The sequence below is a fragment of the Streptococcus dentasini genome (genome assembly GCF_053206945.1).
Genome location: NZ_JBRUHS010000004.1, coordinates 115,344 through 165,839, shown reverse-complemented (window position 1 = coordinate 165,839; position 50,496 = coordinate 115,344). Strand labels below are relative to the sequence as shown.

At 42.5% G+C, this 50,496-nt stretch carries 43 protein-coding genes, 2 tRNA genes and 1 pseudogene (1 of these 46 cut by a window edge); 3 read left to right on the top strand and 43 right to left on the bottom strand.

Annotated features, from left to right (window positions below):
* From ACVR1G_RS05095 to parE, 22 genes and pseudogenes are all read right to left on the bottom strand, one after another.
* Positions 1 to 3,653: InlB B-repeat-containing protein (locus ACVR1G_RS05095; RefSeq protein ID WP_447452113.1), on the bottom strand; the 3,653-nt coding region annotated here is incomplete at its 3' end.
* Positions 3,654 to 4,215: 562 nt separating this feature from the next.
* Positions 4,216 to 4,974, bottom strand: coding sequence for an inositol monophosphatase family protein (locus ACVR1G_RS05090; protein ID WP_447452112.1), 759 nt, complete (start codon positions 4,972 to 4,974; stop codon positions 4,216 to 4,218).
* Entirely contained in the window at positions 4,964 to 5,242 is a 279-nt protein-coding gene (locus ACVR1G_RS05085) for a UPF0223 family protein (protein ID WP_447452111.1), read from the bottom strand. Before ACVR1G_RS05085 ends, ACVR1G_RS05090 begins: the two co-directional genes overlap by 11 nt.
* Positions 5,235 to 5,648: a Spx/MgsR family RNA polymerase-binding regulatory protein gene (locus ACVR1G_RS05080; protein WP_447452110.1), complete on the bottom strand. Its 414-nt coding sequence runs from the start codon at positions 5,646 to 5,648 to the stop codon at positions 5,235 to 5,237. Before ACVR1G_RS05080 ends, ACVR1G_RS05085 begins: the two co-directional genes overlap by 8 nt.
* Positions 5,649 to 5,763: 115 nt before the next feature.
* Positions 5,764 to 6,693: a bifunctional riboflavin kinase/FAD synthetase gene (locus ACVR1G_RS05075; RefSeq protein ID WP_447452109.1), complete on the bottom strand. Its 930-nt coding sequence runs from the start codon at positions 6,691 to 6,693 to the stop codon at positions 5,764 to 5,766.
* A 6-nt stretch (positions 6,694 to 6,699) separates the two neighbouring features.
* Entirely contained in the window at positions 6,700 to 7,581 is an 882-nt protein-coding gene (gene truB, locus ACVR1G_RS05070) for a tRNA pseudouridine(55) synthase TruB (RefSeq protein ID WP_447452108.1), read from the bottom strand.
* Positions 7,582 to 8,161: 580 nt separating this feature from the next.
* Complete coding sequence (locus tag ACVR1G_RS05065) at positions 8,162 to 8,743, bottom strand: hypothetical protein (protein ID WP_447452107.1); 582 nt, start codon at positions 8,741 to 8,743, stop codon at positions 8,162 to 8,164.
* Between the two features lie 114 nt (positions 8,744 to 8,857).
* Positions 8,858 to 10,213 (bottom strand): DUF438 domain-containing protein, encoded by a 1,356-nt coding sequence (locus ACVR1G_RS05060; RefSeq protein WP_447452106.1) that lies wholly within the window; start codon positions 10,211 to 10,213, stop codon positions 8,858 to 8,860.
* Position 10,214: 1 nt separating this feature from the next.
* The gene (locus ACVR1G_RS05055; protein WP_447452105.1) at positions 10,215 to 10,445 is read right to left on the bottom strand and encodes a DUF1858 domain-containing protein; all 231 of its coding nucleotides are present in this window, start codon (positions 10,443 to 10,445) and stop codon (positions 10,215 to 10,217) included.
* A gap of 209 nt (positions 10,446 to 10,654) precedes the next feature.
* Complete coding sequence (locus tag ACVR1G_RS05050; RefSeq protein ID WP_447452104.1) at positions 10,655 to 10,990, bottom strand: hypothetical protein; 336 nt, start codon at positions 10,988 to 10,990, stop codon at positions 10,655 to 10,657.
* Positions 10,991 to 11,309: 319 nt separating this feature from the next.
* The gene (locus ACVR1G_RS05045) at positions 11,310 to 15,800 is read right to left on the bottom strand and encodes a glycoside hydrolase family 70 protein (protein ID WP_447452103.1); all 4,491 of its coding nucleotides are present in this window, start codon (positions 15,798 to 15,800) and stop codon (positions 11,310 to 11,312) included.
* A gap of 366 nt (positions 15,801 to 16,166) precedes the next feature.
* On the bottom strand, positions 16,167 to 17,366 hold the full coding sequence (gene rpsA / locus ACVR1G_RS05040; RefSeq protein ID WP_447452102.1) for a 30S ribosomal protein S1: 1,200 nt from the start codon (positions 17,364 to 17,366) through the stop codon (positions 16,167 to 16,169).
* Positions 17,367 to 17,499: 133 nt separating this feature from the next.
* A tRNA-Gln gene (locus tag ACVR1G_RS05035) sits at positions 17,500 to 17,571 on the bottom strand.
* Between the two features lie 152 nt (positions 17,572 to 17,723).
* Positions 17,724 to 17,804: transfer RNA gene (locus ACVR1G_RS05030), tRNA-Tyr, on the bottom strand.
* A 51-nt stretch (positions 17,805 to 17,855) separates the two neighbouring features.
* Positions 17,856 to 18,086 carry a DUF2969 domain-containing protein gene (locus ACVR1G_RS05025; RefSeq protein WP_447452101.1) on the bottom strand — a complete coding sequence of 77 codons (231 nt, stop codon included), beginning with the start codon at positions 18,084 to 18,086 and terminating at the stop codon, positions 17,856 to 17,858.
* Positions 18,087 to 18,175: 89 nt separating this feature from the next.
* Positions 18,176 to 19,198, bottom strand: a complete 1,023-nt coding sequence (locus tag ACVR1G_RS05020) for a branched-chain amino acid aminotransferase (protein ID WP_447452100.1) — start codon at positions 19,196 to 19,198, stop codon at positions 18,176 to 18,178.
* 173 nt (positions 19,199 to 19,371) lie between these two features.
* Positions 19,372 to 21,837 carry a DNA topoisomerase IV subunit A gene (gene parC / locus ACVR1G_RS05015; protein ID WP_447452099.1) on the bottom strand — a complete coding sequence of 822 codons (2,466 nt, stop codon included), beginning with the start codon at positions 21,835 to 21,837 and terminating at the stop codon, positions 19,372 to 19,374.
* Positions 21,838 to 22,297: 460 nt separating this feature from the next.
* A complete protein-coding gene (locus tag ACVR1G_RS05010; protein ID WP_447452098.1) occupies positions 22,298 to 22,435 on the bottom strand; it encodes a hypothetical protein in 138 nt (45 codons plus the stop codon).
* 262 nt (positions 22,436 to 22,697) lie between these two features.
* Positions 22,698 to 23,303, bottom strand: coding sequence for a protein adenylyltransferase Fic (gene fic, locus ACVR1G_RS05005; RefSeq protein WP_447452097.1), 606 nt, complete (start codon positions 23,301 to 23,303; stop codon positions 22,698 to 22,700).
* Between the two features lie 21 nt (positions 23,304 to 23,324).
* Positions 23,325 to 23,732, bottom strand: a pseudogene (locus tag ACVR1G_RS05000) (GTP pyrophosphokinase); the annotation flags it as partial.
* Between the two features lie 48 nt (positions 23,733 to 23,780).
* Positions 23,781 to 23,927, bottom strand: coding sequence for a hypothetical protein (locus ACVR1G_RS04995; RefSeq protein ID WP_447452096.1), 147 nt, complete (start codon positions 23,925 to 23,927; stop codon positions 23,781 to 23,783).
* Between the two features lie 389 nt (positions 23,928 to 24,316).
* Positions 24,317 to 26,260 (bottom strand): DNA topoisomerase IV subunit B, encoded by a 1,944-nt coding sequence (gene parE, locus ACVR1G_RS04990; RefSeq protein ID WP_447452095.1) that lies wholly within the window; start codon positions 26,258 to 26,260, stop codon positions 24,317 to 24,319.
* 383 nt (positions 26,261 to 26,643) lie between these two features.
* On the opposite strand from parE, the gene plsY reads away from it, so the two are divergent.
* A complete protein-coding gene (plsY, locus tag ACVR1G_RS04985) occupies positions 26,644 to 27,285 on the top strand; it encodes a glycerol-3-phosphate 1-O-acyltransferase PlsY (RefSeq protein WP_447452094.1) in 642 nt (213 codons plus the stop codon).
* A 226-nt stretch (positions 27,286 to 27,511) separates the two neighbouring features.
* Here the strand turns inward: plsY and ACVR1G_RS04980 are convergent, their stop codons facing one another.
* From ACVR1G_RS04980 to rfbA, 13 genes are all read right to left on the bottom strand, one after another.
* Complete coding sequence (locus ACVR1G_RS04980) at positions 27,512 to 29,950, bottom strand: 5'-nucleotidase C-terminal domain-containing protein (RefSeq protein ID WP_447452093.1); 2,439 nt, start codon at positions 29,948 to 29,950, stop codon at positions 27,512 to 27,514.
* A gap of 393 nt (positions 29,951 to 30,343) precedes the next feature.
* Positions 30,344 to 31,615: a dihydroorotase gene (locus tag ACVR1G_RS04975; RefSeq protein ID WP_447452092.1), complete on the bottom strand. Its 1,272-nt coding sequence runs from the start codon at positions 31,613 to 31,615 to the stop codon at positions 30,344 to 30,346.
* 14 nt (positions 31,616 to 31,629) lie between these two features.
* Positions 31,630 to 32,283: a uracil-DNA glycosylase gene (locus ACVR1G_RS04970; protein ID WP_447452091.1), complete on the bottom strand. Its 654-nt coding sequence runs from the start codon at positions 32,281 to 32,283 to the stop codon at positions 31,630 to 31,632.
* Positions 32,284 to 32,310: 27 nt separating this feature from the next.
* The gene (locus ACVR1G_RS04965; RefSeq protein ID WP_447452120.1) at positions 32,311 to 32,811 is read right to left on the bottom strand and encodes a YbhB/YbcL family Raf kinase inhibitor-like protein; all 501 of its coding nucleotides are present in this window, start codon (positions 32,809 to 32,811) and stop codon (positions 32,311 to 32,313) included.
* Positions 32,812 to 32,821: 10 nt separating this feature from the next.
* The gene (locus ACVR1G_RS04960; RefSeq protein WP_447452090.1) at positions 32,822 to 33,169 is read right to left on the bottom strand and encodes an MmcQ/YjbR family DNA-binding protein; all 348 of its coding nucleotides are present in this window, start codon (positions 33,167 to 33,169) and stop codon (positions 32,822 to 32,824) included.
* A 40-nt stretch (positions 33,170 to 33,209) separates the two neighbouring features.
* A complete protein-coding gene (gene pyrE, locus ACVR1G_RS04955) occupies positions 33,210 to 33,839 on the bottom strand; it encodes an orotate phosphoribosyltransferase (protein WP_447452089.1) in 630 nt (209 codons plus the stop codon).
* 45 nt (positions 33,840 to 33,884) lie between these two features.
* Positions 33,885 to 34,583 carry an orotidine-5'-phosphate decarboxylase gene (gene pyrF, locus ACVR1G_RS04950; RefSeq protein ID WP_447452088.1) on the bottom strand — a complete coding sequence of 233 codons (699 nt, stop codon included), beginning with the start codon at positions 34,581 to 34,583 and terminating at the stop codon, positions 33,885 to 33,887.
* 370 nt (positions 34,584 to 34,953) lie between these two features.
* Positions 34,954 to 35,889: a dihydroorotate dehydrogenase gene (locus ACVR1G_RS04945; RefSeq protein ID WP_447452087.1), complete on the bottom strand. Its 936-nt coding sequence runs from the start codon at positions 35,887 to 35,889 to the stop codon at positions 34,954 to 34,956.
* A 15-nt stretch (positions 35,890 to 35,904) separates the two neighbouring features.
* A complete protein-coding gene (locus ACVR1G_RS04940; RefSeq protein WP_447452086.1) occupies positions 35,905 to 36,705 on the bottom strand; it encodes a dihydroorotate dehydrogenase electron transfer subunit in 801 nt (266 codons plus the stop codon).
* Between the two features lie 539 nt (positions 36,706 to 37,244).
* Positions 37,245 to 37,706, bottom strand: a complete 462-nt coding sequence (locus tag ACVR1G_RS04935) for a hypothetical protein (protein ID WP_447452085.1) — start codon at positions 37,704 to 37,706, stop codon at positions 37,245 to 37,247.
* A 131-nt stretch (positions 37,707 to 37,837) separates the two neighbouring features.
* Entirely contained in the window at positions 37,838 to 38,884 is a 1,047-nt protein-coding gene (gene rfbB, locus ACVR1G_RS04930) for a dTDP-glucose 4,6-dehydratase (RefSeq protein WP_447452084.1), read from the bottom strand.
* Between the two features lie 341 nt (positions 38,885 to 39,225).
* The gene (locus tag ACVR1G_RS04925) at positions 39,226 to 39,819 is read right to left on the bottom strand and encodes a dTDP-4-dehydrorhamnose 3,5-epimerase family protein (protein ID WP_447452083.1); all 594 of its coding nucleotides are present in this window, start codon (positions 39,817 to 39,819) and stop codon (positions 39,226 to 39,228) included.
* On the bottom strand, positions 39,819 to 40,688 hold the full coding sequence (rfbA, locus tag ACVR1G_RS04920; RefSeq protein ID WP_447452082.1) for a glucose-1-phosphate thymidylyltransferase RfbA: 870 nt from the start codon (positions 40,686 to 40,688) through the stop codon (positions 39,819 to 39,821). The genes ACVR1G_RS04925 and rfbA overlap by 1 nt, the downstream gene beginning before the upstream one ends.
* Positions 40,689 to 40,901: 213 nt before the next feature.
* Here rfbA and ACVR1G_RS04915 point away from each other — a divergent pair, with 213 nt between their 5' ends.
* The gene (locus tag ACVR1G_RS04915; RefSeq protein ID WP_447452081.1) at positions 40,902 to 41,816 is read left to right on the top strand and encodes a LysR family transcriptional regulator; all 915 of its coding nucleotides are present in this window, start codon (positions 40,902 to 40,904) and stop codon (positions 41,814 to 41,816) included.
* Between the two features lie 79 nt (positions 41,817 to 41,895).
* On the opposite strand, the gene ACVR1G_RS04910 is transcribed toward ACVR1G_RS04915, so the two are convergent.
* The 7 genes from ACVR1G_RS04910 to rpiA all read right to left on the bottom strand — a co-directional run bounded on the left by ACVR1G_RS04910 (position 41,896) and on the right by rpiA (position 48,119).
* Entirely contained in the window at positions 41,896 to 42,360 is a 465-nt protein-coding gene (locus tag ACVR1G_RS04910) for a COG2426 family protein (RefSeq protein WP_447452080.1), read from the bottom strand.
* Between the two features lie 28 nt (positions 42,361 to 42,388).
* Complete coding sequence (locus tag ACVR1G_RS04905) at positions 42,389 to 43,153, bottom strand: Gbs1250 family HEPN protein (RefSeq protein WP_447452079.1); 765 nt, start codon at positions 43,151 to 43,153, stop codon at positions 42,389 to 42,391.
* Position 43,154: 1 nt separating this feature from the next.
* The gene (gene deoD, locus ACVR1G_RS04900) at positions 43,155 to 43,859 is read right to left on the bottom strand and encodes a purine-nucleoside phosphorylase (protein ID WP_447452078.1); all 705 of its coding nucleotides are present in this window, start codon (positions 43,857 to 43,859) and stop codon (positions 43,155 to 43,157) included.
* Positions 43,860 to 44,339: 480 nt separating this feature from the next.
* Entirely contained in the window at positions 44,340 to 45,149 is an 810-nt protein-coding gene (locus ACVR1G_RS04895; protein ID WP_447452077.1) for a purine-nucleoside phosphorylase, read from the bottom strand.
* Between the two features lie 232 nt (positions 45,150 to 45,381).
* Positions 45,382 to 46,176: an alpha/beta fold hydrolase gene (locus ACVR1G_RS04890; protein WP_447452076.1), complete on the bottom strand. Its 795-nt coding sequence runs from the start codon at positions 46,174 to 46,176 to the stop codon at positions 45,382 to 45,384.
* Between the two features lie 9 nt (positions 46,177 to 46,185).
* Positions 46,186 to 47,397 carry a phosphopentomutase gene (locus ACVR1G_RS04885; protein WP_447452075.1) on the bottom strand — a complete coding sequence of 404 codons (1,212 nt, stop codon included), beginning with the start codon at positions 47,395 to 47,397 and terminating at the stop codon, positions 46,186 to 46,188.
* Between the two features lie 50 nt (positions 47,398 to 47,447).
* Positions 47,448 to 48,119 carry a ribose-5-phosphate isomerase RpiA gene (gene rpiA, locus ACVR1G_RS04880; protein ID WP_447452119.1) on the bottom strand — a complete coding sequence of 224 codons (672 nt, stop codon included), beginning with the start codon at positions 48,117 to 48,119 and terminating at the stop codon, positions 47,448 to 47,450.
* A gap of 155 nt (positions 48,120 to 48,274) precedes the next feature.
* On the opposite strand from rpiA, the gene mnmE reads away from it, so the two are divergent.
* The gene (gene mnmE / locus ACVR1G_RS04875; RefSeq protein ID WP_447452074.1) at positions 48,275 to 49,645 is read left to right on the top strand and encodes a tRNA uridine-5-carboxymethylaminomethyl(34) synthesis GTPase MnmE; all 1,371 of its coding nucleotides are present in this window, start codon (positions 48,275 to 48,277) and stop codon (positions 49,643 to 49,645) included.
* Between the two features lie 463 nt (positions 49,646 to 50,108).
* Here mnmE and ACVR1G_RS04870 read toward each other — a convergent pair whose 3' ends face one another.
* Positions 50,109 to 50,496 carry the 3' portion of a DUF4931 domain-containing protein gene (locus ACVR1G_RS04870; protein WP_447452073.1) on the bottom strand. It continues 371 nt past the right edge of the window, so 388 of the gene's 759 nt are visible here — the last part of the coding sequence; the start codon falls outside the window, past its right edge; it ends in the stop codon at positions 50,109 to 50,111.

Genomic DNA, 50,496 nt, shown 5'->3' with positions numbered 1-50,496 from the left:
AGTGGGCCCGTCGTATCCCGACGCTTCGGATTCTGATCCTGGTCATCCGAAAGTCCGTCGCCATCATCGTCCACGTCCGTCACATCCGGTTCGCCGTCGCCATCCGTATCCCGTTGCACTTGGATCGGCACCTGAACAGTAACAACTTCATTAGTAGAATTACCATTTGGTCGTGTTACTTTTAATGTTACAGAAACGGATAGACTGATATTCCTCTCTTCATCTTGGCTGCCGTTCCAATCCGTGACATCTGCTCTACCGACTAAATGGCCATTTTCATCTATTGAAAGGCCATAAGCATCAGTGCTTGGTACAATGGTGGCATTTGGTTTATTAGTAGTTACAACCGACTTTCCCCCTGCATCAGTCTTATCTACCAAAATGTTCGGTGTTACTGCTTGTGCGGTTAGCTTTTCAGTCCAAACCGCATAAAGCGTCATATTTGATGCTGGAATTTTGGCGCCGGTGCCATAGCTTTCGTCTCCTTCAACGGCACCTTCTTTTGTGAACCAGCCGATCAAATTATGATCGGGACGCCAGTAGCCTTGATTTCTAATGTAGACCGGACTGTTGGCCTTGTAACGTTTCTCAACAACTGAACCATTACCACCATTTGGATTGTAAGTGATTGTTGAAAAATTATAATCTGGGTTCTGACGCCATTGGGCATATAAAGTCAAAGTATTTCCAGAAAATTGATTAAATGCAATTACTTCCCTAGGCGTATAGCGCTTTCCACTTCCATCGGGTGAGGTATTCCAGCCAGTAAATACTTGCTCCTCACTTGGAGCTTTCATGTTTCCTTGATCAACAATCGTTGTATTTTCCAAAAACTGCAAGTCATCTGTAGCTGGTGCATCACTACCGCCGTTGGCATTATAGACGATTGTCTTGGCTGGATACTCCCAGACAGGTACTAGAACTGTTCCTGGTTCAGTAATTTCATCCGCTAAGTTTGCCTTTTCTAGGCGGCCATTAACTAATTTATACCATGTTGGCGCAAGTAGACTGCCATCAAAGTTAATCTTGTCATTAACCTCTAGTTCACCATCAAATACCTTCCTACTATCAACTAGCGGAGTACCAGTCTCATCCTTCTCAACATTACCCCCACTATCTAAAACAGCATATTTATTATCCGGATTGAGGACAGAATTACCCGAGCTGACCAATAAAACATATTTATCTGTCGCACTGTTATCTATGACCGTATCTTTATGAACCGTTACATCTACATACTCTTTAGCCCAGCCAGCGTAGTAGACCAAACCGCCAGATGGCACCCGTGCATCAGAAAAATCGACAGACTCACCACTTGTAGCCGCATTGTCATACCAGCCAGTAAAGACGTAGCTGACCCCGAATTCGTCCTTTTTCTTGGTCACATACTGCTCCATTGAGGTTGGGACAAGGGGTTCTACTCTTGATTTGTAGTCGACATTTGACACAAAGTCTCTGATAGCATCATTATTGGTCACAAAGGTGACATTGAATTTCTTTTTACGATAGTAGGCTCTAATATCGCTGCCGTCAATTCTAATACTGGTTGCACCAGGTCTTTGTCCCTCAATACGAACAAAATTATACCCTTCTACCGGTGCCGTAATATTAAGTGTATTGCCAACAGATGAATTAATAGTTACCTGATTGATCGTTTCACCAGTATCAACATCAATATAGTAAAGTGTTGGCCGGGCAGAGAATACGATAGTATCCTGAGTGACAGTCGTATCCTGGGTTGGCATAGGGTAGTTGAGTCGGGCCAATAGGTTATTAGATGGGCTTATACGCCATGATGACACCCCCTTATTATCCAGATAAGGAGTCAGCGGCTCTCCCCACTTAACATAGTAGGTTGATGTATTATTTCCCCAATAAGTTCTCATCACAACATCCAAACGGAATTTGTGCCGTTCATAATAGACATTAAGAACCGCTTCACCGTCACCTGTAATGCTTTTTTGACCAACTTCCGGTTGGTAAGAAGACAGGTCATAGAGATTATTGCTGGTAAGGAAAGTTGGGGTACGGTGGATGATGGGATCCCCCGTCCGTCCTCTTAATTCGTCAATCGCTCCAACCGCATAATTAATACCGCTAGATTCACGCGTTCCAGTTGGATTTTCTATCCAGTAGACAACCTTATAGGGAGTATCGGTATTAGCCGTCCACTGCGCCTTATAAAATTGGTCATTTGTAATCTCAGCAGCCGTATCAACAGCAGCACCTGTCCGGCTGTTAATCCAACCCGCAAAAGTGTAACCTTGACGAGTGGGCTGGGGCAGACCATTTGGTAGATTATCTGCTACAGATCCAGAATCAATATAAATGCTGGTAATGCTGGTTCCACCGTTGGAATCAAACGTAATGGTCTTTTGATTTTTAATGACAGCATAAAGGGTAGTGTCCTGCGTAATCGCTCGATTAAAATCAAAAGAATCACTACCATTAGGCGAAGTTGACCAGTGAGAAAAAATAAAGGAATCTTTCGGAGACAAGATAGCCACATCATCAGCATCAGTTGTTGTCCCTGTCGGAATTTCCTTCACTGATACGATGACACCCTCGTCATTTTTAAACGTTACGCGGACTGTATCCGAGTAATTCGCATGAATAGCAACTTCTTCTCCCGCTGGAAAATCAACGGGTTGGCTGAAGTCTAAAATTTGGCTATTGTACAACCAGCCTTTGAAGGCCTTATCTCCCGATATTGGAAGATTTGGTTCTAAAAGATAATCACCCGCCTTAACATACTGGGTAGATACCAGCTCATTTTCATTATAAAATTTGACTTCTGTAATGCCTAAACCAGAAATATCTGCAGCCTCGTCAGGTTCCGGTGGAAGCTCAGAATCACTTGGGCTCTCGGGTGCTGTTGCCGCTATATTCAACGCAGTGCTGCTGGCTACCGATGCGCGAAAAGCACGAACCAAGGGCTGGCTTTCCTCCGGTTTAAGGTCAAATCTAGGGCTGGCAGACGAGTCAATCTCAGTTGCTGAGTTGATAGTATTCTGATTGACAACAGCTACTTGAGGTGCCCTATCCCTTTGCTGATCCGTATTTTCCCAACTAGTCGAAACTGCTGAGGAGGGCTCAGAAACTTCCCTGTCCTCTCCAGCCTTTTTTGAATCTTCGCCAGTTTCTTTAGCCGTGACTTGCAAGGTAATCGTATTATCAGCAGATTCCGTAATGGTTTGCGTTACGGCTCCCCCAAGCAGCTGATAGTTAGCCAAGGCAGCAGCTGAAGAAATTGCTTCGCCATTTTCCGTTACGGAAGTGCTAGCCGGAGTTTGATCTAGAACGGTTACGGTCTTTGTCTTAGTTGTTCGATAAACTTCCTGCCCAGAGGTATCAACGTAAACAACCGTATAAGTAATCGTTACTGTCCTTGCTGCTTTTTGAGCCTCATTGACCGAATCCTGGTTTTCTTCATTAGAAGCTGCCGAAGCATCGCCACTATCAGCCACATTGGGGGACTCATCTGCTAGCTGAACTGCACCTGCGTTACTATTTTGAGTTACAAGATCCTCTGATTTAGCAGACGCTCCCAAAGACACCATAAATAAGGTCAATCCCAAAAGGATCGAACCGGCTCCAATATGTTTGCGTTTTCTGATCGAAAACCGCTGTTTTTCTCTGATAGTGTGCTTCACTGATCTCTCTCCTTTTTAATTTATATGTAATATTATATAATTTATACTGAATAATTACTACGATAACAGCTTATGTTTCATTTTTAGTTCGTTTTTTTACATAAATAAAAAGGGAGTAGGAAAGAACCAAAAATTGAAAATTTTGGTTCTCACCACTCTCTAATTTCTAGGCGGTGACCTGAAACGGTCTCTCCCCAGACCGTTTTTGATACTTGCTTTGCAAGTTTTAACCCACCCCCGCATAAAGCTCCCAAAGATCTGGGGGATCTTTTAAGGTTGGAAATAAGATGAACAGCGTTCATCACATTTGTTTAGGTTTTCCGCTTTGGCCTTGCGGCAAAAGGAAAACCAGCCAACCACTGCATCAAGAGTTTTGCCCTCGATTACTAGAATCATTAACTCGTCAACCACAAAGCCCTCACTAAGATTATACACCTAGTGAGGGTTTTGTGCCCGTTTTCATTATCCTGTGGGTGAGGGCGGAGCCATCATGGATGTTTTGCCCAGCCTCTTGAGTTCAGCATAAACTATGAGGAGAGCTAGGTGTGTTTCAGTAAGAGAATCACCTTATGATAGATTTAATACGCTCAACCTCTTGCTTAGGAATTAGCATAACAGCCTGACGGTTCCGGTAATCTATCGGTTCTTTTGACATACTCAGCAGCTCATAGCCAAGCTTTTGCCCCATGATACTAGCAGCCGCGTAGTCCCACGGTGAAATAACTGAAAAATAGCCCATCAATTGCCCTTCTAGAACCCTACTCATGCTAATACCTGCACTGCCAAGCACCCTTACACCCAGAAGTTCCTGAGCCAAGTCAGCTAGGCCATGATAATTTTTGGCATACATACTGCCATTAGCACCAATTAACTGGCGACTCAAGGGATAAGGGCGATAAGGAACTAGCTGACGATCATTACAGGTAACAGGAAATTGATCACCCCCGCTGTAAAGCTTCTCAGCCATGACATCATAAATAAGTCCAAATTTACCCAGTCCTTCTTCATAATAGGCAATCATCACGGCAAAATCACGCCCCTGCGCAATGAAATTAACCGTTCCGTCAATGGGATCCAAAACCCAAACGCGGCCGTCCTTAAGATCATGATAAAGATTATTTTCCTCACCCAAGATATTGTCCTGCGGGTAGGCAGCCAGAATACGCTCGACCATAAAGTCTTGGGTATCCTTATCAATATTGGTGACTAAATCATCAAAGCGTTCTTTTTCTTCAATCTGTAAATCTTCCGCCATTCGCCCGCGAACATAGGCACCGGCCTGACGGATTAAATCTTGTGCAAACTGAAATTTAGCTTCCAAGAGAAATCCATCCTTTCTCTTGAGCTTTAGCAGCCTGCACTGCTCTATAGATAGAGTAACCGCTGCTCTTTTCAAAGGCACGATCAATCTGCTTTTCCTGCATCTTGCTCGGAACCACTGCCTTAAATGCTTTGTAAGTACTTAGCAGTGTTTGGGCATCAGCTCTTGTTTCGTAAACTTCCTCAACACGATTCAAAAAAGAGAGCACTGATGTAATCTCGTCAGTGCTCCAAGAAGAATCGAGCGGATAAGAATAATTTTTATTCATGGCTTCCCTCTAATTCTGCTCTAAGTGTTGCTTGACGAAGCTCCTGCTGCCGATAATCACGGGGCAAAAAGGCGCGAATTTCATCTTCATTAAAACCGATTTGCATCCTTTTCTTGTCCAAAATAATCGGGCGGCGAAGCAGGCTCGGATTTTCAGCAATTAAATCAATCAATTCTGAAATAGACAGCTCGTCAACATCCAAATCTAATTTTTGAAAAACTTTTGATCGGGTCGAAATAATATCTTCAGTCCCATTTTCAGTCAAGGCTAAAATAGCCCTCAATTCCTCAGGAGATAAGGGACTGGTAATAATATTATGCTCCTGAAAGGCCACCTCATGATTGCTCAGCCAAGCACGGGCTTTACGGCAACTGGTGCAGCTAGGTGATAAAAATAGCGTAATCATAAAAGCAAAACCTCAAACCCTTTCACCCTGACATTATACAAAAAATCATTCTAAATTACTAGATAATTTTGAACAAGCCTCACTTGCTGTCCAAAATTTCCCTCCCCAATCTGATTTAAACTGGGTGAGAAGATTCCCATTTTTGGGCAGCTATTTGATCCCGATGAAGCTGATCGACAAGTTCATCGATATTGTTGAACTTGATCATCTCACGAATTTTATCCAACCAGATGATCTCTAGCTGTTCACCATAAATGTCGCCATCAAAATCAAATATATGGACTTCTAGTCGTAATTCGCTGCCTCCAAAGGTAACATTTTTTCCAATACTAGTCATAGCCCGATAACGCTTATCTGTCATAAGGACATCCGTAACATAAACCCCATCCGCCGGAAGAAATGTACGGTCAATCGGGGCTAAATTAGCCGTTGGAAAACCTATAGTACGACCACGTGCATCCCCGTGAACAACAAGCCCTCGAGTAGAAAATTCATAACCGAGGAGATGGTTTGCCTGAGCTACGTTTCCTTGTGCTACCAGTTGGCGGATACGCGTTGAGGAAATTTTTTCTCCTTTTGATTTCACTTCCGGAACAGTAACCACCCGACCTCTAAAATTTCGAGACAAGTAGTCTGCATCGGTCCGGTTATGACCAAATTTATAGTCAAAACCAACTACGATAACCTGGGCTTGCAGTCGCTTGATGTAAGTATTGATAAAATCATCCGAACTGACCTTAGAAAAAGCCGCTGTAAAGTTCGTTAAATAAAGATAATCCACTCCATAATCCGCAAACAAATTATAGCGCTTTTCCGGATAGGTTAAATGATTAAGCAGATCCGGCTCAAAATGCGCAAAAGTTAACTTGGGAGATTCGTAGAAGGTCAGCACAGCCACCTTCAGCTGCTCCTGCTGAGCAATTTCCCGAGCTTTGTCAAAGAGAACTTTATGGCCACTATGCAGAGCGTCAAAATATCCCAAGACTAAAACTGTATCAGTATTTAGCTCAATATCCTCCGGCCCTCTAATAGAAATAATATCCATAATATATTAAATTAAAACCTTTCGCGGCTTATAAGAAGCCCTTCTTTTTTCTAAAATAGCAATAAGATGTCCTTCATGAAAGGCAGCCAAGATTTCTTCCTGCCTCTCCAAGGGAATAAAACGACCGACAGCGATAGCTTTTTTAGCATCCTCTGATACATCTACTCTCGGTAAATCCGTAACCCCGTATTCTATGGGAAGCAAAAAAGAATCATCCTTCGCCACTACCTTATTAGCTATCTCAGCTAGGCTCAAGGCAGTGTCTAACCGTAGACCTGCTGAGGCCGTGCGCTGAAGTCCAGACATATGACTAGCGTACCCCAGATGACCTCCTAAATCAACCGCCAAGGTACGAACGTAGGTCCCCTTACTGCAGGTCACGCGAAAACTGAAACGGCAGAGTTCATCTTCAAAAAATAAAGGTGATGTCCGTATGAACTCCCTGATAGTGACCTGACGCTTGGGGCGCTCAACGGTCTCACCAGCTCGAGCATATTCATAAAGTTTCCGCCCCGCAATCTTAACCGCTGAGTACATAGGGGGAATTTGTTCAATCTGACCGACAAAAGCTGTCATCGCCCGGTCGACCTCTTCTGCTGTTAAATACTGCGGTACTGGCGTCCGACTGATAAGCTCGCCGCTTGCATCCTCTGTCGTCGTTGAGTAACCAAGAGTTATTTCGCCTTCGTAGACCTTACCAGCCTCTGTCATATACTCAATCATCCGAGTTGCCTTGCCGACAGCAATAGGTAAAACACCGGTCACATCAGGATCTAAGGTCCCACCGTGACCAATTTTCTTTTCCCCTAAAATTTTTCGTAGTTTGAAAACTGCATCGTGGCTGGTCATACCAGCCTCTTTTTTCAAATTGATAATTCCCGAAATCATACCTCCCATTATATCATAGATTATCTGACCTTAACCACCAATAACCAATATGCGGTACTATTCAGTAAAAAATTTAAGATCACAATCTGTTGAGGCTGGGTAAAAACTCGTCCAGTATTCCTGTTTTGGAATAAGCTCTCGGCGCCGCAGTGGTTGGGAGCAAGATTTGTTGGCGACGCCAACTTAGCCTTCCCCCTACACCGTTCATTAGGCACTTCGGCACCAATGAATTATTGTTGGCTGGTCTTTCTTTTGCTACAAGGCCAAAGCAGAGAAGCCTAAACGAATGTGATGAACATTGTTCATCTTATCTCCAATCTCACCAGAGTCGCTAGCGCATTCAATTATTTTGATTCGCAAATAAGACTATGATAAATAAGTTTCTTGAACAAATCAAAAGGGGCTTCATTAACTGCCCCTTCTGCTCATCCGATTTTTTAGCCTTACTTTAACTCAGCAACGATTTCATTACATAGCATTGAGACATCTAGCTGTTCATCTCTCTTATATTTCTGCTATAACTCCCTACAAGTCAGATACCAAACAACCGTTTTTAATAATGGCAGCAGCCACCTTCTTCTCACTGATTGGAACGGTAACCAACCATCATATGGGGATAACGGCTGCTTAAAAATGCAAATAAAGATTGTAATCTCTGATCGGTTATCCTTCCCACATTTTTAATACTGAGGGATCTTGTTTTGCTAAAAATACTGACAACATTTAAATATGAAAAGGTTCTCTCAGCCGAACCGTTCCGTGTCTGTGGCTTAAAGATATGGTGATAAATAGTAGTCGCGCTGTCCAAATCTGCAATGAAAAATCCACTGTGATAAGTAATCAAGTGATGGCGATAAACTAAAAACTGCAGCTCATCATCCCAATAATCTGCCTGTTCTCTCGCCAACTGCAAGTTACCGCTCAGCTCTGGATAAATATTGTAAAGCTCCGTATAGGCCTGCTGGCTCAAACGTTTCTGGCGAAAACCTGTTGTAACGTAAAAGACACCAATAGCGATGAATACACCGCCAGCCGTGGTGCCTACGATATGATTACTGCCATCAGAACGAATAGTGACAGCTAGTACCATACCAATGATAATAATAATAAAACCAACAATTAACCTGCCCAAAAAGCCTGCACTGCGATCGTCTGCCAACATAAATAAAACCTCCCTAGAAATAAACTTCAGCCATATTTTAACACTAAGAAGCGTGATATTTACAAAAAATTTTTAACAAAATGCTATCACTTTATTTCAAAATCATTACTGTTTTTAGACATCACGATGAATTTCACTGTCCAATTCCCTAAAAGGTTTGATATCTTGCACATATTCTAAGACTCCCTGAAATTCTCCAGCATCGTCACGAACTGCTGCATAGGTGACATAAACGAATTTCCCCAAGCGCTCAGATGGGAACCACATTTCCACCTTGTCTTTTTGGCCTGTACGCAGAACTTCAAACACTTTTTTGACCTTGTCCAAAACCTTAGGAGGGTGACAAAGCTCTACATTGCGACCAATCTGACTGGGCAGACGTTTAAAAATCATGTCCTTAGCCGGCACATGGTTGTTATAATACTGGAAGATATCGTCCTTATTGACAAAGGTGATCTCTAATGGTAGGTGATCAAAAATCAAATTTGCCTGTTCAAGGGATAGGTAGCCATGCGTAAAAGGTTGGGGGGTTGTTCGATCAATAGCGGTTTTCTTTTTTGGGGTAAAGGTAATAGTAAACTGACCTTCAGGTGTATCAATAACCTGCTGCCCCTCTTCTAAGCTCAGCGATTGACCTTGTAGCTCAGTCTCACTAGTAGGTACTGCTTCAGTTTCAGCTTTCGCTGTCTCAAAAGACTCTCTGTGAGGGATCCACTCTTCTTCAGGTTTAACAATAGCATAACCAACAGCCTCGCTTTCTCTAGCAATCTTCAGCCAATCATCCTGGGTGAAGATTTCCAGCAGAATCATCAGCAAAATAGATTCTTCTTTAAAAATCATTTGCTCGAATTCTTCTGCAAAAGCCTCAAACGCTTCGTTAACCTTTGCTATGTCAACACTGGGCAGTTGGTCTACCAAATCTTGGACCTGCTTAAAAAGCTCTCGTATCTCGTCATCCACACCCCACATTACTCTGGGAGGAGAATCATGTCCGTAGGCCTCCATGATAGGAAACATGAGTTCTTCCTTACGTTTATAATGACAGCGAAACTCTCCTAGCAAACGCATTTGATGCTTTAGACCCTTGATAATGTCTTTTTGAAATCCGGCATTCTCAGGATTGGCATAGTTATCTAAAATCCGGCGAATCCGCATAAGTGCACCGCGCAGCGCTAAATTTTCCTGTTTAAAAACATAGACAGGGTGCCCAGGATGCTCTGTGTCATCTACTTCAACGCCTTCAACTGCATTTTTAAAAAGATTAGCATGCACATCACACAGCTCCATGACATCCTCAAAGGTAACACCTGAATGCTCATCAGACATCAGCTCATGTTCCATCAAAGAGATTTCCAGTGCAGATACCCCCTTGAAATGTTGATTAAAACGCTCCTGAACCGATTCCTGACTGGCGCCCTGGTGGAGGTCTATCAGAATATTCTTTAGTATGTCAATACGATTTGTATCCATCTTAGTCTCCTATCACATCATAACCGTTAAATTCCAAGGTTTGTTTAATCTTAGACAGAGGAATACTGGCTAATTTAGAACCAGCTTTTAAACTAGTGGTCCGCCCAAGTGTATGGAGCATAGCTGGGTTAGCCAAGGGTTTAAAGCCGAGCTCGATCAAGATGTCCTTGACTTCCGGATGTTCCTTAATAATAAGGGCCACCGGTTTTGATAGATCTATTGTATTCGTCATAAGGTATGACTCCTCTTTCTTTTAAAGTTACTTCATTATAGCAAAAACAGCTCAGCCTCGCCGCTTAAAAATGATTTTTCGGTACCTGTGTTTGAGCTCTATCTTTGAGAAAAAGGGGTAATAACTGTGACCCTCTGCCTAATAAGTACTCTACTCGAAAAACTGGATAGATTAAAAGCCCCGGCAAGACCGAGACTTTTTCCTTTAACTTATTTGGCTTCCCAATAACGAATGGTATATTCTGTATGAGTGAAAGTATTGCTACCTTCATCATAGACTACATTTGTGCTAGTAGAGTCGCCGCGCCAGTAATACTGAGAAAAATCTGTCCCTTCAGTTGGGATACCGTAGCCAGCAACATTAACGTTGACAACATTGGGATTAGTGACATAAACCTGACGGGGAGCTGGGGTTAAATCTGGATTAGGAGTTCTTCCGTAACGATTAGTCTCCGTAATCCCTAGGGCTGAAACACTAGATGTTGTTGCTAGCATAGCCCCTACCACAGCTGAAGTCAAAAGAATTTTTTTAACTGGTAATTTCATGACTAGAAAGGCCTTCCTTAATTAAAATGATAACATTGAGAAAACTCAACTATCCTCTAATTTAATAAATTCACGACCATCCGTCAAGAAAAATATCGTTAAATGTCGATATTTTAGCTTGAAATGTTCCTACCTTTATTTTTTAGTAAAAAAATACTAAGTAGAGGTCTCGTTAGGTCCCCGCATTTTTTAGTACAAATCACAACTAACCCTAAATCAGTTTTTTCATCGGTTTTCAGTCAAAGAGTATTTAGACAGTTACCGCAATTAGAGCATGCAAAAGGAGCTGAAGGCAAGCTTTCAACTCCTTTTAGTCTATTTAGTCAAAGATAACAGAAAGTAATTCACCTGAATCAGCATCAAATGTATAGGTTCTATTATCAATTCTAACGGTCGTACCCTTAGCTTGAGTGCCGTCTTCATTAAAGTAAAGATGTTGACCATTAATATCGTGGAAACCTCTGTAGGCTGCACCATCGTAACCAAAGTAATACCAGTTTCCATCAACTAGTACAAAGCGATTTGTGACGCGTGCACCTGTATCAGCATCATAGAAGTATTTACGACCATTAGCTGCGGCAACAATAACACCTTTAGCTTGCTTACCTGTCTTAGCATCAAAGTAGAGTTGGTTATTCTTAATTCTTTGATCACCTTTAACAGCATAGCCGTCTGCTCCCATATAATACCATTCATTAGAGCCGGCTTGCGTCTCAATAAAGGCGTTAACAACAAGGGAACCAGTGTCAGCATCATAGTAGCGTCTGCCTTTTTGATCATTGACAAATCCGCCTTTGACTTGTTTACCAGTCTTGGCATCAAAGTACAATCTCTGTCCCTTGATGGTTTGCTCACCCTTGACTAAATGCCCATCAGCATCAGCATAATACCAAGCATTGTGGCCAGTCGTAAAGAAGGTTGCAACCTTAAGCTCGCCAGACTGTGCGTCGTAGTAAGAGATGTTGCCTTTTTTATCTGTGACAAAATTCCCTTTAACTTGGGCACCCGTCCTAACATCGAAGTACAGCTGTTGCCCTTTAATCGTCTGAGCCCCCTTAGCGAGGAGACCTTGCTCATTCAGGTAATACCAGTGACCCTGATGAAGAAGGAATTGATCCTTAACCAGATTACCACTGTTTTTATCGAAGTAACGGGTTTGACCATCCTTATCCGTCACAAAGTCTCCCTTGACCTGGTAACCATTTTCATCATAGTATTGGATGTTGCCATCAATCGTAACCAGGCCAATGGCCATAGCACCATTGCGATCGAAGTAACGGTATTGAAGGTTACCATCAGCATCTGTTGTTTGGAACCATTTATTACCCTTGTACATGATACCGGTCTTACCATAGTAGTAAGATTTACCATCTTCTCTCTCCAGAATAGTATCTTGAAGAGTGATACCATTTGGCAGCATGTAGTAGAATTGGCTGTTAATGACAGCTGGACCAGTAACCATATAACCTTCACGGTCAAAGTAATAGAGATGACCACCTTCTTGAATAAAGGCTAATTTAGCCTTATTACCAGCAGTCGTATAGTAAGTCATTCCCTTACCATCATGGTAGAAACCAGTCTGAGCGGTCTTATCACCTGTCAACGCAGCTGGTAAGAATTCACCCTTATCATTAACCGTAAAGTATTTACCTGTTCCGCTGTCACTAAGGACATAGTCTGTACCGCGTCCCAGGACATTGGTTCCGTTGAAGTATTTAGCTTCCCAAACCTTAAGCTTAACAGTCGGATCAATCGTCTTACCAGTTGAGATCATCTTAACATCAAACATTTCAGGGTATTGCTTTTGCAATTCTGCAAGGAATTCCCCACCGTACTGAGCCTGATAATCCTTACCGCTGCTCTTGGTGTTAGCTAGATAGAGTTTTTTAACTAAAGGTTGGTCATGCTTAACCTTACCGTAATTATCAACACGCGTACCAGTAACTACTTCTTTACCTGGCAATTGATAGATTTGGTCTGGAACCCAGTCAGCAATTGCTTGGATACCTGCAGCATGGAGAGCCTTAAGGGCATTAGCCAAGTCTTCCTTAGAACCATATTTATTATTCTTGCTCATAGCAAGGTCATAACGGTCACTGAAGGCATATCCGTTTTGAATAATCGAATCCAGGAAGGTACCATCAGTTGCTGATACATACTGCGGCGCCATCTCAAATGACGTTACTCCCCAAGCCTTGAAGAGATCTGTATTTTGTGCAATCAGTTTATTGGTATACTCGGCATCTGTCGTTATAAAATCTTGGAAATTAGAGAAACCTTCATAAATCAATTGTGATTCTAAAGCCTGAGTTGCTTGATAAGTTTGATCGTCCTTACCATAAGCTTTGTTTGAGGCAACAACACGGATATCTTGATCTTCCTTAGCGCCAACTGGCACCCAAACAGCCAAATAACCATTGACTTCAACCTGTTTGTAACCCTTGATTTCACTGCCTGTGAAAGTAATGAAACCATCCTTATCAGCAACCTTTGTGATGGTCGTATCTGAATCGTTAAGATATTTTTGCAGACCCTTATCAGTCGTTAAGAGCAATGGTCGATAGGCTTGACCAGCATGAATCTTACCAACATTAACCTTAATCTCTTGATCCTTAGCTAATTTAAGCTCTGGATTATTGGAAACCAATGTGAACATACCAGATGTTTTAGCCAATTTGCCACCAGTCGTATCATCCGCAGACATGACATCTTGACCATAGCGAACAGAAACTAACACTTCTGTATTATTCAGGACAGCATCTGAATGGTTAGTATCCATGCTGTCATCAGGTGTATAGCCCTTGAGATCCATTGTCTGACCACCAGCTGCGTAGCGAATACGAGCCCGCATCAAGGTATCAATAGCATCATAGTATGGAGACTTCGTCGCCATGTATTGCCCATCATCAGTATAGAGATCGCCGTAATAAACACGAGTGACAGACTCCATATTCGACAGCATCAAAGCATAGGCTGTTGGGATATTATAGTGGGTATAAACCTTATCCACACTCTTCATATCCGCGTTATAAATTTTGAAGGCTTCTTTTAATTGATCTAAGGTGAAAGTAAAGCCGTCCGTCGTTGGGTCAATCTTTTCAGCGATAATCTTAGCAATGACGGTTTGTACTTCTGAGTCATGGGCACGAACAAAGACATAAGAAGCCTGTGTATCACCATACTTGTCGTTGACCGTACGATCAGTCAAGCCGTATTCTGATTTAATCAGATTTTCCATGCCAGCTGAACGCTCACTGTAAGGACGCGTCAGCGTGTAAAGAAGAGACGTACGTAGACCATTATCCATGGCTAGGGCTGCCCCTTTAGTATCCTGGTTGTAATAGTTGTCATTATAAGACCATGCTTCCAAGATAGAGATATGAGCCAAAGCCTTAGCCTCTGACTTATTAACGCCATAGACAGAGTTAAAGTAGTTCGTATAGATTTGAAGCATATCGGCGTTAACATTATCAACCGCATCGACACGAATACCATCAAAGTTGGCATCCTTGTCTCCCATGACGATAGAACCCCAGTTCATAAGGTAGTGGATTTGGTTGAGCATTTCTGCTTGAACGACTGGATTAGAGTTGTCTACATCATTGGCCAATAAGAACTCATAACCACCATAAGTATCGGCTAAATGATATTTAGTTTTACCAGTTTGGTAGGTAGGGGTACGATTGAGCAGGCGGTATTTAGAATCTGCCCACTCCGTTAATTTATTATTAGTGTAGAGGATAGCACCACCTTGAAGATGGTCTTTTTTATCATAATTTTCAGAATCGCTGTTCCATTGAGACTGGGTTGCTACGAAAGCGGCCATTGCTTCACGCAACCATACTGAACTCTTCTCTTTGCTGATACGTTGTTCAATATGTTTTTGAATCAACTCAGCAGCCGTATTAAGAGCTACTTGCGATGTTTTATTGGTAAATTTTTCGTCCTTGATTCCTAAAGCATCAATCATATAATTGAGGTAGGCTACCTGTGTATCCTTATTTGGCCACCAAGTCATCAAAACAGGACGCAAATCAGTTTCTTTAGAATCAACCCAAGTCTGGCCGTTTGACAGAATTTTAGCAGGACGGTACCAGCTTTCAGCGGTCAAGTAACCATCTACAAGTTCAAAGCTCTTTTCAGATGAATCGTAGGCCTTATTGTTAACTGAAAAGTCTGTCACAATCGGAGTCAAACCCTGTGTAAAAGAATGAGTTGATGTACTTGAAAGTGCCCCGGTCTCCCCATCAAAATACAACATTTGTCCCTTAACGGTAATGACAAAATTCTTCTTATAAGAACCATCTTCTAAGACATAATAGTATTTACCGTCTACCTTTTTAATCTTATCCAAAGACAAGGCTGCAGCTTCTTCTTGCTCCGTCAGACTTGACTTAGCGGCTTCTGGAGTTTGAGTTGCAACCGCCTCTTCAGAAGTAGCCGTTTGGCTGCTTGCTGAAGCCTGTTGAGCAGGCTGAGCTTTCACATCGGCCGCTGGTTGAGTTTGAGCTGCTGAAGGCAGAGACTGCTGCTCCACTGGTGCAGTCTCTGCTGCCTGTGCCTGAGACAGTTCAGAGGTGGCCGTTGCACTGACAGTACCAGCATCTTTAGAGTCCGCTACTACTTCATTATCGGCTCCTTGGTCTTGGATACTGTCAACTGCCTGTACATCTTTAGCAGTCTCATCTGCAGAAACAGTCTGACTGACTGCCCCTGCTCCGACTACACTTGCCAAACCAGCAGAAGCCACAGCAATAGTCACCCATTGCTTTTTAACCTTATGCAACTTGTAATGTAATTTTCTCTCCATGAAAATCATTCTCTCCTTAATAAGTTTTAGCTGGTAAAATAATATCAGAGGCTGAATTATTTTACTCACCAAACTATATTAGCATTTTTTCAAAAAAATTACTAGTTATTTACATTTTTTTTGTTGAAAAATAATACTCATATAGACTGTTATAGCAAGCTTTCAGGAGATTTATCTGTTAGGTTTCAGACTAAAAATCTGCTTTTTATGAAAAAATAGCCCAACTAGCTAACAAACATTAGAAAACTGCCATGTTTGAAAACTTGTGGACTAATAATAGAATAGGCCTAACACTGCCACTGCTATAAATTTGTTGCTTCTATAAAAATGAGCTTGGACACTTACACTTGCCCAAGCTCATTTTTCTTATAATTCGATATCACCAAAGAGATCTGCCATTGAGAAACCTGTTTGTGTTTCTGGTAATTCGTAATCGCGCTTAGCTTCACGTTTTGGACGACGTGGACGTGACGGGCGTTTTTCACCCTCACCTTCAGCCTGTGCTGGACGCTCTTGCAAAGCCTTGATCGATAATGATACACGCTCAGCCTCAGCATTTACATCAAGTACTTTCACCTGAACTTCTTGACCAACAGACAAAACATCTTTTGGATTTTCAACACGCTTATGTGAAATTTGTGAAATGTGAACCAGACCATCAATACCCGGTAATACTTCAACAAAAGCGCCAAAATCAGTCAAACGTTTAACAGTTCCGTCAATAACATCACCAGCAGCCAATTTTTGTTCTACGCCATCCCAAGGTCCAGGTGTCGTTGCTTTTAATGACAAGGATACACGGCCTGCTTCTTCATCGATAGCAAGAACCTTAACATCAATCTCATCACCAACAGATACAACTGATTTTGGCGAAACATTGCGCTCATGAGATAATTCAGTAACGTGAACAAGTCCGTCAACACCGCCGAGGTCAACAAAGGCACCAAAGCTTGTCAAACGAGCAACCTTACCAGTAACGACTGAACCCACTTCAAGTTTTGAAAATACTTCCTTGCGGGCTGCTGCTGATTTTTCTTCAACAACTTCACGACGAGATAAGATAAAACGGTTTTCTGCTGGATCAACTTCTTTGATTTTAGCTTCGATATCCTGACCGACAAATTGCTCAGTATTGCGAACAAAACGCGTATCAAGCATTGATGCTGGAATGAAACCACGGAGTCCTTCAAACTCAACAGAAAGACCGCCCTTAACGGCACGAGTGCCTTTTACAGTAACAACTTCTTCTTCGCGGCCTACAAGTTTGTCCCAAGCTTTCCGTGCTTCCAAGCGTTTTTTAGAAACCAAGTAGGTTACCGTATCCGTGTCTTTTCCAACAACTTGACGAAGCACAAGCACCTCGATTTTATCGCCGGATTTAACAAAGTCGTTAATGTCAGCTTCACGGTCATTTGTCAATTCACGAAGTGTCAAGACACCTTCGATACCAGTACCTTCTATAATTACGTTTGCTTGACCATTATCAACTGTCAAAACTTCAGCAGTGACAACATCACCAGGGTTAACTTCGCTAACACTGTTTAGCAAATCTTCAAATTCGTTCATTCTAAAAAATCCTCCAGTAGACAGCTGGTAAAAATCGGCCAACTGCCTGACAACACTATATTTTCTTAAGGCAAACCCGCAAGGACACACTAATATCACTATGGCGGTCTTAGGTAAATCCTAATACCTCAGACTGGGGTAGCTGGATTCGAACCAACGCATGAGGGAGTCAAAGTCCCTTGCCTTACCGCTTGGCTATACCCCAAAAGCAAATAACTTAATACTCAGTAAAAGTGAACTAAGCTGAACACGACCTAAAATCCTAGTGAAAAAGATAAACTTCCTAGCGTTATATCTAACGCTTCGTCAGTTTCCTATTTTCATACGGATTTTTAAACGGTCTTTGTATCCTGAGTATGGAAGGGGAGGGATTCGAACCCCCGAACCCGAAGGAGCGGATTTACAGTCCGCCGCGTTTAGCCTCTTCGCTACCCTTCCATGCAACTAGGGTTCATTCTAACATAAAGGAACCCTTAATGTCAACAATTTTTAATGATTTAGATTGTAATTTTCAATGATGTTTTCGATTGCCTGATCCAGTGTCGGATAGAAATTGGTAAGGCTATCATTTACCACTGTGGCAAATTGGCTGTCCATTTCAACAATATGGCCCACTGTACGCTTACCAATTGCTAATTCATACCCTTCAAGGGACTTACCAGATACAGACACTCGGGCGTCTGACAGCTGCACTTCAATCTTTTTATCTTTTTTTGTCATGACTTAACTCCGTCTTTATGAAATTTCTCCTACATTTTACACGAAAACAAAAAAGCTTGCAAGAGCAAGCTTAATGACTGACTAACTACTTAGTCAATCTTATAAATCCAGCCTTCTGGCGCTTCTACATCTCCAAACTGGATGCCTGTCAGCTCATCATAAAGTTTGCGTGTAACGGGGCCGACCTCTGTTTCACTGTAGAAAACGTGGAAATCGTCTCCATGTTGCACCCCGCCGATCGGTGAGATAACTGCCGCGGTTCCACAGGCTCCCGCTTCAACGAATCTGTCTAGCTCATCAATCTTGACATCGCCTTCAATAGCTGTCATTCCAAAGCGTTCTTTAGCTAAATAAAGAAGAGAGTACTTGGTAATAGACGGCAGAATAGATGGGCTAAGCGGCGTAACAAATTCATTATCTTTCGTGATACCAAAGAAATTAGCGGATCCTACTTCTTCAATTTTGGTGTGAGTCGCTGGATCCAGATAAATAACATCAGAGAACTGACGCTCATGAGCTACTTGACCGGGTAGGAGACTGGCAGCATAGTTCCCACCTACCTTAGCTGCACCAGTACCATGAGGAGCTGCTCGGTCATAATCATCCTGAATGAGGAAGTTCGTTGGGGCTAAACCACCCTTGAAATAATTCCCAACCGGCATAGCAAAAATCGTAAAAATGTATTCTTCTGCTGGATGGACCCCAATAACATCTCCAACTCCAATTAATAGCGGACGGATATAGAGTGTTGCGCCCGTCCCATAAGGCGGAACGAATTCTTCGTTTGCACGAACAACTTGCTTAACAGCATCAATGAACTTATCCGTTGGAACTTGGGGCATGAGGAGGCGATCAGATGTTCGCTGTAGACGTTCTGCATTTTGGTCTGGACGGAATAATTGGACAGAGCCATCTTGGGTACGGTAAGCTTTTAATCCTTCAAAAGCTTGTTGTCCATAATGAAGAGCTGGCGAGCTTTCAGAGATATGGAGTGTCGAGTCCTCTGTCAGCTTACCATCATCCCACCGACCATTCTTATAGTATGAAATATAGCGAAAAGGAAGTTTATGGTATTCAAAACCTAGGTTCTCCCAATCTAAATCTACTGTCATAATAAATCCCTCTTTCTATCACTAAGTGGTTCCTAGTATAGTCCTTTTTTAGCCAATTTTCAAGTATTATTTCAAAATTCTGACAATTTATTTTCCTAAAAAGCAGAGAGCTAACATTGACAAGGGCATCAATGCTAACCTCCTCTACTCTTAAAATGTTTTAGTTTTATTTATCAACTAAGCAATTTGGCTGCAAGTACCTCTTCATCCGAAATGGTATCTGAGATAAAGCTCCCATTGCTAGTGCGCTCTGACAGACTCAGTTGGGCTAGGTTAACCTGCTCAACCGTTCCTAATTTAGATAAAACTTCGAGTATCTGCTCGTCAGTATCGGCCTCTACTTCCCCGCTAAAAAGATCAAGCTCTGCAGCCGCAGCAGCATCAGATAACACAGGAGCGGCTAAAAAGACGCGATGGGGCTTGGATTTGAGTTCACGCAGAAGTTGCAAACCACGACCTGCCCGTTTGGCTACTGGGATATCGTCTGTTGCCATCCGTTTGAGGCTGCCGCGCTGGGTCAGTACAAAGAAAGTCTTAGTATTGGCAATAAAGGCAGATTGGACTGTATCACCATCTTTCAGATTAATAGCCTTGACACCGGCAGCTTTGGCACCGACAATAGGTACTTCTTCAATGCTAAAGTGGAGAGCGTACCCTTTCTGAGTCACTATCATAACCTGATCCAATTTAATTGGTGCCATGGTAACAACATGATCATCGTCTCCTTTAAGTTTAGCAAATTTAACAGATTTGGTTCTGTAACTGCGCCATGGTTCAAACTCTTTACGCTCAAAGCGCTTGATCTGACCGTGTTTTGTCACAGCGAAATAAGTTTCTGGAGTTAGATCATCAATGATTTCAGCGTAGATAATTTCCTCATCGGTTGAAAAATTGGTAATGGTCTGAGAGAGGTGTTCGCCAATGTCTTTCCAACGAATATCGGTTAATTCATGAATAGGCCGGTAGATGACATTCCCTAGATTTGTAAAGATAAAGAGATGCTGGGTCGTTTTAGCCTGCTGCATCAGAATCACCTGATCGTCATCACGCTTACCTAATTCTTCTGGGGTGGAAGCATTGTAAGAGCGAGGACTGGTCCGTTTGACATAGCCGCTGCGAGTCAGGCTGACATAAGTCTCCTCTTCAACAATCAAGCTGGCCGTATCAATTTCAATAGTCTGCGCTTGAACCTGCAATTCTGAACGGCGGGGACTACCAAACTTTTTCTTTACCTCACGGAGCTCACGCTTCATGAGATTATACATGGTACGCTCATCACCAATAATAGCCGTCAGAGTTGCGATTTGCTCCCGCAAGGCAGCATCTTCTTCTTCCAGAGTCACAATATCGGTATTAGTTAAGCGATAAAGCTGCAAAGTTACGATAGCTTCTGCCTGCTCCTCGGTAAATTCATAGCTAATCTTCAGATTTTCTTTGGCATCGGCCTTATTATCCGACGCCCGAATCAAAGCGATAACTTCATCTAAAATAGAAAGAACCCTGATCAGCCCTTCTACGATATGGAGACGCTTTTCTGCCTTTTTCTTATCAAATTTGGAGCGCGCTAAAATAATATCGCGGCGATGGCCAATGTAGCTGGTCAAAATTGGAATCAGTCCGACCTGACGCGGCGTAAAGTTATCAATAGCTACCATATTAAAATTATAATTAATTTGCAGGTCAGTATATTTGAGCAGGTAGTTAAGAATCGCTTGACTATCCGCATCCTTCTTAAGCTCAATAGCAATGCGCAAACCATCGCGGTCAGATTCGTCCCTCACTTCGGAGATGCCAGGTACTTTATTGTTGAGGCGAACATCATCGATTTTTTTTACCAACATGGCCTTATTGACATCGTAAGGAATCTCGGTAACGACAATTTGCTCTTTGCCACCCTTAAGCGGTTCAATTTCTGTACGCGAACGTACTACTACACGTCCCTTACCTGTTTCATAGGCTTTACGAATTTCGTCAGCTCCTTGGATAATAGCTCCAGTCGGCAGATCAGGACCAGGTAAAAATTCCATGAGCTTTTCGACCTTTGCCTTAGGATGATCAATCATATAGACAACCGCGTCAATAACTTCAGCTAAATTATGAGGAGGTATGTCTGTTGCATATCCCGCTGAAATTCCTGTTGCACCATTAACTAGAAGATTGGGAAAGGCAGCTGGTAAAACAGTCGGCTCTTTTTCCGTATCATCAAAATTCCAAGCCCAAGGGACAGTGTCTTTGTCAATATCTTGAAGCAGATAGCCCGCAATCTCTGATAAGCGCGCCTCAGTATAACGCATAGCAGCAGGTGGATCACCGTCCATAGAACCATTGTTTCCGTGCATCTCCACAAGAATTTCACGATTCTTCCAGTCCTGCGACATGCGCACCATAGCATCGTAAATAGAGGAATCCCCGTGCGGGTGAAAATTCCCCATGATATTACCAACCGACTTGGCCGACTTACGGTAGCCCTTATCATGAGTATTACCGTCCTTATTCATGGAATAAAGAATGCGGCGCTGAACCGGTTTTAGCCCATCGCGAATATCAGGCAGGGCCCGCTCTTGAATAATATACTTGGAATAGCGCCCAAAGCGCTCTCCCATGATGTCCTCAAGGGACATATTTTGAATGTTTGACATAATTAAGATACACAGCCCATAAAAAAGATAAAGTCAAATTAATAAATCGGCAGAAATTCAAGATTTTCTAGACGATTTATCTTTTTGTCACAGTCTTTAGGGGCGTGTTCAATTCCTTTCTGTAAGATTAAAATAGAAGATTATATAATCTAGAATAAAAACAGGAGATTCTGATTTTCCAAACGATTCACGCTAAAGTAACGACTGTAAAAATAAAAATTTAAACATCCGTCTCTCTCTTTATACAGATTCTAGGATTGAGTCCCATTCTTATTGATATGTAATAGCATAAACTTATTAAAGACTACTTTTACTCATAGCTGTAATTTTAAAGAGTTTTATTGATAGAATAATAGCGATTACAAAGAAATTATTATGCTATTGCTAAGGCTAGTCTTTGTTTCACATCTTAATAGCTTCTCAGTAAAAGTATTAATGCAAAAAAGTTCTACTAAGTAAGCTAATCTGAATCAACAAACTCTGTATCAATAGCAGAATTTGTCGCTATCTTTTCTTTAAATTCCGCTCTTAATTCATTGTCAATTTTTGATTCATCTGGAAATTTTCCATCTATTAAATCAGTAAAAGTATTAACCATTCTTATTCCCATTGGTTTAAAAGTAACATAGGTTAAACCACCGGAAATAACAGCACCGAGAACTGGAATAGTTTTTGAAATAGATTTTCCTATAGTATCTTTTGTAATTTTTTTGCCTATATTATTGCCAATTCTTGTTCTTTGCTAAATGTTTTTTCACTGTATCCTCTCCCAATAGAATACTAATACTATGTTCTCTTTCAGTGTTAATCTAAAATATCCACAATCCATTAGCACCATAGCTGACTTGTTGACGACTTTCCTACAGCTCCTCGGTTCGATAAAGACGATAGCCTTCATAATCGTAACTGTGATCGACCCCTTTCATGTAGAGCTCACGGTTATCAATATCATCCGTGAGTGCTTTTCTGAGGGTATACTTGATTTCAATATTGCGAACTGGACTGCGTTCCATGGCCAGAAGATAATCTTCTTTATCAACCTGTGACCAGTTGATGACTTGACTAATCTCATTTTTTAGTAGATGGTCTAACCACAGACGCATACTGCGTCCATTACCTTCGCGAAAAGGATGGGCAATGTTCATTTCAACATATTTTTCAATAATGTGATCAAAAGTATCTTGAGGCATTTTATCAATGGTTTCAAGCGAAGCTTTCAAGTAGACTAAGGGAGCAAAGCGAAATCCACCTTTTGCTAAATCAACTAAGCGCATCTTTCCAGCGAAATCATAAATATCTTCGAATAAAAAGCCATGAATAAATGCTAAAGTTTCATAAGTACCGGCAGGTTTATCAGCCAATAAATTTTCTTCAAATAAACGTTTAGCTTTTTCTTTACTGATTTTTTCTTCAGCTTTTGAAAGCTCAAGCGAATCTGTCAAACCTAACTTATTTTCTAAAACCATATTTCTCACCTACTAACCTAATCACTTCACACATTTTCGTTTATATTTAATATGGCTAGCGATATTTCCTTTAACATCCTTCTCATCCCATAGTTGCAATTCCCAAGGATAGTAGAAATTGCTCTTATTTTTGAAATAGATGTCAATACCGACATAACCGTCCTTATCCCGCAGGTACCAGCTTTTCAGCCCATACTTTTTCTGCCAGCTATCCAAGCATTCCATAACCTGGGAGATCTCTTCAGGCGTTAAAATCATCAGAGCACTACAGATATTATTCAAAATGGCATTAACCGGATAGGCTTCTTTGCGCTCTTTAAATCGTTCGATTTTATCTAAAAGTGGTTTAGAAGTTTTTACGCGGTAAACATAGCGAATGCCATCGACATCAGCTCACATAAGATAATCATTAATGACCTCATGGAGATTGGTAGGCATCACAGCATAAGACACTCTTCTTTAGCAACACTGTCCAGTCTATGACTTTTCCCAAAGACCTACAGCAAATGCGAGCATAACCATCCCTAAGATAAATTTGTCTGTAAACATAAAGTAAAGAGCTGCAAGAACAGGCATAGCACAAGCCACTATCTTAATCCAACCTTTGTTAAACCAGTTTTTCATTTTTCTATCCTCTCTTACTCAAGAAGAACTTGCTAGGGCAATGATTAAAAGGAAATTCCCATCTCTTTTCTGAATATACAAGCAAAAAACTTAGAAAGCCAAAGTAAATCAGTCAGACCTAATTTATTTTCTAAAACCACCTGCTTATCTCTCGTTCATATAGGACACTCAATTTAAAAATCAGTTATAATTTTGAAATTGGCCTAGTAAGGACATTTAGATAAGACCTCAATAAAACTTACCATACTTTCATTTGTCTTTAGCTGATCGATTATAACGTCTATCGTCAAAAACGATATTATATTGACAGATAAGCTAGTGAGGAGCTGACAAGCCATAGCCTGTTACGTTGTGAAAATAAATGCTTTATTATTTTTTCAAATAAGCAATCAAAACACCGTCTGTTCTTCCAAGGTAAACTTGACATTGTCTTCGATCCATTGACGGCGGGGTGCTGCTTTGTCTCCCATGAGAACAGAGACACGGCGCTCAGCACGCGCCAGATCTTCAATAGTGACACGGATAAGGGTGCGTGTCTCAGGATCCATGGTTGTCTCCCAGAGCTGGTCGGCATTCATCTCTCCCAATCCCTTGTAGCGCTGGAGACTAGCTCCCTTACCAAATTTCTGGCGGAGATCTTCTAACTCGCCATCAGTCCAAGCGTATTCAACCTCTTCTTTTTTCCCCTTACCTTTAGACATCTTATAAAGCGGAGGCAGGGCAATATAGACGTGTCCCGCTTCAACTAAGGGACGCATATAGCGATAAAAGAAGGTCAGTAAAAGTGTTTGGATGTGGGCACCATCGGTATCCGCATCGGTCATGATGATAATCTTGTCATAATTGATATCATCAATATTAAAATCCGGTCCGACACCAGCACCGATAGTATAGATCATCGTGTTAATTTCCTCGTTTTTAAGGATATCAGGCATCTTGGCCTTCTCGGTATTGAGTACCTTACCGCGCAGAGGCAAAATAGCCTGAAACTTACGGTCACGTCCCTGTTTTGCTGAGCCTCCGGCCGAGTCCCCTTCGACTAGATAAAGCTCATTTTTTTTAGGATTTTTAGACTGAGCTGGTGTTAGCTTCCCAGACAGCAATCCCTTATCCTTTTTACTCTTTTTTCCATTGCGGCTTTCATCGCGAGCTTTGCGAGCCGCTTCACGGGCGTCACGCGCTTTGATAGCCTTACGAACCAAATTGGAAGCCAGCTCTCCATTTTCCATGAGAAAGAAAGTTAGATTGTCAGAAACTAGACCATCAACAACCGGACGAGCCAGGGGACTCCCAAGTTTATCCTTGGTTTGCCCTTCGAACTGCAGGTGCTCTTCAGGAACAAGAATAGATAGGACAGCCGAAAGACCTTCTCGGTAATCTGAGCCTTCTAAATTTTTATCTTTCTCCTTAAGAAGTCCAGTTTTTCTGGCATAGTCATTCATCGCTTTAGTAATGGCCGTTTTAAGCCCTGTCTCGTGGGTTCCCCCATCTTTAGTGCGGACATTATTGACAAAGGAGAGAATATTGTCCGAAAAGCCATCGTTATACTGCATGGCTACCTGTATCTGGAAACCTTGCTCTTCACCTTCAAAATAGATAACAGGTGTCAGTGTTTCCTTATCTTCATTGAGGTATTCGACAAAATCTTGCACTCCATTTTCATAGTGGAACTCTTCTTGCTCACCACTACGCTCATCGCTTAAAACCAAAGTAACTTCTTTAAGCAGAAAAGCTGATTCTTTCAGGCGTTCAGAGATAGTATTAAATCTAAAATCTGTTGTTGAAAAGATCGTATCGTCAGGTTTAAAGGTCACCTTGGTCCCTGTTTTCGACTTGGGAGCTGTTTTGATTCTTTCCAGCGTTGTTACAGGTTTACCACCATCTTCAAAGCGTTGACGATAGACGGCTCCATCACGGGTAATCTCAACTTCCAGCCAGTTAGATAAAGCGTTGACAACCGAGGAACCAACACCGTGCAGGCCCCCTGATGTTTTATAGCCACCTTGGCCAAATTTACCACCGGCATGAAGCACTGTAAAAATCACTTCGACCGTTGGTTTGCCTGTAGCATGCATACCAATTGGCATACCGCGACCGCTGTCTGCTACACTAACAGATCCATCCTGATGCAAGGTTACCTCAATACGGTCACCAAAGCCAGATAAGGCCTCATCAACAGCATTATCGACTATCTCCCAAATTAAATGATGCAGCCCTGTTCCGTCAGTTGAGCCAATATACATCCCAGGGCGTTTGCGGACTGCATCCAGTCCTTCCAAGACCTGAATAGCATCATCATTGTAATTATTGATTGAAATCTCTTTTTTAGTCAAACTTGACCTCCCAATTGTTCATCTATTTTATATTACAGGTTTTTAGGGAAATTTGCAAAAAAAGTTTGTTCTTGCCTCTCTAAATCGGCTTAAAGCAGACTCCCATCCTACATATCGCAATGTTTTTTGGGGAAAGTGTCAATAAGAAGACGATAGTCAAACTACTAGAAACCATTAGATGTCCGCCGTTATCACTACAGTTTAATTGTCTGTTACTGCAATCTCACTTAAAAGAGACAGAAAGTGCTCTAAGACCACTACCAGCCAATACACTTAGTAGTACTCTCTAAATTTAAAATAAAAAATTTCTTTTAGTAATAAAGAGCCGATAAAGCGTTGAGGGTGCCTACTCTTAACCTTTCTTTTATGTTATAATGAGCATTATGGAAAGTATTATTTTTATTATCATTGCTTACCTGTTAGGTTCTATCCCTTCTGGATTATGGATAGGTAAAATTTTCTACCACAAAAATCTCCGCGAATTAGGCAGTAAAAATACCGGTACAACCAATGCTTTTAGAGTTTTGGGCAAGAAGGCAGGGGCAGTAACCTTTATAATTGATATGCTTAAAGGAACACTGGCTGTTCTTCTGCCGATTTGGTTCGGAGCAGACGTGCTATCACCGCTACTCATTGGTTTTTTTGCGGTGCTTGGGCACACTTGTTCGATTTTTGACGGTTTCAAAGGTGGTAAGGCCGTTGCAACAAGTGCTGGTGTCTTACTTGGTTTCACACCACTTTACTGTCTATTTTTACTGGCTATCTTTGTTCTGATTTTGTTTTTAAGCAGTATGATTTCCTTTGCTAGTGTAGCTACAGCAAGTCTGGGATTGTTAACACTCTATACCTTCCCAGCTGTTCATTTTATCCTGCTAAGGTATGACTGGCTTTTTACCATTATTGTTACCGGATTGGCCTTGATTATTATCATTCGCCACAGGGAAAATATAGGACGTATTAAGCGTAAGGAAGAAAATCTGGTCCCCTTTGGTCTGAATTTGACCCATCAGCAGCCTAAAAAATGAGTTCCGTTTAAAATGGAACTCATTTTTTATTATCACTCAAACCTCATTCTTGTTTAGTTAGGTAAAAAAGCCACTGACTGAAGGCTGCTTATCTTTCAGTTCAAAGTCACTGAGGCTTTTAAGGTCTCATATTCCTTAATGTTAAGCTTAAGGAAAAATTCCGCTATCTAGCTCATCTCCTAATTTTAAACTGCACAAAAGGCGGCGCTTTTCCATATCCTTCCTATTACCTTGATTTACGGGCGCGGAAATGATCAAAAGCAGCTCCAGCAGCAATGATCGTAACACCAAGGACGCTGACAAGTACTTCATTAGAATGTTTACCTGCCGAATTAGAGGTATGAGTACCAATAGGACGCGAACTTGCCTCAATACTTGAATTGCCTTGAGAGGATCGACCTGTTCCAGAGCCAAAACCACTATTAGCATCACTAGAGCCTAATTCTGAATTGATTGTTGGTTTCTCTGTTGTCGATGCCTTATCAACCTCAGACACACTATCCTGATTAGTTTCTGAATGGCTAGTACCAGATTCAGAAGTTTCCTTGACTTCATCCAGCGCAGGCAGAGCTTCAACTTCTTTTTCTGCTTCCTTGTTTTCAATAGTCGCAGAATCTGCTTTAGGAGCAGGTTTATCTTTTTGCGAGTCCTCTAAATTAAGATCAAGTTTAGGAGGTGTCTTTTTGATAGATTTACTATCACTCAGCCAATCGCCCAGCTGATACTGCAAGCCTTCTGTCCCATAAAAGTAGTAGGTAGCATCAACTGAGATAAGACGGCTGTTAGGATTTACGACAGCATACTGACTCAAATCGACATTGGACTTGAGATAATCAGTAAAGACCTGATCCATAGACGGCCCTTCTTCGCGCGTCCCTCCTAACATAGTATAGCTATCACCACCAGAAGCAAGGAAATCATTAGTTGCTAAATAATAAACGGCATTCATATCGAGAACCTGATACTTATCAGTATCCGGATCTAAAATTTCGATACCTAGGATTCGCTGATCAACCTTATCTGATAAATTCGTATCATAGTAGACACGGGCGCCAGCTACTTGCAAAAAGCCGCCGCTTGGCTCCAGCAAGGGGTTACCATAATCATCAAGGATAGGCAGCCCCCTCTTATCTGTCTGAGTAGGGGATTTTAGAGATGTTTTAAACATCTCGTAGATGGTTTTGCCAGTCACTTGAATCTGCGATACCGTATTACCAAAAGGCAGAACAGATATAACATCCCCCTTAGTAATAGGTTCCCCCTTTTTAAGAGTCTCACGCAGACCGCCACCATTGGTAACTGCTAAATTGGTCTTATGGCTAAAGCCTGTTTGACCGTAGGCTAAAATCGAGTCTGCGACCAAATTTCCCAAGTTCGTCTCACGGACACGAACATTCATACGGTCGCCGTTGAGCTCAACAGGATTGTTGGGGCGAATAACAGTTGCACTGTCCGCCAGATACTTGGCTTGAATTTTGGCTACTAAATCAGACACTTCCTTATCTGCTTGGATGGTTTGAGCCTGCTCTGCTGTAATGACGCCAGCTGACAATACTTTATCAGCATTCAGGGTAATCTTACCAACATTGTGCAGATAGCTGCCTGTTTGATTGTAAATGTCATTACCATCTGTAATCTGTAGAACTGTATGGGAATGTCCATCAATAAGAATGACATTCTTCCCCCTGAGGTTAGCATTTTTAGCAAGAGCCTTAGCAAGAGTCGTTCCCTGCCACTCTGGTTTAGTCGTATTATCAACGCCTAAATGAGCTAAAATAACATAGTTGTGATAGTACTTACCTTCAGCCCTAGCTTGACTCTCTGTCTGCTCAATGACATTAGTAACCTCTGTAATAGGATCAGCAAAGGTCACCCCTTCGACATTTTTAGGGTGTGTTTTAGTAGCGGTCTCAGGTGTTGTCACTCCAATAACAACAAACTCATCCCCTTCGACCTCCTTATTTTTATCGATAATGGTCGACGCTTCAAATAAGCGAGTACCATTGACGTAGACATTGGAGCTAATCATAGGAAAATTCAATTTTTCTCGCAGGCGCTTGAGCTGATAGAGACCAAAATCAAACTCGTGATTTCCTAAAGTCATAGCATCATAACCGATGGTATTCATGATGTCAGCCATATCCTCACCCTTACTACTATTAGAGATTGGCAGGCCTTGGAAAGAGTCCCCTGCATCAAACAGAAGTGTTTTTCCCTGTGCACGACTGGCTTTTACGATAGCAGCTAGCTTGGCATCACCAATAACACCCTCTTCTTCTACTATGCGGCCGTGAACATCATTAGTATGGATGATGGTAGTGCCCTCACTAGTCGTTTTTGAAGCTGCTGTTGCAGATCTAGCCATTGTCAGCTGATTATCATCCGCTGAATTTAGCTCTCCTCCTGTTTCCGATGAGACCTCTGAGATAATATTCTGTTGTCCTTGTTCATCTACTGCTGCCCTTTGTTCTGAGCTGGATAAATTAGTGTTGACTGAAGATTCTTCCGCAAGACCAGCTCGCTCTGCTTCTGCTACCGACGACGCTCCTGCCGAATTGTCCGCAGAAACAGGATTTGCCTCATCAGCAGCTACTTTATTAGATAAAATTGCCGTTGAAAACAAGAGGGCAGATAGGGTCGGGATTAACATTGTTTGCTTGCGCATGAAGGTCTCCAAAATAATATGATTATCCTTTATTATACAATAAATCGCACTATTTTTAAATAAGATTGTTTAGAAAATATTATTATAGCTGCCTGATAAAGATCCAAAAAGACTGACTTTAAGCCCATTAAGGTGTTCTCATAATCTTGATTCATTCTCATAAAATATTCTGCTAGGACTGATTTGTTTTTCCATTTTTTATTTGCTAAAAACGCTTCGCTGTGAACAGCATCTCAAACATCAGATTTTCATCTAATGCTCAAAGGCAGACGAGAAGAGGGCTGGGGAGCGGTGGCATAAGACCAGCAAAGCTGGCAGTATCCGTACAACAGTCCATCATGTGATTTTCAAAGAGTATACCCTAGGCTGCAGCATAAATATACTAGCGCTTTTTCAATCAGCTTGATAGACAATAGCGCCATCACTGATTGTATATTTAACGACCCCTTTTAGCGTTTCACCAATAAAGGGGGAATTGTCCGCTTTCGATGCAAACTGATCAGATATTTGTCGTTTTTCTTTATCCACAAAAATCACAATATCTGCTGGACCCTCTTCAGTTAAATAACCCGCATCGAAAGAATATAGGCTAGCAGGATTGCAGGTCATCTTGGCTAAGAGCTGGGATAAAGTCAGCTCTCCTGTCTCTACAAGATTAGTTAAGCCTAATGAAAGTGAGGTTTCTAGCCCAGTCATTCCCGACGGTGCCTTGGTTATATCCGCCACGTCTTTTTCATCCTTATGATGAGGAGCGTGGTCAGTTGCAATGACCGAAATCACGCCACTCTTAAGACCTTCAATAACAGCTCGACGATCTTTTTCTGTCCGTAAAGGGGGATTCATTTTAGCTAGAGCCCCTTTAGCCAAAAGTAAATCCTCGGTCTTAGAGAAGTGCTGAGGGGCTGCTTCTGCTGTTACTGGCGCTCCTAACTGCTGGGCAAATTCGACCACTTTAACTGATTCCTTCTTGGATAGATGCTGGATATGCAGATGAGATTGGGTAGCATGGGCAATCATGACATCACGTGCAATCATGCTGTATTCAGCTACACCAGTGGCCCCACAGAAACCAAACTTCTCACGGGCAATCGTTTCGTTAAAACCAAGAATACCATTGAGTTCTGGATCTTCTTCATGCAGGGCAATGAAAGTATTATTCTCCTTGGCCAATTCTAGGGCTTCTTTGACTAGCTTGCTACTTTTCAGAGGAATCCCATCATCTGAGAAGGAAACAGCTCCTGCCTCTAAAAGGGCTTTAAAGTCCGTCAGATTCTGACCATCAAAATCTTTGGTAACTGTCGCATTGGTATAGATATGAATATCTTCTCTAGCTGCACTGGTAAGCACATCTTTCAAGGTTTTCGGATCTGAAATGGTCGGACTGGTGTTAGCCATCATTACGACACTAGTAAAGCCGCCTGCTGCAGCTGCCAAGGCCCCTGTATGAATATCTTCTTTGTGTGTCTGTCCGGGTTCACGAAAGTGAACATGGATATCAACAAGACCCGGGGCCACAATCAGCCCAGCTGCATCAATTACTTCTGCGGTCTTTTCATCAATATCCTCAGCGATTTTAATCACTCGCTTACCATCTATGAGCACATCTGAAACTTTATCAAATCCTGACTTGGGATCAATCACTCGACCATTTTTAATTAATAACATGGGGCTTCCTTTCTTTATTTCAGCCAATCTATAGGCTCCAAGCCATCTTCTTTTAGATAAGCATTAGCTCTAGAAAATGGCTGCGAACCGAAGAAACCACGATTAGCAGACAGCGGGCTAGGATGAGGAGACTCGATAATATGGTGGATGGGATTGCTAATCAAAGCCTTCTTCTTACGGGCAAAACCACCCCAAAGGATAAAGACAACTGGATTGTTCTGTTCGTTGACAACCTTGATAATGGCATCTGTAAAGGGCTCCCAAATCTGGCCTTGGTGACCATTAGCTTGACCCGCTGGTACTGTCAAGCAGGCATTGAGCAAGAGTACACCTTGCTTAGCCCAAGGCGTCAAATCGTGATGGTCACGCAAACCAACATCCTGTGCTAACTCTTTGAGAATATTCTGCAGAGACGGTGGGGCTGGGATGTCCTCAGGAACCGAAAACGACAGACCCTGAGCCTGCTTGGGACCATGGTAGGGATCCTGACCAATAATAACCACTTTAACCTTTTCCAAAGGTGTCGTTTGAATGGCATTAAAAACTTTTTCCCGCGGCGGATAGACGACGCCTTGAGCGTAAACCTGATCCATGAAGGCGTTGATTTTTCCAAAATAATGTTCGGGTAACTGAGCTTTAATCAGCTCATGCCAGCTTGAATGTTCCATAGGGCAGCATCCTTTCTTAACTCAAGATCAGACTTTACCGACCAGATCAAGCTCTGCTTCGGCCAAGATATGACCTTCAACTGCGTGCATCAGCTCATTAAGGTAGAACCCACGCTCAAGTGCAAGTTCAGTATCCAGAGCATAAACTTTTAGAGTATAGAGGTGATCTTTATCTGGCGGGTAAGGCCCGATGTAGTTATCTTCGATAGCCGAAAAATCTGTTGATAAAAATTTACTAACAAGGCTGTTTTTGCCATGAAGGTGCTGGCTGTCCCTTCGGGAAAAATCTGCCTCAATCACGGTCTTAGCAGCAGGAACATTAGCGACTGTCCAATGAATGTAGGCAAAACCGCAGACTGAAATGGAATCATAATCGATAAGAGACCAAGCAAAGGTCTTAGTCCCTGCGGGTACATCTTCTATCGAAAAAGGGAAGGATACGACAGCATTTCCCAGTTCAAGTTCATTAGTGTGCTTGCTGTAACGATCAGGGATAATTTTATTTTCAAAAGGAACTGTAATTCTCATCATTAACCTCCTAACGTGTTAAACGGCTGCTTTCCAGCACCATAGCTTCAAGTTCAGGCTCGCTCAGGTCAGTTTCATTGACTAAAACGCTGAGCCAGTGCTTTTTATTCATGTGATAAGCTGGGATAACGCCCTTTGTGTCCATCATCATCTCTACCTGCTCGGGTTGGAGTTTGAGATTGAGCAGGAGTTTCCCTTCCTTCTGTGTCACTAGCGCCAGCATTTTGTGATTGCGACGATGCCGAATGACTGGCGTATCCTTACTTTTCTCACGCGTAAAGGGATAAGCCTCCTCAGCTCCAGTCAGATCGAGCAGCCAATCCAGCAGTTCCCGCTTGGTGACATTGCCAAAATCCATTGCAACCTCCTATTACTTTCCCTTTCCCAAAGCAGTGAATTCAATCCTGCCAAGTTTCCTGATTATCTTTGAATTTTTTTAGCAGTTGTAGACCATCGGCATTGATGTAACCTTGAACCTTGGCTACCTTGATGAGCTCAGAATAGTTGGACAGGGTTACCAATTTAACTCCTGCATCAGCAAAGTTCTTATCAGCCTTGGGCAACTCATAGGTGAAAATGGCTGCTACACCAAGAACATCGGCTCCTTCGCGCTCAGCAGCTGCGACAGCTTCTAATACAGAGCCACCAGTTGAAATCAAATCCTCAATAATGACCATCTTTTCGCCCTTGACAACCCGACCTTCGATTTGTTTTCCCGCGCCATGGTCTTTGGGCTTGCTCCGGATATAGGCAAATGGCAGATTCATCTTATCCGCAATGATAGCTCCGTGAGGAATCCCTGCTGTTGCCGTTCCGGCAATGACTTCGACTTCTGGAAAAGCTTCCTTGATTTTTTCAACAAAACCATTTTCAATCAAAGTACGTGTTTCAGGGTAAGAAAGGGTAATGCGATTATCCGTATAGATAGGGGATTTAATACCTGAAGCCCAGGTAAAGGGCTCTTCAGGCTTGAGGTAAACCGCCTTGATATCTAGTAAATCTGATGCAATTTGTGATGCTAATGTCATAAAGTTTCTCCGTTCTAAATTGGGGATTAGGTTAGCTTGTAAGTTTTAGGCTTGAGCATTCCACTCAGCTTTAATAGCTTGATAGGCTGCGACAGGCTCCTCAGCTTGAGTAATAGGCCGTCCAACCACGATGTAGTCAGAACCAATTCTGTGGGCATCAGCTGGGGGCATCACCCGTTTTTGGTCACCGACACTTGAACCAGCGGGCCTGATACCCGGGGTCAAACAGATAAAGTCTTCAGAGGTTACTGTCTTAATTTTAGCCACTTCATGAGCTGAGCAGACCACGCCGTCTAGTCCAGCCTCTTGCGTCTTCTGGGCATAATGCAGAACCGACTCTTCCAGGCTGGTCTGGATATTTTGGAAATCTTTCATTTGTTTTTCAGAGGTTGATGTTAACTGGGTAACGGCAATCAATTTAGGGCCCTTGCCTAAACCTTCTCTTGCTGCCTGCATCATTTCAACACCACCAGCTGCATGGACATTAGTCATATCCACACCAAGCTTAGCTAAAACTGCCATAGCAGACTTGACCGTATTGGGAATATCATGCAATTTGAGATCAAGGAAAACGGAATGTCCTAGTGATTTGACATAAGAAACAATTTCAGGGCCTACCCCATAGTAAAGTTCCATACCAATCTTAACATAGAGTTGTTCATTCCGAGGGAAACGGTCTAAAAATTCTTTGACCGCTTCGAAGGAAGGAAAGTCAAGGGCGACGATAGGGCGTGATTCTCTCATAACTGTTTTAAATATCCTTTCTATTGGCAGATAAATAGGAGACTTGTCTGGCAGCAAATTTCTGTTTTTGATAAGCGCCAACCATCTTGTCTTAGCTCATTTTCACTTTCGTTCAAACTGAGTCGAGGCAAGACCTAAGTTCAATTTATCTCACTAAGGGTCGAGTCATAGAAAAAACCTTGCCAAAGAGGCAAGGTATGACAAAAATCAGGGCAATCCCCACCCCTATATCATGGTTCCCTTGCTAGCCTCTCTGGACTGAACTTAAAGGTTTATTATTGGTTCTATTGTAACTTACAGGTGCTCAACTGTCAATCAAATGCTGTAAGGGGTACAGAAGTATAGACATGATGGTCAATCGTTAGAAAATTTATAAGTTTTTCCAAACTTCTTTCCTCAGCTCTTCTAAACTCTCAATACCATACTTATCCATAACCTTGGGTAAGTCAGCGATAATATTAGGGCAGGCAAAAGGATCGGTAAAATTAGCTGTACCGACGCCAATTGCTGAGGCTCCGGCCATCATCATTTCAAGTGCTGCTTCAGCACTGTCAACCCCGCCCATACCAATAATAGGAAGACTGGAGCTCTGGGCAACCTGACGAATCAATTTTAAGGCGACGGGGAAGACTGCTGGACCGCTCATGCCACCCGTTCCGTTGGCAATGATAGGTTTTCGACTTTGCAAGTCAAAGCGCATGCCTACTAGGGTATTAATCATGGTAAAACCGGTGGCACCGGCATCTTCTACCGCTTTGGCTACTTGCGTAATATCAGCGACGCTTGGCGTTAATTTAATATAAACAGGAACTTGGGAAGTCTCAACAGCTGCCTTGGTAGCGGCATAAGCCAATTCAGGAACCTGACCAATCAGAAGGCCGGCATTACCGTGGTCGACATTGGGACAAGAGATATTAAGCTCAATGGCTTTAACATTTGGCGCCTGTGAAATCCTTCCAGCAACATAGGCATATTCCTCATTAGAAAAGCCAGCAACATTAGCGATAATGGGTAAATCAGGATAATGCTCCTGCAGCCAAGGAAGTTTCTCTGCTAAAACAGCATCAACACCGGGATTTTGAAGTCCAATGGCATTGAGCATGCCAGACGGTGTTTCAGCAACACGCGGAGTTGGATTGCCAAAACGGGCTTCTTTGGTCGTTGCCTTAATCATAATAGAACCTAGTTGATCAAGGTCGTAATACTTGGCGTATTCCTGACCAAAGCCAAAGCAGCCAGAAGCTGGAATAATAGGGTTTTTCAATTCCAAACCGGGTAAAGAAATGGCTAAGCGGTTATCGGACATTTCTCATACCTCCTCTTAGATCTTTATTGTACCTGTTGCAAAGACGGGTCCGTCTTCACAGACGCGTTTATTGGCAGCTTCGGACCTGTCTTTGAGATGAACGACACAGGCATAGCAGGCCCCCATACCGCAAGCCATCCTTTCTTCCAAAGACATGTAAGCATGAGGGTGATGCTCAAATTTACTGTCAACGTATTTCAGCATGCCAGGTGCACCGCAAGCATAGATAGCCGCATAATCATCTGTCAGTTCATCAACAACCGTTGAGACATACCCCCTAATGCCATAAGAGCCATCATCAGTTGTGACCGTCACATGGGCATAATGGTTGAATTCTTCTTCAAGGATAACAGCTGCTTTATTAGCAAATCCTAGAACCACCGTTACGTCAGCCCCTTTTTCGGCCAAAGCTTTAGCTGTCGCATAAAGCGGGGGGACCCCAATACCTCCTCCGATAATTAAAACCTTTTGACCGGCAGAGACGTTAGAAATATCAAAGCCCTTACCTTGTGGCCCCATGGTATCTATAAAATCACCAGATTTTAACTGGGATAAAAGTTCTGTCCCCATACCCTGAACCCGATAAATTATGCTGACTTGCTGAATTTCTCGGTCAATATCGCAGATAGAAATTGGCCGCCGTAAAAGCTTGCTGGGATCTGGCACGCGCAGATGGAGAAACTGTCCGATCTCCATATCGTTTACCATCTGGCCTGCCAGAACCATTTTAAAAATCCTAGGGGCTATCTCAGTCTGGTTGATTACACGCAGATCTTCCTTGAGAATTGGCGCCTTTTGCTCAGATTTATCCATCATCGTATTCCCTTTCTATTTAGTGGTTATCAGAAGGAAAACAGAACTTTTTATGCTAGTGCTTTCCGAAACAGGATTTCTTGCTTTTTAAAAAAGGAGGGACAAAAATCGTGATTTCACAGAAATCGATTTTTCAGTCCCATCCCCCGAACAACTAAGAGATCTTTTTAGTTGGAAATAAAATAAACAATCTTCATGTTACAACTAAGATTTGAGGTTAGCAAAGTTAACTGTCCCCCAGCTTTACAGCCCTACACCTGAGAGTCTAAAATTCAAAGCACTAACTCTCCAGTCAACAGTGGTTCATTAGTACTAGAATCCGTAATGAACTATGCAGGAGAAATTCTAAGCTGGCTAAAGCCAACTGAACTTTTCCTCAACCGTGATCAAGCTATTACAACTAGTTGATATAGCGAGGTTTCCCTTGTTTCAACCTCGCATAAAAGATAGCAGAATACTTGCTGATGACGGTACCCAGCTTTCTAGTTCCCTCTTTGAAGCCTTTTTCTGGCTCTAAATTTGTCAATTGTTTGGTTCTTGTCTTACTGATTATCAAGAACTTCATAAGGGCGCTCGTACTCCTCTTTAAGGGCTGCTGTTGCAACCTGCAGGCTACCGTAGAGATCAACCAAGATTCCAAATGATTTGGCACGGTCCTGATCCAGAAGGTTGTAGAAAAACGGCTGGGCAACAGCAACTTCTTCCAAGAAAGCGAGCTGCTTGAGCCACTCACCAACTACATCCAGAGAAGTATTCATTAGTCTGAAAGAAGGCTCATCGTACCAAGACAGGGCTTGCACCTTCTCCTCTTGACGTTTGAGCGGACTGCAGGCTTCTAAAATTTTTTCAATCTCTGGTTTAATCAAAACAGTCTCCACAGAAAATTCCAAGAGAGAAGGTTCCTGTCTAATCATTGATAGCTCTGTTTCAAAAAGGTGGAGATAGTGTCTGGTAACAGCAAGCTTGTGCAAGAGCTGCTGATAATCTTGAAGTCCTTGTTCCATAAAATGTTCCCTTGCTTCTTATTTTTATTCTATTCTATCATAAAATACTAGTAAAATTAAGCTCAAAAGCCTCATAAGGTTAGGTCGACTACTGACTCTTATTAAAAAACGAGCTTACTGGCTCGTTTTTCTTATTTTAGGATATCTTGAGTCTTGGCATAATTGGCTTCAACTGCTTCCTTCTCAGCCTGCCACCAGTCTTTATGCTCCGTGTACCATTTAATGGTATCTTCTAAACCTTCTTCAAAATTAGTGAATTGCGGCTCCCAACCGAGCTCCTTACGCAGTTTGGTTGAATCGATGGCATAGCGTAAATCGTGCCCTGCACGGTCTGTTACGTGATCGTAAGCATCTTTAGGCTGATTCATTTTCTCAAGGATAAGTTCAAGCACTTCCTTGTTGTTCTTCTCACCATCAGCACCAATCAAGTAAGTTTCACCGATACGACCCTTGGTGAGAATAGCCCAAACACCTGTTGAATGGTCGTTGGTGTGAATCCAGTCACGCACGTTTTTACCTTCACCATACAATTTTGGCTTGATACCAGACAAGATGTTGGTAATTTGACGCGGAATGAATTTTTCAATGTGTTGATAAGGTCCGTAGTTGTTTGAACAGTTGGAAATGGTTGCTTTGACACCAAATGAACGCACCCAAGCTTTGACAATCAAGTCAGACGCTGCCTTGGTTGATGAATAAGGCGATGATGGGTTGTACTTGGTTTCAGCTGTGAATTTCTCACCTTCGCCTTCACCGTGACCTGGCAAATCTTCACGCAAAGGGAGGTCGCCATAAACCTCATCGGTTGATACATGGTGGAAACGAATATCGTATTTACGTGCAGCTTCCAAAAGCGTATAGGTTCCAACAAAATTGGTATAAATAAATGGTGACGGATCTTTGAGCGAGTTGTCATTGTGGCTTTCAGCCGCATAGTGAACAATGGCATCTGCTTTAGCGGCCAATTTGTCTACCAATTCAGCATCAGCAATGTCACCCACAACCAATTCTACACGGTCGCCGAGGATTTCCTCAATATTGGCACGGTTGCCAGCGTAAGTGAGTTTGTCAAGAACAGTCACATGGACATCCGGATGGTTGTTATAAACATAGTGAACGAAGTTTGAACCGATGAAACCAGCGCCACCGGTCACGATAATATTTTTGTATTCAGACATAAATTAAGATATAAAGGGCGATTCAGCTTGCTGAAAATTTCCCTAGAAAAATAGAAATCTTGACAAAGACGTTTTACGCCTAGGAAGAGATAGCCTCTCTTTTCTTCTGGGAAATTAGCCCCGTGTTCAGTTTTGCAAGATAAACCGAACACTCCTTTCTAGCTTGTTTTTCTTTTTTATTGCCGTGACAGACACAGCTCAACTTTTATAATAGTTTCATTTTTTAGAACCAAGGATTAGCTGTCGAAATATCTAGCAATATATTAGATATTTGTAATCACTGCATCAAAGCTCATCAGCAACTCTGCACGCTGATTACCTAAACAGCAAGTTAATTCTTCTTACAATTCCTTTGCTTTCAGTGGCTTCACGTCTTTGAGTAGTGGATGATGCTTATCAGCCTCTGAGACTTCAGCCTTCTCAAGATTTTCCCACTGGATACCGAGACTTGGGTCAGCATAGTTGACAAAGGCATATTTGGGTTTGAGTTCCAAAGCCCAGTAATCATTGACGAGGTAGCTGTAGGCCACCTTATCTGATAAAACTTGAAAACCATTGGCAACACCGCGGGGGACAAAGATCCCTTTAGATGCATCAATAACGGTTTGGTAGACATGCCCAAAGCTATCACCCTCACGCAGATCAACCCAAGAGCCAAGCACCTTACCCTCATCAGCAACTGAAATATACTTGTCCCATGGTTCTGCGTGAAGACCACGCAGAACATGTCTGCGAGAGAAAGATACATTGTTCTGAAGTTTGCCTTCTGCAAAGAAGCTTTCTGGGAAACCAAGAGGGAGCATCTTTTCTTTCTGGAAGTTTTCTTTGAACCAACCGCGGTTATCCCCATGAACGGGAATATCAAATTCAATCATACCAGGGATAGCAGCAATCTTATGGGCAGCTAATTCTTTTCCAAAAAATTCTTCTGTCATTAAGCTTCTCCAATCAAACGCAGCAAATACTGTCCGTATTCATTTTTCTTGAGAGGCTGAGCGAGTTCGAGAACTTGCTCCTTAGTGATATAACCCATACGATAGGCAATCTCTTCAAGGTTAGCCACTTGCAGATTCTGCATACGCTGCACCGTTTCGATGTACTGAGCAGCTTCCAGCAGACTTTCATGGGTTCCGGTATCTAACCAAGCAAATCCACGCTCCATAACCTCAACAGACAAGTCACCGCGATCTAGATAGGCCTTGTTAACATCGGTAATTTCCAGTTCCCCACGCGCACTAGGCTTGATATTTTTAGCAATCTCAATAACGTCATTATCGTAGAAGTACAATCCCGTCACAGCGTAGTGTGATTTAGGTCTTTCAGGTTTTTCTTCAATAGAAACAGCGTTCATCTTATCGTCAAATTCAACGACACCAAAGCGCTCAGGATCTTTAACCTGATAGCCAAAAACAGTCGCTCCTTTTTCCTTGCCAGCCGCTTTTTGCAGCATGCGGCTGAGGCCAGGGCCGTAATAAATATTATCTCCTAAAATAAGAGCTACATTATCATCACCGATGAAATCTTCGCCGATGATGAAGGCTTGGGCAAGACCATCTGGACTTGGCTGTTCGGCATAGGAAAGCTTAATACCGAATTCTGAGCCATCTTGAAGCAATTCTTTGAAGCGCGGTAAATCCTGCGGCGTTGAAATAATCAAAATATCCTTGATACCTGCCAGCATAAGCGTTGACAAAGGATAGTAGATCATGGGTTTATCATAGACAGGCATCAATTGTTTTGATGCCGCACGGGTCAATGGGTAGAGGCGGGTTCCTGACCCACCCGCAAGAATAATACCTTTCATGAGAAAAGCTTCCTTTCACAATTTGTCATTTAGAATTATATCACAAGCCCACTCAAAAGTCAGTAAAAATCAGAACTTTCCCTACCCCCCACCTGCTTTTTAAGGACCGTTTCTTTTTTCAAATTCTTAATTCATAAGATATCCAGCTGAGTCTGACTGGCCTTTCAAAGACTATAGTCTGTAACTATAGCTAATTTATGTTACAATAAACTTATGCGAATTCAACAATTACACTATATTATCAAGATCGTCGAAACTGGCAGTATGAATGAAGCTGCTAAACAACTCTATATCACCCAACCCAGCCTTTCCAATGCTGTCAGAGATTTGGAGCGGGAAATGAATATTACTATTTTTATCCGCAATCCTAAAGGCATTACTCTGACTAAGGATGGTATGGAGTTCCTCTCCTACGCCCGTCAGGTGGTTGAACAGACTAATCTGCTAGAGGAGCGTTATAAGAGTACCGCTGATAATCGTGAGCTATTCAGTGTCTCAGCCCAGCATTATGCCTTTGTGGTCAATGCCTTTGTCTCCCTTCTCAAGGGAACTGATATGAGTCAATACGAGCTGTTTTTGCGGGAAACACGGACCTATGAAATTATTGACGACGTCAAGAATTTCCGTTCAGAAATTGGAGTGCTCTTTCTCAACAGCTATAACCGTGATGTGTTAACCAAAATGTTCGATGATAACCACTTAACCTACACCCACTTATTTACGGCACAGCCTCATATTTTTGTCAGTAAATCCAATCCTTTGGCTGGCAAGAGTTCAGTCGCCCTAAGTGACTTAGAAGACTTCCCCTATCTCAGTTACGAGCAAGGGGTCCACAATTCCTTCTATTTTTCTGAAGAAATTATGTCGCAAGTTCCTCATAAAAAATCCATTGTTGTATCTGACCGTGCTACTCTCTTTAACTTGCTAATCGGCTTGGATGGCTATACTATTGCAACAGGGATTCTTAACAGTAATCTCAACGGAGATGATATTGTCTCTATCCCTTTAGATGTAGAGGATAAGATTGACATTATTTACCTCAAGCATGAAAAGGCCAACCTCTCTAAAATGGGAGAACGCTTTATTGACTATCTCTTGGAAGAAGTCAAGTTTGACGGAAAAGACTAATAAAAACAGTCAGCAGTTCATTCAGGAATGCTGACTGTTTTTATTTATATCAAAGATAGGTAAATAGAAGCATACATGATTAAAAGAATAGTCCTTTGACAAATACTGAACCAAGACCCATGATAAAACCAGCTAGGACAACTCCGGCCATGGTAGCAATGATGCTACTCTTAAATTTGAGATCAAGAATAGAAGCTGCCAGCGTTCCTGTCCAAGCACCTGTCCCAGGAAGGGGGATACCCACAAAAAGAAAGAGGGCATAATAGAGACCTTTGGCACCGGCTCCCTTGGCCAATTTTTGACCACCGCTGTGCCCCTTTTTAAGGCACCAGCTAAAGAAGCCGCCGATAATAGGCTTATCAGCACCCCACTCCAAGACGCGGCGGGCGAAGAAAAAGATGACTGGTACAGGCAGCATATTGCCAATAATACCGATAACAATGGCCTGCCACATAGGGATGCCTGTTGCTACACCGTAAGGAACAGCACCGCGCAGTTCAATCAAGGGGATCATAGAGATTAAAAAAGTATAGAGATAGTTCATAGCTTATAAAGGGGACCTTTCGTTTCAATTATAAAAGTGAGAGAATTAACGTATTAATCTGGTCAAAGTAAAATGGATTTTCGTGATAAACAATATCCGTGTGACGAGCCAGCTTGATGATCATTTCCAAGAAAGCACGCGATGAAAAACCTGTTGTTTGGTGTAGGATTTTTTCATCGAAGGGTTTGATTAAGTGAGCCAAAGGATTCCTAACTGATTTTTCCATATCTCTCAAAAAAGTGACATCCTTTTTGAGAGACGCTGAAATAGGAAGATGCTCAATCAAAACCTGCAGACTTTTTGACGTCACTCGCGGATCATGCCAGATATCGGCAAAAGTCATCAGCACAGAATCGCCAGACCGACTCATCTCTTCGAACTTCCATGTGTCGTACTGAATTCCCTTAGCATTTATCATATAGTCAGAAACATCAGGAATCTCTCTGGAAATCAAACGCATAAAGAGACGATAAATAATAGGGCTGACTGCACGAACAAAGTCAATAATATCCTCTGTTTTGACCTTGGCCTGTAAATCCATAATATAGTTGGACAAAAGCTCCTCTTCAGGCTGATTAGTCACCAAATCGAAATGATAGCGTTTTTTTAAATCCTGCTGAATATCTTTTTGATAGAGTTCATCAAGAGCCAGCTGTCTGCGACGTTTCATAAGATAAATGAGCCTCTTGGCATCCTGATTAATTGGCTGTGATTTGATAATACCATAAGCCGAGGCATAATCATAATGATTGAGCAGGATTTCTAAGGATTCTTTTACTAGGTTTGTCATCATCTTAGTCCACTAAGGTTTCCAAGCCCACTTTCATCATATCCGTAAAGGTTGTTTCACGCTCTTGAGCTGTCGTATCTTCATCTGCGACCAAACTGTCCGAAATAGTCATAATACCAAGCGCCTGAACACCATGTTTAGCTGCTAGGTAATAGAGCGCTGCTGCTTCCATCTCAACAGCCTTGACTCCCAACCGGCCGAGTTTAATGTTATTCTCTGCAAAGTCAGAGTAAAAGGCATCGATTGACAGGACACTGCCGACATGGGTTGTCAGCCCCAAATTCTCTGCAATATGGTAAGCCTTATCTAAAAGGCTGAAGTCTGCTATCTGCGGGAAATCATACTGGGGCCATTCATTTTTGATCATGCTGGAGGTGGTCCCAGCTGCCTGTGCCAAAACTAAATCTCGGACATGGACATCCTTATTGAGCGAGCCGGCAGTTCCGACACGAATGAGCTTTTTAACGCCGTAAGATGTTATTAATTCATTAGCGTAGATAGAAATAGATGGCATGCCCATTCCTGTTCCCATGACAGAGACACGCTCTCCTTTGTAGGTGCCGGTATAGCCTAGCATGCCGCGGACATTGTTAAAACACTGGGCATCTTCTAAAAAGTTTTCAGCGATGAATTTAGCACGCAGGGGGTCTCCCGGCAGTAAGATTTTATCAGCAATTTGACCTTGTTTTGCTTCAATATGAATAGACATAGTTAAGATATAAAGGGCGTTAAGAGAACACAGACAAAATAGGAAATCGCTCGAAAACTCCAATTTCTTGGCAATCGACCTTTTGTCCCAGTCCTTAGCTCGTATTTGGTTAGAGCAAATACGGTGCCCTATCCTTTCTTTATTTTTATTGAGAAAGTCCAGAGGATTGAATTCTTTTCTTGTAAAATATAGAAACCAAGTTTCCACTCCTATCTATAGTCAATAGATTGGTTAACTGAAAATGATTGAGTCGCCATCTTTTCTCAGTTAAAACGATCAGTTCTTATCGCTATCGTCATCAGATTTTCCAGTAGCTAATGCAGTTTGTGATGCCCCCAGACAGATAAACATGATTCCTATGATTCTGGTAGAAGATTGAAATAAAAAGATAAGCCCAGCTAGGTGAAATAGAATTGCACTTAGGATGTGCATTTTTAGAATTTCTATTTTTCATACAAGTACCTACCTTTCAGATTGATTTTACAGCTCCATCAAAATAGCTTTAACAAGCCCCTTGAAGTTGCCCTTGATACGCTGAGTCACTTCAACCACTTCTTCATGGTTGAGCTCATCTTGGAAACCAGCTGCATGATTGGTGATAGCTGAAATCCCCAGAACCTTGAGACCTGAGTGCGCTGCGACGATGACTTCAGGAACAGTTGACATACCCACAGCATCGGCTCCCATGGCTTTAAAGGCGCGGATTTCAGCGGGGGTCTCGTAAGATGGACCTGACACACCGATATAAATGCCTTCATCCAGTTGAATTCCCAGTTTTTGCGCGGTGGCTTGAGCCTTTTCACGGTAATCTTTGCTGTAGGCATTGCTCATATCTGGAAAACGCGGACCAAACTCCTCAAGATTTTCCCCAATCAATGGATTTTGTCCTGTCAGATTGATATGATCCGAAATAGCCATGAGGGTTCCCGGACCAAAACCGATACCGCCAGCCGCATTGGTGACAAGAACACCCTGACAACCCAGAGCCTTCATGATGCGCACAGGGAAAGTCACCACTTCCAGTGGATTGCCTTCATAGAAATGAAAACGCCCCTGCAAAGCCAAGACCTTGCGGCCAGCTAAATCACCATAGACAAGCTTGCCAGCATGCCCCGCGACTGTTGAGCGTCCCCAATTAGGAATATCTGCGTAGTCTAATACAACAGCGTTTTCGATCTCTTCTGCCAACTCACCGAGACCAGATCCCAAAATCAGACCGAACTCAGGTGTCGTCATGCCCTTGTTTTTCAAGAACTCGGTTGTTTGATTAATTTTTTCTAATAATGTCATATTTCAGATATTAAGGGCCTTAAACGGACGGACAATAGCAAAACAAGAAACCAATCGACAGCTTGACGCCTAGATCCCGTTTGTACCTAAAAGTAGCCGTATCTGCAATCATCCAAAGATGATTAGCTAGGTATCTTTTTGCCGAAGTCCTTAAGCCCATACTCAGTTAAGCAGATGAACTCATCATCTCAACTGAACAATCCTTTCTACAAAATTTAAATTTTTCCTTTAACTAAGACTGTAAAAATGCCAGAATTCTTTGATTAAAATCCTTTGCCTCAATATAGGCTGAGTGCCCTAAATTCGGATAGATGTGATAAGCACAGTTGAGAGCTTGAGCTAAGTCAGCTGATGACTGGGCACCGACTACCTTATCCTTACCGCCTCCGATTACAAAAACAGGGCAGGCAATTTCTTTGAGCTTGTCGCTGGCATTAAAATGCAAAATGGAATCCGCCAAGATAATGAACCTATCCAGCTCTTTTGGCTTCATGAATCTAGACATGAGATAGATCAGCCAGCGGTTGCGCTTGACATAGCGTTCAGAATAAACCTTGTCCATCATATCAAGCACCATCTGCTGACGCTCTTTATCCCGGGCTAGTCTTATCCAGTGTCCTATGGTTGTCCTTGACTGATCATTAACTTTGGCTAGAGTGACCCCGAGAACCAACTTGTTGACTAATTTGGGATAAGTAGCTGCTAGGCTCTGAGCGATCATTCCGCCTTGCGAAACGCCAATGATATCTGCTTTTTCAAGATTCAAATATTTCATGGCTTGAGCTAATTCATCTGCCATATCTGAAATGCCGTAACCAGCCTCAACCTTATCCTTACGGTCGAACATGTAGACCTTGTAGTCTTTGGCAAAAATACGGTAAGCATAGGACATTTGCAAGGCCATCCCCTTGATTCTTTGGGTACTCAATCCAGGAATTAAAATTAGCGGCTTTGTCCCTCTACCGAAAGTCAGGTAGTCCATTTTAATGCCGTTAAAAGTTAGGATTCTATTCTGTGCTTGATACATTTAGATCTTTTATACCAATTTATCCAAGAAGCTTTCCCCAATCATGGCTGTGTCCACACCGAAGTTATCTGAGATGGTTGCTGAAATATCGGCATAGTGGCCGACTGGGATAGTGCCGCTCCCCTTAAAGGTCGGACTGTAAGCCAAAAGCGGCACATATTCACGGGTGTGGTCGGTTCCGGCATAGGTTGGATCATTTCCGTGGTCAGCTGTGATAAGAAGCAAGTCATCTTCTTTCATGGCTGCAATGATTTCCGGCAGACGCTCATCAAATTCATGCAGACAATCGCGGTAGCCATGGGCATTGCGGCGGTGACCGTAAAGAGCGTCAAAGTCTACCAAGTTAGTAAATGAGAAGCCTTTAGTGAACTCAGACAGGTTCATGGTTTTAAGCAAAGTATCAATACCGTGGCTGTTGGATTTATTGTGACCCATGTCATGGTTAATTCCAGCTCCGTTGAAAATATCATTGATTTTACCAACAGCGTAAGTATCAATGCCAGCTTCATCCAGTTTATTTAAGACTGTCGGTGCAAAGGGTGATACTGCTAAATCGCGACGGTTGGCTGTCCGTGTAAAGTTGCCGGGTTCCCCGACATAAGGACGGGCAATAATACGGCCGAGAAGAGCTGGACGCTCCAAGGTAATGGAGCGGGCGTATTCACAGATTTTATAAAGCTCATCCAGCGGAATCACTTCTTCGTGGGCTGCGATTTGCAGTACTGGATCAGCTGAGGTATAGACAATCAGCTCACCAGTCTCCATCTGACGCGGACCGAAGTCCGCAATGACCTGAGTACCAGAATAAGGCTTGTTGGCTTCACGAATGACCTTGCGGCCGGAAAACTCCTCTATCTTGGTAATAATTTCCTCAGGGAAGCCATCCCAGAAGGTATCAAAAGGCTCAGTGATATTGAGCCCCATGATTTCCCAGTGGCCGGTCATGGTATCTTTCCCGAGAGATACTTCTTCTAGTTTGGTTGCGTAGCCAGTCGGCTGACTTTCGGCGGGAACGGTTTTTAGAGCCTGCGGACGCGGTATATTACCAAGACCGATTTTGGCCATATTTGGCACATTGAGGCCAACTGTTTTGGAAATATGTCCCAGGGTGTCAGAAGCACCGTCCGGTACACCAGCATTGGAGAAGTTATTAGCATCTGGTGCTGCTCCAATACCAACAGAATCCAAAACAACAAGATGAATACGATTAAATTTAGACATTATCTTTCTTTCTAAGGGTGGTTACGGTTGGCACCCATTACCTATAACAATTAGTTTTCCAAAACTTGAACGCCGTCTTTGCCAGCAACGATGACACGGTTGACCAAGCTGCAGAAAAGACCGTGTTCAACAATGCCGACTTGGTGATCCAGCTCAGCACCAAACTCAACAGGATTGGGAATAGAACCCAGATCCAAATCAATAATGAAGTTTTTCATATCTGTCACGAAACGAGCACCGTCATATTCCCTGAAAGCAGGCTTGTAACCCTTTTTTTCAAATTCTCTGAAAAGACGTTCGGCACCGTACTGGACAACCTCAACTGGCAGTTTAAAAGCTCCCAGAGTGTCCACCAGCTTGCTCTCATCAACAACCCAGATATAATCTTTGGTGGGAGTTGCAACAATTTTCTCCATGAGCAGAGCACCGCCGCCGCCCTTAATACCGTTGAACTGAGGATCAACCTCATCGGCACCGTCAACAGTCACATCAATAAAGTCAACCTCATCAACAGACTTGAGCGGAATGCCAAGACTCTCAGCCTGAGCAGTTGTTCCGCTTGAAGTTGTCACACCGATAATCTGCAAGCCTTCTTCCTGAACACGGCGGCCGATTTCTTCAACAAAATAATAGGCTGTTGAGCCTGTTCCAAGTCCCACAGTCATACCGTCTTTGACATACTGAGCAGCGGTCACACCAGCTATTTTTTTGAGTTCATCCATATTCTGCATCGCATCTTCCCATCTAGTTATTAATCAACTTATTATATCATGAAAAGGCTGGGAGTACCATCTCTGAAAGCCATATTAAACACTTGCTAGTCCCCTGCCTTTGCGTTACAATGAGGTTATCTTAAACACACGGCAAGGAAGAACATATGTCCATTACTAAAGAATTTGATACAATTGCTGCTATTTCTACACCCATGGGGGAAGGTGCTATCGGCATTGTCCGCCTTTCTGGCAGTGAAGCAATTGCCATTGCTAACAGCCTCTTTAAGGGGAAAAATTTGGCAGAAGTAGATTCCCACACCATTAACTACGGGCACATTATGGATCACAATCAGGTTGTTGATGAGGTCATGGTCAGCGTTATGCGCTCACCTAAGACTTTCACTCGCGAAGATGTGGTCGAAATCAACACACATGGCGGCCTTGCTATTACCAATGAAATTTTGCAGCTTCTCATTCGTTCGGGAGCACGGATGGCTGAGCCGGGTGAATTTACGAAGCGGGCCTTTCTTAATGGTCGGGTTGATTTGACCCAAGCAGAAGCTGTTATGGATCTCATCCGAGCTAAAACCGATAAAGCCATGAATATTGCTGTAGCGCAGTTGGATGGTTCTCTTAAAAATCTCATCGATAACACGCGCCAAGAGATCCTTAATACCTTGGCTCAGGTTGAGGTCAATATTGACTATCCTGAATACGATGATGTCGAAGAGGTCACAACGGCTTTAATACAAGAAAAAACACAGGACTTTGAAGACCTGCTGACAGGCTTGCTAAGAACCGCTAAGCGGGGGAAAATCTTGCGTGAGGGGCTATCAACAGCGATCATTGGCCGCCCTAATGTCGGTAAATCTAGCCTGCTCAATAATCTCTTGCGAGAAGAAAAGGCTATTGTCACCAATATCGAGGGGACAACACGTGATGTCATTGAAGAATATGTCAATATCAATGGCGTTCCGCTTAAACTAATCGATACGGCTGGGATCCGAGAGACTGAGGATGCAGTCGAAAAAATCGGCGTCGAACGTTCTAAAAAAGCTCTAGCTGAGGCAGACTTGGTCCTTTTAGTACTTAATGGTTCTGAAGAACTAACCGAACAAGACCGAATTCTCCTTGATATAAGCCAGAACAGCAATCGCATTGTTCTCATCAATAAAACCGACCTACCGCAGTATATTGAGCGGGAAGGTCTGCCAGAAGACACTATCGATATATCGGTCTTAAAGAATGAGAATATCAATCTTATTGAAGAGCGCATCAACCAACTGTTCTTCGATAATGCTAGCTTGGTCGAAAAAGATGCCACCTACCTGTCCAATAGCCGTCATATTTCCCTGATTGAGAAAGCCTTGGCCAGTCTGCAGGAAGTTAACAAGGGCTTAGAAATGGGAATGCCTGTTGATTTGCTTCAAGTTGATATGACCAGAACTTGGGAAATCCTCGGAGAAATCACCGGTGATGCTGCTCCAGACGAACTCATCACCCAGCTCTTCAGCCAATTTTGCTTGGGTAAATAAAAAGGTCCAGTGGACCTTTTTATCCCGAGCCTAAAAATCAAAAAGCGAGGCGGGTCCAGTGGATCTTTGAACTACACTCCAAAAGTTAGACACAAAATCTAACGATTGGGGTGTTTTTCTTATCCGATATCGATCGTCCAGATACTTCTAAATTTGGTTAAATATTATCGTTTCCAAAGACTGAAGTGATATAATTCCCCTAAAAGTAAGGTAGAGAATTTCGATATTTGAGATAAGCTTCTCTGTTCTAAGAGATTTAGGAGCCTAAAATAAAAGTCTCTGACTTTTTCCACTGTGATATAGTTGCTGCCAAGCCTCTTATCAATCTTTCTTGTTACCCATTTTCCCCATAGCCTTCAATATCGTTAGTGCAAGAATGATCTGATCGTATTCATACAAGCGCTACGAAGATAGTAAGCAGCTCTTGTCACAACAAACAACCTTGCTCCTATTCTAAAAATTTTCACTTGATAAATGCCTGTAACTCTGCAACCTCCTGCGCTATGCGCTCTGGGTCATTTATCTGTTTGAGGTGGTAGCCAATCAGGTAAGGGGAGGTGACAAAGCGCGGAACAATTTTACAGACCAAACCTTCTTCCAGATGATAAAAGAAAAGATTATAGGATTCACAGCGACCGCCTAGATAAACCTGCATTAGATATTGAACTACCTGCTGCACGGTATCAGCCAGTTGATTGAGAGCTCGGTAGCTGTCAATTGAAACATTAAATTCACTAAAACTGCTGAGAGGCTGCTGGGATATCGTTACTCTAGCTTGATTATCTGTTTGCTGACAAACCAGATGGCCGTCTAGGTTGTCTGGTTTGATGGTTTCATACGCGTCTATTTCT

Coding starts and splice junctions, on each gene's coding strand:
- ACVR1G_RS05085 (WP_447452111.1), bottom strand. CDS start 5,242: ATGAATAAAAATTATTCTTATCCGCTCGATTCTTCTTGGAGCACTGAC.
- ACVR1G_RS05080 (WP_447452110.1), bottom strand. CDS start 5,648: ATGATTACGCTATTTTTATCACCTAGCTGCACCAGTTGCCGTAAAGCC.
- ACVR1G_RS05075 (WP_447452109.1), bottom strand. CDS start 6,693: ATGGATATTATTTCTATTAGAGGGCCGGAGGATATTGAGCTAAATACT.
- truB (WP_447452108.1), bottom strand. CDS start 7,581: ATGATTTCGGGAATTATCAATTTGAAAAAAGAGGCTGGTATGACCAGC.
- ACVR1G_RS05065 (WP_447452107.1), bottom strand. CDS start 8,743: ATGTTGGCAGACGATCGCAGTGCAGGCTTTTTGGGCAGGTTAATTGTT.
- ACVR1G_RS05060 (WP_447452106.1), bottom strand. CDS start 10,213: ATGGATACAAATCGTATTGACATACTAAAGAATATTCTGATAGACCTC.
- ACVR1G_RS05055 (WP_447452105.1), bottom strand. CDS start 10,445: ATGACGAATACAATAGATCTATCAAAACCGGTGGCCCTTATTATTAAG.
- ACVR1G_RS05050 (WP_447452104.1), bottom strand. CDS start 10,990: ATGAAATTACCAGTTAAAAAAATTCTTTTGACTTCAGCTGTGGTAGGG.
- ACVR1G_RS05045 (WP_447452103.1), bottom strand. CDS start 15,800: ATGGAGAGAAAATTACATTACAAGTTGCATAAGGTTAAAAAGCAATGG.
- rpsA (WP_447452102.1), bottom strand. CDS start 17,366: ATGAACGAATTTGAAGATTTGCTAAACAGTGTTAGCGAAGTTAACCCT.
- ACVR1G_RS05025 (WP_447452101.1), bottom strand. CDS start 18,086: ATGACAAAAAAAGATAAAAAGATTGAAGTGCAGCTGTCAGACGCCCGA.
- ACVR1G_RS05020 (WP_447452100.1), bottom strand. CDS start 19,198: ATGACAGTAGATTTAGATTGGGAGAACCTAGGTTTTGAATACCATAAA.
- parC (WP_447452099.1), bottom strand. CDS start 21,837: ATGTCAAACATTCAAAATATGTCCCTTGAGGACATCATGGGAGAGCGC.
- ACVR1G_RS05010 (WP_447452098.1), bottom strand. CDS start 22,435: ATGGTTAATACTTTTACTGATTTAATAGATGGAAAATTTCCAGATGAA.
- fic (WP_447452097.1), bottom strand. CDS start 23,303: ATGGTTTTAGAAAATAAGTTAGGTTTGACAGATTCGCTTGAGCTTTCA.
- ACVR1G_RS04995 (WP_447452096.1), bottom strand. CDS start 23,927: ATGAAAAACTGGTTTAACAAAGGTTGGATTAAGATAGTGGCTTGTGCT.
- plsY (WP_447452094.1), top strand. CDS start 26,644: ATGGAAAGTATTATTTTTATTATCATTGCTTACCTGTTAGGTTCTATC.
- ACVR1G_RS04980 (WP_447452093.1), bottom strand. CDS start 29,950: ATGCGCAAGCAAACAATGTTAATCCCGACCCTATCTGCCCTCTTGTTT.
- ACVR1G_RS04975 (WP_447452092.1), bottom strand. CDS start 31,615: ATGTTATTAATTAAAAATGGTCGAGTGATTGATCCCAAGTCAGGATTT.
- ACVR1G_RS04970 (WP_447452091.1), bottom strand. CDS start 32,283: ATGGAACATTCAAGCTGGCATGAGCTGATTAAAGCTCAGTTACCCGAA.
- ACVR1G_RS04965 (WP_447452120.1), bottom strand. CDS start 32,811: ATGAGAATTACAGTTCCTTTTGAAAATAAAATTATCCCTGATCGTTAC.
- ACVR1G_RS04960 (WP_447452090.1), bottom strand. CDS start 33,169: ATGGATTTTGGCAATGTCACCAAGCGGGAACTGCTGGATTGGCTGCTC.
- pyrE (WP_447452089.1), bottom strand. CDS start 33,839: ATGACATTAGCATCACAAATTGCATCAGATTTACTAGATATCAAGGCG.
- pyrF (WP_447452088.1), bottom strand. CDS start 34,583: ATGAGAGAATCACGCCCTATCGTCGCCCTTGACTTTCCTTCCTTCGAA.
- ACVR1G_RS04945 (WP_447452087.1), bottom strand. CDS start 35,889: ATGTCCGATAACCGCTTAGCCATTTCTTTACCCGGTTTGGAATTGAAA.
- ACVR1G_RS04940 (WP_447452086.1), bottom strand. CDS start 36,705: ATGATGGATAAATCTGAGCAAAAGGCGCCAATTCTCAAGGAAGATCTG.
- ACVR1G_RS04935 (WP_447452085.1), bottom strand. CDS start 37,706: ATGGAACAAGGACTTCAAGATTATCAGCAGCTCTTGCACAAGCTTGCT.
- rfbB (WP_447452084.1), bottom strand. CDS start 38,884: ATGTCTGAATACAAAAATATTATCGTGACCGGTGGCGCTGGTTTCATC.
- ACVR1G_RS04925 (WP_447452083.1), bottom strand. CDS start 39,819: ATGACAGAAGAATTTTTTGGAAAAGAATTAGCTGCCCATAAGATTGCT.
- rfbA (WP_447452082.1), bottom strand. CDS start 40,688: ATGAAAGGTATTATTCTTGCGGGTGGGTCAGGAACCCGCCTCTACCCA.
- ACVR1G_RS04915 (WP_447452081.1), top strand. CDS start 40,902: ATGCGAATTCAACAATTACACTATATTATCAAGATCGTCGAAACTGGC.
- ACVR1G_RS04910 (WP_447452080.1), bottom strand. CDS start 42,360: ATGAACTATCTCTATACTTTTTTAATCTCTATGATCCCCTTGATTGAA.
- ACVR1G_RS04905 (WP_447452079.1), bottom strand. CDS start 43,153: ATGATGACAAACCTAGTAAAAGAATCCTTAGAAATCCTGCTCAATCAT.
- deoD (WP_447452078.1), bottom strand. CDS start 43,859: ATGTCTATTCATATTGAAGCAAAACAAGGTCAAATTGCTGATAAAATC.
- ACVR1G_RS04895 (WP_447452077.1), bottom strand. CDS start 45,149: ATGACATTATTAGAAAAAATTAATCAAACAACCGAGTTCTTGAAAAAC.
- ACVR1G_RS04890 (WP_447452076.1), bottom strand. CDS start 46,176: ATGTATCAAGCACAGAATAGAATCCTAACTTTTAACGGCATTAAAATG.
- ACVR1G_RS04885 (WP_447452075.1), bottom strand. CDS start 47,397: ATGTCTAAATTTAATCGTATTCATCTTGTTGTTTTGGATTCTGTTGGT.
- rpiA (WP_447452119.1), bottom strand. CDS start 48,119: ATGGATGAACTCAAAAAAATAGCTGGTGTGACCGCTGCTCAGTATGTC.
- mnmE (WP_447452074.1), top strand. CDS start 48,275: ATGTCCATTACTAAAGAATTTGATACAATTGCTGCTATTTCTACACCC.